Annotated in this window: 51 protein-coding genes (1 of these 51 running past the window's edge); 26 read left to right on the forward strand and 25 right to left on the reverse strand. The window is 51.0% G+C overall.

All coding sequences use genetic code 11. The features are described from left to right. Window positions 1-172: 172 nt before the first annotated feature. Entirely contained in the window at window positions 173-502 is a 330-nt protein-coding gene (locus ACYVHX_RS11120; protein WP_460671708.1) for a hypothetical protein, read from the reverse strand. Between the two features lies 1 nt (window position 503). After that, a complete protein-coding gene (locus ACYVHX_RS11125) occupies window positions 504-641 on the reverse strand; it encodes a hypothetical protein (protein WP_460671709.1) in 138 nt (45 codons plus the stop codon). Between the two features lie 569 nt (window positions 642-1210). Between ACYVHX_RS11125 and ACYVHX_RS11130 the strand changes: the two genes are divergently transcribed. Then, entirely contained in the window at window positions 1211-1912 is a 702-nt protein-coding gene (locus ACYVHX_RS11130; protein ID WP_460671710.1) for a hypothetical protein, read from the forward strand. A gap of 168 nt (window positions 1913-2080) precedes the next feature. On the opposite strand, the gene ACYVHX_RS11135 is transcribed toward ACYVHX_RS11130, so the two are convergent. From ACYVHX_RS11135 to ACYVHX_RS11165, 7 genes are all read right to left on the reverse strand, one after another. Further along, window positions 2081-2479 carry a hypothetical protein gene (locus ACYVHX_RS11135; protein WP_460671711.1) on the reverse strand — a complete coding sequence of 133 codons (399 nt, stop codon included), beginning with the start codon at window positions 2477-2479 and terminating at the stop codon, window positions 2081-2083. A gap of 80 nt (window positions 2480-2559) precedes the next feature. Continuing rightward, on the reverse strand, window positions 2560-2763 hold the full coding sequence (locus ACYVHX_RS11140; protein WP_460671712.1) for a hypothetical protein: 204 nt from the start codon (window positions 2761-2763) through the stop codon (window positions 2560-2562). A 29-nt stretch (window positions 2764-2792) separates the two neighbouring features. Further along, a complete protein-coding gene (locus ACYVHX_RS11145; protein WP_460671713.1) occupies window positions 2793-3116 on the reverse strand; it encodes a hypothetical protein in 324 nt (107 codons plus the stop codon). Beyond that, entirely contained in the window at window positions 3113-3871 is a 759-nt protein-coding gene (locus ACYVHX_RS11150) for a KilA-N domain-containing protein (protein WP_460671714.1), read from the reverse strand. Before ACYVHX_RS11150 ends, ACYVHX_RS11145 begins: the two co-directional genes overlap by 4 nt. 719 nt (window positions 3872-4590) lie before the next feature. Beyond that, entirely contained in the window at window positions 4591-5517 is a 927-nt protein-coding gene (locus tag ACYVHX_RS11155; RefSeq protein ID WP_460671715.1) for a hypothetical protein, read from the reverse strand. Further along, the gene (locus ACYVHX_RS11160) at window positions 5514-6131 is read right to left on the reverse strand and encodes a hypothetical protein (protein ID WP_460671716.1); all 618 of its coding nucleotides are present in this window, start codon (window positions 6129-6131) and stop codon (window positions 5514-5516) included. The genes ACYVHX_RS11155 and ACYVHX_RS11160 overlap by 4 nt, the downstream gene beginning before the upstream one ends. 83 nt (window positions 6132-6214) lie before the next feature. Continuing rightward, window positions 6215-6565: a hypothetical protein gene (locus ACYVHX_RS11165; protein WP_460671717.1), complete on the reverse strand. Its 351-nt coding sequence runs from the start codon at window positions 6563-6565 to the stop codon at window positions 6215-6217. Between the two features lie 76 nt (window positions 6566-6641). Here ACYVHX_RS11165 and ACYVHX_RS11170 point away from each other — a divergent pair, with 76 nt between their 5' ends. Together ACYVHX_RS11170 and ACYVHX_RS11175 are read left to right on the forward strand one after the other, a co-directional pair. Next, window positions 6642-7166 (forward strand): hypothetical protein, encoded by a 525-nt coding sequence (locus tag ACYVHX_RS11170; RefSeq protein ID WP_460671718.1) that lies wholly within the window; start codon window positions 6642-6644, stop codon window positions 7164-7166. Between the two features lie 322 nt (window positions 7167-7488). Next, the gene (locus ACYVHX_RS11175; RefSeq protein ID WP_460671719.1) at window positions 7489-7728 is read left to right on the forward strand and encodes a hypothetical protein; all 240 of its coding nucleotides are present in this window, start codon (window positions 7489-7491) and stop codon (window positions 7726-7728) included. Window positions 7729-7760: 32 nt separating this feature from the next. Here the strand turns inward: ACYVHX_RS11175 and ACYVHX_RS11180 are convergent, their stop codons facing one another. Next, window positions 7761-8882, reverse strand: coding sequence for an SGNH/GDSL hydrolase family protein (locus tag ACYVHX_RS11180; RefSeq protein WP_460671720.1), 1122 nt, complete (start codon window positions 8880-8882; stop codon window positions 7761-7763). 391 nt (window positions 8883-9273) lie between these two features. Here ACYVHX_RS11180 and ACYVHX_RS11185 point away from each other — a divergent pair, with 391 nt between their 5' ends. From ACYVHX_RS11185 to ACYVHX_RS11210, 6 genes are all read left to right on the forward strand, one after another. Further along, window positions 9274-10188 (forward strand): hypothetical protein, encoded by a 915-nt coding sequence (locus ACYVHX_RS11185; protein WP_460671721.1) that lies wholly within the window; start codon window positions 9274-9276, stop codon window positions 10186-10188. A 188-nt stretch (window positions 10189-10376) separates the two neighbouring features. After that, window positions 10377-10703, forward strand: coding sequence for a DUF2200 domain-containing protein (locus tag ACYVHX_RS11190; RefSeq protein WP_460671722.1), 327 nt, complete (start codon window positions 10377-10379; stop codon window positions 10701-10703). A gap of 230 nt (window positions 10704-10933) precedes the next feature. Continuing rightward, entirely contained in the window at window positions 10934-11575 is a 642-nt protein-coding gene (locus ACYVHX_RS11195) for a hypothetical protein (RefSeq protein WP_460671723.1), read from the forward strand. 242 nt (window positions 11576-11817) lie between these two features. Beyond that, window positions 11818-12900, forward strand: a complete 1083-nt coding sequence (locus tag ACYVHX_RS11200) for an acyltransferase family protein (protein WP_460671724.1) — start codon at window positions 11818-11820, stop codon at window positions 12898-12900. Window positions 12901-13092: 192 nt separating this feature from the next. Continuing rightward, window positions 13093-13359, forward strand: coding sequence for a hypothetical protein (locus ACYVHX_RS11205; RefSeq protein ID WP_460671725.1), 267 nt, complete (start codon window positions 13093-13095; stop codon window positions 13357-13359). 317 nt (window positions 13360-13676) lie between these two features. Continuing rightward, window positions 13677-15092 (forward strand): membrane dipeptidase, encoded by a 1416-nt coding sequence (locus ACYVHX_RS11210; protein ID WP_460671726.1) that lies wholly within the window; start codon window positions 13677-13679, stop codon window positions 15090-15092. 18 nt (window positions 15093-15110) lie between these two features. Here the strand turns inward: ACYVHX_RS11210 and ACYVHX_RS11215 are convergent, their stop codons facing one another. Continuing rightward, window positions 15111-15824 carry an MBL fold metallo-hydrolase gene (locus tag ACYVHX_RS11215; protein ID WP_460671727.1) on the reverse strand — a complete coding sequence of 238 codons (714 nt, stop codon included), beginning with the start codon at window positions 15822-15824 and terminating at the stop codon, window positions 15111-15113. A gap of 223 nt (window positions 15825-16047) precedes the next feature. Here ACYVHX_RS11215 and ACYVHX_RS11220 point away from each other — a divergent pair, with 223 nt between their 5' ends. From ACYVHX_RS11220 to ACYVHX_RS11230, 3 genes are all read left to right on the forward strand, one after another. After that, complete coding sequence (locus ACYVHX_RS11220; RefSeq protein ID WP_460671728.1) at window positions 16048-16470, forward strand: OsmC family protein; 423 nt, start codon at window positions 16048-16050, stop codon at window positions 16468-16470. A gap of 165 nt (window positions 16471-16635) precedes the next feature. Continuing rightward, window positions 16636-17094 (forward strand): hypothetical protein, encoded by a 459-nt coding sequence (locus ACYVHX_RS11225; RefSeq protein ID WP_460671729.1) that lies wholly within the window; start codon window positions 16636-16638, stop codon window positions 17092-17094. A 116-nt stretch (window positions 17095-17210) separates the two neighbouring features. Then, a complete protein-coding gene (locus ACYVHX_RS11230) occupies window positions 17211-18695 on the forward strand; it encodes a helix-turn-helix domain-containing protein (RefSeq protein ID WP_460671730.1) in 1485 nt (494 codons plus the stop codon). A 55-nt stretch (window positions 18696-18750) separates the two neighbouring features. Here the strand turns inward: ACYVHX_RS11230 and ACYVHX_RS11235 are convergent, their stop codons facing one another. Both ACYVHX_RS11235 and ACYVHX_RS11240 read right to left on the reverse strand, forming a co-directional pair. Beyond that, window positions 18751-19926: an acyl-CoA dehydrogenase family protein gene (locus ACYVHX_RS11235; RefSeq protein WP_460672044.1), complete on the reverse strand. Its 1176-nt coding sequence runs from the start codon at window positions 19924-19926 to the stop codon at window positions 18751-18753. Window positions 19927-19981: 55 nt separating this feature from the next. Further along, window positions 19982-22063 carry an alpha-L-fucosidase gene (locus tag ACYVHX_RS11240; protein WP_460671731.1) on the reverse strand — a complete coding sequence of 694 codons (2082 nt, stop codon included), beginning with the start codon at window positions 22061-22063 and terminating at the stop codon, window positions 19982-19984. A gap of 226 nt (window positions 22064-22289) precedes the next feature. On the opposite strand from ACYVHX_RS11240, the gene ACYVHX_RS11245 reads away from it, so the two are divergent. The 6 genes from ACYVHX_RS11245 (at window position 22290) to ACYVHX_RS11270 (ending at window position 31223) form a co-directional block, all read left to right on the forward strand. Beyond that, window positions 22290-23879 carry an NAD(P)/FAD-dependent oxidoreductase gene (locus ACYVHX_RS11245; protein ID WP_460671732.1) on the forward strand — a complete coding sequence of 530 codons (1590 nt, stop codon included), beginning with the start codon at window positions 22290-22292 and terminating at the stop codon, window positions 23877-23879. Beyond that, on the forward strand, window positions 23872-24510 hold the full coding sequence (locus ACYVHX_RS11250) for an NUDIX hydrolase (protein ID WP_460671733.1): 639 nt from the start codon (window positions 23872-23874) through the stop codon (window positions 24508-24510). The genes ACYVHX_RS11245 and ACYVHX_RS11250 overlap by 8 nt, the downstream gene beginning before the upstream one ends. A 400-nt stretch (window positions 24511-24910) precedes the next feature. Further along, window positions 24911-27571, forward strand: coding sequence for a DNA gyrase/topoisomerase IV subunit A (locus tag ACYVHX_RS11255; protein ID WP_460671734.1), 2661 nt, complete (start codon window positions 24911-24913; stop codon window positions 27569-27571). Between the two features lies 1 nt (window position 27572). Next, window positions 27573-28280, forward strand: coding sequence for a SanA/YdcF family protein (locus ACYVHX_RS11260; RefSeq protein WP_460671735.1), 708 nt, complete (start codon window positions 27573-27575; stop codon window positions 28278-28280). Between the two features lie 137 nt (window positions 28281-28417). Further along, complete coding sequence (locus ACYVHX_RS11265; protein ID WP_460671736.1) at window positions 28418-29533, forward strand: DKNYY domain-containing protein; 1116 nt, start codon at window positions 28418-28420, stop codon at window positions 29531-29533. Window positions 29534-29894: 361 nt separating this feature from the next. Next, on the forward strand, window positions 29895-31223 hold the full coding sequence (locus tag ACYVHX_RS11270) for an adenylate/guanylate cyclase domain-containing protein (RefSeq protein ID WP_460671737.1): 1329 nt from the start codon (window positions 29895-29897) through the stop codon (window positions 31221-31223). 2 nt (window positions 31224-31225) lie between these two features. Here the strand turns inward: ACYVHX_RS11270 and ACYVHX_RS11275 are convergent, their stop codons facing one another. From ACYVHX_RS11275 to ACYVHX_RS11285, 3 genes are read right to left on the reverse strand one after another with little or no spacing between them, the layout of a single operon-like run. After that, complete coding sequence (locus tag ACYVHX_RS11275) at window positions 31226-34867, reverse strand: BamA/TamA family outer membrane protein (protein WP_460671738.1); 3642 nt, start codon at window positions 34865-34867, stop codon at window positions 31226-31228. A gap of 21 nt (window positions 34868-34888) precedes the next feature. Beyond that, window positions 34889-35725, reverse strand: a complete 837-nt coding sequence (locus ACYVHX_RS11280; protein WP_460671739.1) for an SdiA-regulated domain-containing protein — start codon at window positions 35723-35725, stop codon at window positions 34889-34891. 23 nt (window positions 35726-35748) lie between these two features. Then, window positions 35749-36951: a Pycsar system effector family protein gene (locus ACYVHX_RS11285; protein ID WP_460671740.1), complete on the reverse strand. Its 1203-nt coding sequence runs from the start codon at window positions 36949-36951 to the stop codon at window positions 35749-35751. Window positions 36952-37187: 236 nt separating this feature from the next. Between ACYVHX_RS11285 and ACYVHX_RS11290 the strand changes: the two genes are divergently transcribed. Together ACYVHX_RS11290 and ACYVHX_RS11295 are read left to right on the forward strand one after the other, a co-directional pair. Further along, entirely contained in the window at window positions 37188-39716 is a 2529-nt protein-coding gene (locus tag ACYVHX_RS11290; RefSeq protein WP_460671741.1) for a DUF5686 and carboxypeptidase-like regulatory domain-containing protein, read from the forward strand. A gap of 174 nt (window positions 39717-39890) precedes the next feature. Continuing rightward, a complete protein-coding gene (locus ACYVHX_RS11295) occupies window positions 39891-40274 on the forward strand; it encodes an FKBP-type peptidyl-prolyl cis-trans isomerase (RefSeq protein WP_460671742.1) in 384 nt (127 codons plus the stop codon). 139 nt (window positions 40275-40413) lie between these two features. On the opposite strand, the gene ACYVHX_RS11300 is transcribed toward ACYVHX_RS11295, so the two are convergent. Beyond that, a complete protein-coding gene (locus ACYVHX_RS11300; RefSeq protein WP_460671743.1) occupies window positions 40414-40869 on the reverse strand; it encodes an FKBP-type peptidyl-prolyl cis-trans isomerase in 456 nt (151 codons plus the stop codon). A gap of 134 nt (window positions 40870-41003) precedes the next feature. Next, window positions 41004-42476, reverse strand: a complete 1473-nt coding sequence (gene proS / locus ACYVHX_RS11305; RefSeq protein ID WP_460671744.1) for a proline--tRNA ligase — start codon at window positions 42474-42476, stop codon at window positions 41004-41006. Between the two features lie 188 nt (window positions 42477-42664). Between proS and ACYVHX_RS11310 the strand changes: the two genes are divergently transcribed. The 3 genes from ACYVHX_RS11310 to ACYVHX_RS11320 all read left to right on the forward strand — a co-directional run bounded on the left by ACYVHX_RS11310 (window position 42665) and on the right by ACYVHX_RS11320 (window position 46494). Next, a complete protein-coding gene (locus ACYVHX_RS11310) occupies window positions 42665-43954 on the forward strand; it encodes a hypothetical protein (protein WP_460671745.1) in 1290 nt (429 codons plus the stop codon). Window positions 43955-44176: 222 nt separating this feature from the next. After that, complete coding sequence (locus tag ACYVHX_RS11315) at window positions 44177-45724, forward strand: hypothetical protein (RefSeq protein WP_460671746.1); 1548 nt, start codon at window positions 44177-44179, stop codon at window positions 45722-45724. A gap of 203 nt (window positions 45725-45927) precedes the next feature. Further along, window positions 45928-46494 carry an RNA polymerase sigma factor gene (locus tag ACYVHX_RS11320; RefSeq protein ID WP_460671747.1) on the forward strand — a complete coding sequence of 189 codons (567 nt, stop codon included), beginning with the start codon at window positions 45928-45930 and terminating at the stop codon, window positions 46492-46494. Here ACYVHX_RS11320 and ACYVHX_RS11325 read toward each other — a convergent pair. From ACYVHX_RS11325 to ACYVHX_RS11350, 6 genes are all read right to left on the reverse strand, one after another. After that, the gene (locus ACYVHX_RS11325) at window positions 46491-49685 is read right to left on the reverse strand and encodes an efflux RND transporter permease subunit (protein ID WP_460671748.1); all 3195 of its coding nucleotides are present in this window, start codon (window positions 49683-49685) and stop codon (window positions 46491-46493) included. The genes ACYVHX_RS11320 and ACYVHX_RS11325 overlap by 4 nt on opposite strands. 12 nt (window positions 49686-49697) lie before the next feature. Next, window positions 49698-50864: an efflux RND transporter periplasmic adaptor subunit gene (locus tag ACYVHX_RS11330; RefSeq protein WP_460671749.1), complete on the reverse strand. Its 1167-nt coding sequence runs from the start codon at window positions 50862-50864 to the stop codon at window positions 49698-49700. Window positions 50865-50906: 42 nt separating this feature from the next. Next, on the reverse strand, window positions 50907-52256 hold the full coding sequence (locus ACYVHX_RS11335) for a TolC family protein (protein ID WP_460671750.1): 1350 nt from the start codon (window positions 52254-52256) through the stop codon (window positions 50907-50909). Between the two features lie 131 nt (window positions 52257-52387). Further along, entirely contained in the window at window positions 52388-52897 is a 510-nt protein-coding gene (locus tag ACYVHX_RS11340; RefSeq protein WP_460671751.1) for a shikimate kinase, read from the reverse strand. A gap of 24 nt (window positions 52898-52921) precedes the next feature. Next, the gene (locus ACYVHX_RS11345; protein WP_460671752.1) at window positions 52922-54070 is read right to left on the reverse strand and encodes a BT_3928 family protein; all 1149 of its coding nucleotides are present in this window, start codon (window positions 54068-54070) and stop codon (window positions 52922-52924) included. After that, entirely contained in the window at window positions 54067-54624 is a 558-nt protein-coding gene (locus ACYVHX_RS11350; RefSeq protein ID WP_460671753.1) for a DUF1599 domain-containing protein, read from the reverse strand. The genes ACYVHX_RS11345 and ACYVHX_RS11350 overlap by 4 nt, the downstream gene beginning before the upstream one ends. A 94-nt stretch (window positions 54625-54718) precedes the next feature. On the opposite strand from ACYVHX_RS11350, the gene folP reads away from it, so the two are divergent. The 3 genes from folP to ACYVHX_RS11365 all read left to right on the forward strand — a co-directional run bounded on the left by folP (window position 54719) and on the right by ACYVHX_RS11365 (window position 56902). Then, on the forward strand, window positions 54719-55600 hold the full coding sequence (folP, locus tag ACYVHX_RS11355; RefSeq protein ID WP_460671754.1) for a dihydropteroate synthase: 882 nt from the start codon (window positions 54719-54721) through the stop codon (window positions 55598-55600). Further along, a complete protein-coding gene (gene cdaA, locus ACYVHX_RS11360; RefSeq protein WP_460671755.1) occupies window positions 55597-56424 on the forward strand; it encodes a diadenylate cyclase CdaA in 828 nt (275 codons plus the stop codon). The genes folP and cdaA overlap by 4 nt, the downstream gene beginning before the upstream one ends. 145 nt (window positions 56425-56569) lie before the next feature. Next, complete coding sequence (locus tag ACYVHX_RS11365) at window positions 56570-56902, forward strand: hypothetical protein (RefSeq protein ID WP_460671756.1); 333 nt, start codon at window positions 56570-56572, stop codon at window positions 56900-56902. A gap of 148 nt (window positions 56903-57050) precedes the next feature. On the opposite strand, the gene glf is transcribed toward ACYVHX_RS11365, so the two are convergent. Continuing rightward, window positions 57051-57671, reverse strand: partial view of a UDP-galactopyranose mutase gene (gene glf / locus ACYVHX_RS11370; protein ID WP_460671757.1) — the 3' portion only. The gene runs 522 nt beyond the window's last position; only the last 621 of its 1143 coding nucleotides appear in the window; its start codon lies off the right edge, out of view; it ends in the stop codon at window positions 57051-57053.

Raw genomic sequence — 57671 nt, forward strand, 5'->3', positions numbered from 1 at the left:
ACCCTAACCCAGTGTCTCCCCCGCAATCGCATCCGCCGGAACTTGGACGCCAGCGGGTCCTGACGCCTGACACGGGGCGGGGCCATCTGCCGCTTGCTGCTGCGGATGAAAAGCCAAATGATGAGCAGGCAGAGGACGAATACGGCGGTGATGGCGATAATGAGTTCCATGGTCAGAGGTTGGTTTCGATGTAGTCGGCGATTTCGAGGAAGGTTTGCCCGCAGTCGTTCATGCCGGCTAGTTCGCTGGCGTTATCGTAAGCGAGGTCTGCCTTTTCAAGGACTTTTTGCGAAGGGTAAGAAATCCCATCTACGCCATGTCTATATGCCTTACGGCTATTCATTATCCGCCACGCTTTGGGATCGATCAGGTCAGCAAGAACGCCTAAGCAGCAGTGCTGATACTCCCCTTTCATGTTTACCACACGGAGCGCACATTGAACCTGCTGGTATTCGCCCGACCGAAGCGCGGCCAGCCATTTCGTTTTGATTTCAGCGTTCATCTTATCTGCGGTTTTCAATTTCAAACTTGAATACCACCACATCCAGCCACCTTCTGATCGCCCACGCCACCTGTCCGGCGGGCGCGGTGAATATCTGCTGGCGGGCGGTGGTCGCCAAGGTGTTGAGGTCGGTTGTCATTGTTGCCAAGCGGGATCGTTCGTTGTGTCAACCACCTCTACACCTTCATACTGGCTAAGGAACTTTTCAAAGCAGGAGCCTGAACAAACGAAATGGACGCTCTTGCACGATTCAAATTGAGCGTGACCATCAACGATTGTAAATCTCTTATGGGCCCACCGTTCGGGGCGGGCTGCGGCAGGCTCTACAACTCGGAGAGTGTTTACGACGCGAATACACTTGTAGTTTGCCATCCTGTAGCCGCAGATGCCGCAACCGAACGTGGTCGTGTCTAGCTTCGTTCTGGCTTCGATCTTTTGCGAAATGATGTCAAATGCCCGTTGGTGTGTTGCTGCTGCTTCCATCTGTCTGTCTGGTTTCCCTGCCGGAGCCCGCCCGGTGCGGGGTGGCTGGCGAATTGGTATAGACAAATGTAATCAAGTGTTTTCTATTTTGCAAGCATTTGATTACAAATAGTTGCAATCTTTTACTTACAAAATGATTACAAACTCATAATCAAATAGTTACGCCAAAAAGATTTTTGCGAAAGCCGTGGGGATTGCGTAGGTTGGAGGGGAAGAAAGAATAATATGTACCAAAACTTGTGGACGCAGTACCTACTCGATGTAAAGGCTTCGATAGATGAATGCTATAAAATAAATCGAAAGATTAATTGGGGTAAGGGGGTTGAAATAAGGGCACATAAAAATGCCGCTAATGCTTTATATCATTTTCGCGAGCACTGGGAAAAAGCGGTTGATCCATCAATAACATACGAATATGTAAATGGCGAATGTGAAAGCTATAGCCTATTGGGAAACGTCGCCAATGCGTCAAAACACTATATTCTGACCCGTGGTAAGCCGGTGGCTAAGAGTGCGACCGCAATAATGGATCGCTTGAAAATTTTCATTTTCAGTGACGCTTTGGGGGAGTACGATCACTCAGAAAAAGGTGTAATTTTACTTGCTGACGATGAAACAGTTTATGACGTATGGGACCTAATTGTTGAGGTTCATAATTTTTTTGCAGACCTTATGCTGAAGAAGGGCATAGCGCAGGGGTACTTTCTTTACCAAAAGAATAAAGAAGAAGTTAGGGCGAGAAGTGCCTCTAATCCCTCAAAAAATTACGTTTATGACCAGCTTGAAGGAGCTGGATTCGCTTGTTATTTTACGATGCTTAAATATGACTACCAGAACAACGAGTATGAAGAATTGAATATTAAAAGCATAAGGATGCTTAATAATAAGACCGATTTAAGTCTTAATTCAATTCTTCGGATAACTTAGACAGTTTTCTCAGTTCTTCTACTTCTGCCTCTGTAAAAACAATACAATCATACATTGACTCGGATCGGCACTGGCCTACAAAATATGTCCCCTCAAGGCGACCCACATTAGCCATGTATTTCATAAGTAGGTCGCGATAATTTATTGAGTCAGTTTCCATATGAATTCTTAGGATTTACTACACGCTAAAACATCTACCAGGCTTTTGACCCCATTGGCTGCCTCAAACATGCCGTAGGTCAACGTTTTCAGGTCTGCGAACTTGGCATAAACCTTTACCTCCCCCTTTGCTTTATCGGTCAGTTTTAGGCGATAGTAGTCTAAAATTTCCCTGACCGTTTCCATATCACTTTCAAGAACGTCAACCCCGTAGTCACCATCGAAAATGTACCCATTGTCGTGAATCACATATTCGTCTCCCTGCTTAATGACAAAGAGTGAGATAAAGGATTGGGTTAGTGTTGTAAATGGGGTTTCAATGCGAAACTTGTTGCCGTCAATTTTGCAGGAGAACAGTTCGTTGATTTGCCCGAGGAAATCCTTGTACGCACTTTCAATATCTTCCATGAGTGAACGTTTATTGTATCGACCATATAGGTAAAGATCACAGGATCGGCAGGGGTCAGCTTATTGCTGGCTTTTTGTTTTTAGTCCGTCACATCCGGCCAGTGCTCGCCATCGAATGGATAAGGGTCGATATTAAACCGGATTCCAAACAGTCTTTCAAGCCCCCAGAGAATCAGAATCGCAATACCAGCTATCAGGGCAGACCCGGCCGCAATCACAATCAGCGCCAGGCCGATCACTGCGTAAAAAATAGAGGTTACAAAGAACAGTAAGATTGCTTTCATGTTACGGGTAGGCCAGCGTGTGGCTTAGTTTAAATAAATCGTGCGGTTGTGGTGCTGGTCTGGGCATGTTTTTCGTGAATGGTAAGGGGTGGTTTTCCGGCAATCTGACCCCTGAGTGCAAGTATCTGGTCGTACATTTCCCGGGCCGTGGCCCACTGCCGGCGTTTGACCACCAGAAAGAAATCGCGCACCAGCGCCGTTAATTGTCTGTCAAACCCTACAATGCCGTATTCGTCCATGTTACATAGCTCACACAGGGCAGACCATTTACTGATGCGTTCGTCCAACCGGGGCAGGTGATCGGCGAACGCATCAGGGTTGGCAAGGATTCGGGGCCAGTCAATCGGCTTCATGCCCGGCGTGCATGGATTAGTGCCTTTGCAATATTGTTTGCAACCGAACGACACGCCATTTCACATTGAGCATTTCCGTACAGCTTATTGTTTTCGATCTTTTCGGCCGAGATTGCCTCAATCAGGTTTACGGCAATTAGTTCTACTTCGGGCATATTCTCGCGCACATTCGTTCCGTCCGGAATGCCCTTCCGATATCGAACAACCTCTGCTGTGCCTCCGTACAGGCAGACGTACATGATGTTCGTACAGTTTTTGTAGCCTTCATTCTTTACGCCATGCGCTTTTAGGATACTTGTAAAATGCTTTCTGGCTAACATACCTTTCAGCCTCGTTTCAATCCACTTGTCTGTTTTGCCCTGTTTCTTCCAGGTCCGGATCGCCCGGTCCTGCCCCCGCTGTATTGCAAGCTCCGGATTATTCTCTTCCTCTACCCTTTCGAAGAAAGTTTGGTTAACTGCATAGTGCAGCTTCGGATCCAAATATTTCGCATAAGCTAATGCGATTTGTTTATGCGCCCAAGTGCCGCCTGTAACTTTTCCACGACCGCGTTGTACTTTTATTATGTGAGTTTTTCTCACATTAAGAATATCCATGATCGTGTCCATCAGTCGGATGGCCGACTCAGACCTAAGCCAGGTGCGTGGATCCTTGTTTAGCGGTGATCTGGCCATACGCCAAATGTCATTCAGGCTAATCAGTCCATCACCGTCCTGGTGAAGTGGAAATTCACTCCCTGTTTGAATAGAGTCCATAGTTTTAGAATTTAATTGTTTTTAGATATGCGTTTAAAGCGAGGTATTTGGCCCGGGCAACCACCCGGTCTTTGAATTCCTTGTTTTCCTTCATTACGGCACCGATTAAGCCTTTCAAGCGGATTCGGTCCTGCGGGTGGCGGGTGTTGTCGGCCGCATTTTCAGCCAGCATAAGGCGCTCCTGCGGCTCGGCATCGGCCATGAACTTTAATTTCTGCTGCTTGGTGAAACTTAGATACCCCAGCGAATCCAGCCAGTCGTACAGACCGTTACCGGGATCCGGGTAATCATTGCCATTCTGTACGGTTTCAATAGCCTGGCCCAGAATGGTTTGCATGAATTCATTGATTTCCTCCTGCGTTTTCTCGGGCTCCGTTTGGTCAATGTGCTGCTGACTGCGGAATACGGTAATTACCTCGGGATCATTATTTACCCGGCTGTGGTAGGCTTTGATAATTTCGCCAACATAGCGGGGGGCCAGCACCGGAATTACTTTTTCGATGTCCAATTCACCTTTAACCGCCATGTTGTAGGCGAGCCTGAGCTCCTGCCAGGTTAGCGATGGGTATTCGCGCAGCATCCAATCGTTGAGGTTGCGCAAATCCTCCATAAAATCGCTGTAACTGGTCTCGGTGTGGCGAATCCCCAACAAGCCCACAATCTCGTTCCAGACGGCTTCTAACTGGCCTTCCTGGGCGTGTATCAGCATCGTGCCCTGCTCACGGGCCGTTACGACGCAAAGAGCCTGGCGCGATAAATGCCGTCCGCTTGGGAGCGCCGGAAGAGTTGACGCCGGCTTTTGTAGTGCCGACTGCTGGGTTTTGATTAGTTCGTGGCTCATTGCGTAATTGTCGTTGGTGTTGTTCTTTCAGCCAGTAATAGCAGTGTTTCTTTACGTCCTGGTAGGTTCGGCCCTTATCCTGATCGGTGGCCCGCATTTCGGCAATGTATTCGGTGATGTGGCTTCTAATCCACGATTCTGGGCGGTGCAGGTTCACGGCGGTGTTCTGGATCCAGGATAAAGCCGCCTGCATCTCGGCTTCGTACTCAGCCATTAAATCAGGCGGAACCTCCTCTTCCAGATCCCACTCAGGCAATGGGGGGGCGGGCGCAACCGGGGGGCTTTGGGCAGCCCCTTCGGGGTTTTGACTAGGGTTGTCGTTTTCGGCTTCGCCCGCGTTTACTCTATCTATACTTTGTTCTTTTAGTTCTTTGTCTTTATTAGTTCTTTGTAGTGTCGGGTTTCCCGATGTCGGTAAACCCGATGTCGGTTTACCCGATGTCGGTTTTTCTACATTCGGTTCCGATTGTTGATTTTCTGCATTCGGTTCGACTTCAACTAACGGGATTTCATATACGTTGTAATTATAGCCCAGCATTTGCCCCTTTTCGTTGCGGGACATCACCGCTTTGATGTACCCAAATTCTACCAACTCCTCAAAGGCGGCATCGGTCGAAAACCGGCCGTCGCGCTCGGAGTGGTTTTGTAGTTCGGTTTTGTAGACGTGCCAGTCTTCGGGCAGCGATAGTAGGTAGGCCAGCAAACCCCTGGCTTTCCAACTCATGCGCCGGTCCTGGAGCATGGAGTTGGAAAGAACCGTGAAGTTGGCCTCTGAGCGCCTGCGGGTGATTTTGCCTGCGTTCATTTCTTTTCCAGAAAGTGAATGTATTCCTCTACGTTCCGGGTCGAAACAAGTTCTCGTGGCGTAAACTTTACGGAGTTAAGAATTGACATATTCGGCAGTCGGTCCGTTATATGGTTATTCTTTATCTCAATAAAAGACAGTCCTTTGTAATCGAATTTGTAGATATACGCACTGATGCCAGGGCATGATGTTGTTAGATCCCAGAAATCTATTGACTCAACCGTGTCCCCTATTAACACCCCTCCTATTAATATTTGGAAGTTTATTTTTGGTTGATCCTCCTTTTTGGCTGCTTTCACCAATACCTGCACCCCTCTCATGTAGCGGTGGACCTGAGTGAGGGTGGAAGGCCCTAAAGCACCTTTTTTTAGCTCATAAACCGTAACTGCAATTGTTTTTTTTAGCGAGGACCTATCGGTCCCCGCCTCAATTGCTTTCTTTTTGCCCAGATAATGAACAGTCACTAGGTCAGCTATTCCGTATTCCCCCAAATTAACCTGGCGGAATATTTTCCCCTCAATGGCAAGTCCACGCTGATGTAAAAACAGTCTGCCCACATCGGTTATGGCAGCGTTGTAAATGGTGTCTTCAAGGTCTTTCTCTGATAGCTCCATAATGGTACGCAGACGATGAGGTAAGCCGCCGTAGGGCGGTGATTGATTCCTGAAAATGATAGATTCGTGCCTAGAAGTTTAGCTTAAACTAGGTTTAAAACCCGGTCCCTCTTTTCGATGATTGTGGAGTGTTTTGAGTGCTCCAGTTCAATCAATTGTACCACAGCATTCCATACGTTTATGTTGTCTGTGAGCCACCATAATACCTGACGAATGTAAGCCGTTTCATAGTCCACCCCCTTTGCAAGCAGGATTTCGCGAATCTTCGGGCCATATCGGTGGATCTTGGGAACCAATGTTCCATCAGGCATTACCCCCTTCAATTTACCGTATAATAAGGCTTTTTGCTCTTTTGTGTACAAAACGCTTGCATTTTCCATGATGATGATTACATTTGAAACGATTTGATTGATTTGAAATCGTTTGGTAGACATTGAATCGCTATCAAATGTAATCAAACAATGATTCCATTGCAAGCATTTGATTACAAATATTTCATAACTGTATCGTATGGACACTCTTGAAAAACCTAAAGTCTCTGTGAATGAGTACTTTGTAAATTTCATCGACGACCATGATGGCGTCGAAACGGTTGCAAAACTTTCGGGCATTAACAGACAGACGCTACGTCAGGCGTATTTGGGCAGAAATGGCATCAGTTCTAAAGTTACTTCGATGCTTGCCACCACCTTTAAGGACTTTGAGCCCGAGCGAGTGTTTGGCATTGTTCAACCCAGCAAAAGCCTTACTGCTCAGGCTACGGGGGAGCCAGGTGACAACAGAGTTCAATTACTCGAAGCCAGGGTTAAGCATTTGGAAGAAACGCTGGAGGAAAAGAAGAAGACCATCAAAGAGCGCGAAGCCATGATTAAATTCCTAGCGGCTACTCACCCTGAGTTTAAGGAGCAGCTCGAATCATTGGGTTTTAATTTGGGCGTAACTAAAGAACGGTTTAAAAACCGTGGACCCATCCACAAAAACGAAGAATGCTTTTTGGTAACCTGGCCCCAAGATCAGCCGGAGCCTGATGCGTAATTCGGTAACGGATGCGGTTACGCCCAGTGTTCGCCATGAGCTAACACGGTCAAAAACAACAATTTATATAGTAAAGGTGTCACATCCTTCCTCTCTGCATACATACGTCACAAGCCGCTGTTATACAGCGGCTTTTTATTTTTGAATCTCTTGTTAAAGTGTAGGCGGATCTTTTTTGCTTTGGCAATATGTACCAAAACTAAATTACGTCGACCAACGATCAAATAGAATGGTGATCGAAAGCTCCATATAGCGATACATTGTTGTTAGACCAATTGTATCTCACCTTTAAAGGTTCGGTCAAAGACCTATTCTAATTCTTGTGTTTTCTACCTACATTTCAATCTATGAACTCTACCATCGCTATGAACCTAAACGACAAGTGTTGCTCAAAACCCTAAAGTATACCGCAATTATGGTGGTTGGACTTGGAGGTTTTGCATTTTATGCCCACGATCAGGAATCGCAGGGGGATCCACTTCAACCTGTCGAGCTTATTGGTGCACTTTCCCTAGATGCTGTCTGCCTGGAAACGACCTTCTGTGAAGACATTCAGGATTAAGTTAGATGCCAGCGTCGTAGAGGGTGCTGGCATTACTTTTCGTAATCACTTAATACAATTACAGCATTAGCTCCCTGCTGGGCACCGTATCCATTCAGGTGGATGCCATCCGGGAAAAACCATCCGGGCCGCTGTACATTAGTATTCCTAGCCATTTCAGCCGCCTGGCCAATGTCCAGCACTTTATTAATTCCAAAAGGCCTTGAACGGATCCAGTCATTCAAAATACCTCGAGCCTGTACCTGAGCCGAGGTGATACTTTTCGCCGGGGTGATGGTTGGCACCCAAATTTCTTTTCCTGATGCTTGGATGCGCTTCCAGATTGGGGTTAGGAGCGCTTTAGCCACATCGACAGAAGAGACTTTTGCTGCCACTAAGTCATTACTCCCTACGGCGCAGATAATCACGTCGGCCTCGCTCGAAATAGCGTGCTTAAGGGCGATCTGCCCGGTTGGGTTCAGAAAGTGGGTGGCCCGGTAACTGCCTAGGGCGTAGACGCTGTGGGCAATACCGGCGGCATTCAGTCCCCGTCTGATCCATCCGATGCCGTCAGCAATCTGCTGGGAGTCACCCAGAACTATAACCGATTTCTTTTTAACCGTGCCCAGGGGCGTCCCAACCACCAATAAGGGGCCGTAACCTTTTCCGGCGGGATCATTGGCGGAGAAGATGGAAATGGGCCAGCGCGGGGCGGTTACGGTCACAAACAGCTGATAGGTTACGCCTGGCGCGAAGTGGCCAGAGGCCGGATCGTTTCTTAAAGTAGCACCAGGTAAAACCTTCCCTTGAGTAGCTCCAGAAAATTCGAGGGGAATCGTGCCCACTCGCGCCGATACTGAAATGGGGTTCACGCCTGCGGCTTCGCCCGGTCCGCCATTTTGGCCCATCGCCCAGTTGGGAAAGTCGAATTGAAGATTGGTTACGGCAGTCGTTACCGTAAAATCCCAGCGGTAGGTCTGGCTGGTACCAGTGGTGAAATTAGTTGGTGCACTAAACCGGCCAGACACCATTACTTTGACCCCTGGAGCGGGAGTTGCCGGTACTTCGGGCAGGATCACGGCATCGAGTACAGCTTTTACTTTGGATAAGGGAACGTTTTTTTGCTGAGCCAGGACGCAAAATGGAAGCAGAAGTAAATAGAATAACTTTTTCATTTTTAGATGTAAAAACTAAATTTATTCGATAATGTCTTTAGCATTTAAAGGCAACTGGCATTCCTCTTCTAATTCCAGGCGCGGGCGGATTAATTCAATCTGCTCTGGCCATATCCAAAGAGCTTTTCAACCTAGAATTGGCGGTAGTTACAACCATCCTCTTAAAGCATATTGAGGATCCTTATCCCCTTCTCACCACATAAATATGTTAATTGAATGCTTAAACCGCTACTATGGCCAATTTTTAGTTCTAATACTATCCAAATACCCAACTAGCCGGCAGTTGAAAACAGGTCAAAACGGAGGTATGTAGTTAGAGATGGGATGCGGACAAAAACGGAAAGAAAAGCCTTGCAATGCTGAACGTTATCCGGTAATTTCCCCAGGTTCTATGCACACCTCCCGACGCTCAATCCGTATGCTAAGCACACGAACAATTTGCCTGCTGATCGTTTTCATTGCAAATCTGAGCTGCCAGCAACAAACCAGCTCCTATGTGGGTCAGGAGCCGCCTGGCCTGGAGCCCAAAGTATTCGCACCAGGATTAGTGTCTCAGGAAAACCGGTATGAATATGGATCCTATTTTTCTAACGACGGAACGGAATTTTATTACGCAGCAATTCTCAATCAAAAACCGCAAATTTGGATATTGAAGCAGGTAGACAACCGGTGGACTGCCCCGCAAGTCGTGCTGGCCAGTGATCAGTACGAATACAACGACCCGTTTCTGTCGCCCGATGGCAAGCGGTTATTTTTTATTTCCGACCGGGCGCTCGATGGGAAAAGCGATAGGAAGGATTTTGATATCTGGTACATCGAGCGCAATAACAGCGGCTGGTCGGAACCCATCAACGCGGGCCCGGCGATCAACACGGGCAAGAATGAATATTACATGTCATTCACCACGGACGGCACGATGTATTTTTCGTCCAATGCTGAATCGAAATCCGACAAAGATTATAATATCCGCTCCGCCAAATTTTTAGGCGGTCAGTTTCAACCTTCTCAGCTGTTGGGTGCTTCAGTAAATTCTGAGGCTTATGAAGCGGATGTGTTTATTTCCCCCGATGAGCAATACATGATCTATTGCGGAGAACGGCTTGAAGGATTGGGTCAGGGTGATTTGTACATCAGTTTTAAGGATGAAAAAGGCCAGTGGCAAGCCGCCAAAAACATGGGAAAAGGAATTAACACGGAAAAATATGAGTTCTGCCCATTCGTCTCCAACGATGGCAAATACCTGTTTTTTAGCCGCGATGGTGATATTTACTGGATTAGTGCTGATGTTATCAATTCACTTCGTTAAGAACCGCCGGTTAAGTTGAAAACAGGAATTTGTGAATTTAATCCGGTTGGGCTTCCCACTTGAATTGCTCCGAATTTTGTCCAGGTTCAGTGACAAACAAGAAATTGGAAGGTCATTTAGGAATCCATTCCTGCTAAGTTTCAACCCAGTCCGTGATTGTGACGATGAAAAATACCAGAATTTACCAAATGTCTTTTGCGAGCGTTTATCCCCATTACCTCCAAAAAGCCGAGAAGAAAGGGCGCACAAAAGCAGAAGTGGATGAAATTATTTACTGGCTGACGGGGTATGATCAGCAGGCCTTTCAGCATCACCTGAATGCAAAAACCGACTTTCAAACCTTTTTTGCCCAGGCACCACAAATCAATCCCAACGTTACGAAAATTACGGGCTTGATATGTGGGTACCGGGTGGAGGAAATCGAAGACCCACTCATGCAACAAATTCGCTATCTGGACAAACTGGTTGATGAATTGGCGAAAGGAAAAGCAATGGAGAAGATTTTGCGGACGTAAAACCGGTTGCCAAACGAATCAACCAGTGCGTCCGTCCAGGGTTGGTATTCGTTTCTAATTAGGTAATGACCGGGTAAAACCGGGATCGTGCGGTTGCCTCCTCATATATTTATCCGATTTACAAGGTCAACTGGGCGAACTACCTTTGTTTCATCCGAAACCAAAGCCGCTGCATTCCTGAGCGTCAATGCAACCAGGAACTTCCAACGACTTATAACACACTATTTCCGATGAAAACCACCTTGCTTTTTGTCCTGCTGACCTCTCTGGTCGATTTCTGTTCCAGTTCCCTGATCATTACCAAACCGATCAAACTACCGACTCCCTGCCAGATGTTGAACGGACAAAATCGTCCATATGCCTGCGAATTTGAAATAACCGCAATCCACTTTATGGGTCAAAACAATGAGGTTTTGGCGACCAGTACGGCAAACGGCCAGGTCATTCAACTACCTAAAAGTAAGGCAGTGAGCACGAGCACAATCGCTCAGGGTGGGTCTTTGTTTTACAACGTATCGGTTGATTTTCGGCGAATCAATAAACCGTACTTTCCAACCGCAAGCTACACCCTCAGCAAGTCATCGATTACCGATCCCATTTCGCCGGGTGAAACCAGCGTGGTTGACAATACCATCCAGGTCAGTTCTGAACTACCCCAACCGTACGTACGACCCAACCGGGTCATGTTCAAACTTCAGCTAAATTATGCAACGTCCCAGGGTCAATCTCCGTTTCTGGTGGCTCCTACCCAGTTGGTGATGCTGGAAAATCCGGTGACCTACGCCAAGATGACCAAACCGACCTATCATCACGACCGTGACCGGGCCGAAGCCTGGCGATCGTTTCAGTTGAGCGTCAAATTTTCCGAATAAAGTATCGGTTCATATTAGATTTAGTCGGTTGTCGGGCCGCCGGGATAGAAAATTCTATTTCCGGTGGCCAGCAGCTTATTCCTGTTTATGGAACATCAAGCCGCTGACCTGAAAAATTCTCAGGAAGCAAGGCTGTTTTCGTGCCCTTAGTCCAGCCAAACGACCCAAAATATATCCTGATTTCCCCAAGACTTTCCTAACTTTTGCGTATACTTGTTGTTTCCATATCCTTTTGGTATTGAATGAAAAACCGTATACTTGAACTTGATGGACTTCGTGCTTTTGCCGTATTGGGGGTGATTGCTTTCCATATGAACGGTTGGTCGGGCGCTATCCCAAACACCAGCCCGGTACTAAATGCTATTATTGAATGTTACGGCCCGGCCGGCGTATTCATCTTTTTTGTCATTTCCGGTTTCATCATCACGACTCTTTTGCTACGAGAGCGGGAAAAAACCGGGGATGTTTCGCTCAAATCCTTCTACGTACGCCGGCTTTTCCGGATTGTCCCGCCTTTAGCAATCTACTTGCTTGGTCTTAGTATCCTGAGTACGTTGGGCTATATTACCGTCAATCCGGTCAATTACCTCTATAGCCTGCTCTTCATCACGAACCTGGGGTTCCTGACCGACCCGGGGAGGGAGTTTCTCATTCATACCTGGACGCTTTCAATTGAAGAGCAATACTACGTTTTTTTGCCCCCGGTTATCGTTCTGGTTTTTGCGTTTCGAAAAAAGCCAATCACCTTCCTGCTAATTGTCTTGTTTATCTTTTGCCTGGTCAGTATGTCGCTGGCCACCAGGCTTGCCAAACTTAATCCATCCCTGATCAATCTGGCGACATTTTACAAGTTTCGCTTCATCATCGTCGGTGTCCTGCTGGCCCTTTACCGCCAGCGCGTTAAACCCTTCCTGGTCGGGCGCTCCATTATTTTCCCCGTAATGGCTTTGGCTTTCATTTTCTGCCATTATTATCTAAAAATTCCCGCTCCCTTCAATCTGATGATGAGTGCCCTGGAAGCCATCGTTTGGGGCCTGTTTGTTATGTGGTTCGTTGAAAATCCAGAGAAATGCAGCCTGCTCCGATGGCCTGTTATTCAATGGTTGGGCACCATTTCTTATAGTCTCTATCTCTGGCAACAGTTATTTACCTGTGCCCCGGAACTTTACCATAGCTGGGCTTTTACTCAGTCTCCCATTGTCCTGATCCCAATTTTGCTTTGCGGAATGTTATCATATTACCTGGTTGAAAAACCGACAATTCGCATGGGTCGCTGGCTGAGTAAACGAATTGAAATGCAGCAGCGCCTGGAGCAACTCGCCTGATTTACAGCTTATCCTCGCGTCAGAAAATTTTCGTCTACGCTTTTGACCCTAAATTGGTCCGGAAGTCGAATTTCGAGTTGCAACAGCTACCTGCATCCTGCCAATAATTCCGTCCAGTCCGGCAAACAGAAACGCCCGTGGCGGGTTATGAAAGGTGAAACCCAATTTTGTTCACCTGATAAACGCACGATCATGGCTGAGAAGAGCAAAGAAGAAATAGAAGCCAAACAAGCGATTGGTCCCGCCGGACTGGCTAATCAATCGGCGAGTGGAACCAGCGGACCGGGAAGCCAAGTTCCCGACGAAGAGATTCAGGACATCGAGCCCACGGATATCGAGAATAAATACCTGGACGGTGACGAAGACCAAACCGGAGCCAACGTCCACGGAACGCATCCGAACCGAAACCGGGACGGGAAACCCCAACTGGATAAACCGTCTTACGGCGGAGGTCATTAAAAAAAGGGCGCTTTCAGCGCCTTTTTTTTTGCCCCTTTTCCCCTACTGCTTTCTCCACAGACCGTACGCATGAACGTCGTAACCGTTGCCTAAAAACTATCGGCAACGGTTTCTTTTTTTGTTTACGTTTAATGCCGCAGCCAGTTGGTCGCTGCCTCTTCTCAACTTCCCCAAACGGAAACCAGTACTTTTGTACAAATTGACAATCAGTAGCTTATTAAATTTTCAGTTCGATCAATGACAGTTTGTGAGGTACCCAACCTGTAATCGCTGCCTTTCCCGCTTACCTTTTCCTATAACCCTTGCCCTTTTTCAACATGGAAACCTTCGTTGATATTCACTGTCATCCGCATTCAAAACCGTTTGGACAGAGCATCCCCGGTATGAAACAAAGCGATAACCGGAACAATAAAACCAGTGTCTGGCACCACGACCCACCAACTTTCATTGACAAACTGGCCAATTTTGCCCTGACGCTGACCAAATTCCGGCAGAGCGACTTAACGGCATCCAGTCGCGGCAATGTTCGGGTGCTGGTCAACTCGCTCTATCCGCTCGAACGCGGTTTCTGTCGAAACCGGCTTGGGCAGAGCATCATTTCGGATTTGCCCCTCAATCTGGTTACCGGTTTTGGCAAGAAATACATCGACCGGATTCAGGCCATCCAGACCTCCGATGCCTACTGTACGGAACTCAACGAGCAATACGAATTCCTGAAGCAAATGGACGGAAAAGTGATCGAGCTTTCCGGTGGACAGAAAGTCCGGTATGTGTTGACCAAAAATTACGATGATATTGAATCCCTTATCCTGCAATCCACAGATTCGGAGATCATAACGGTAGCGGTTATGCTTTCCATTGAAGGGGCCCACGTCTTTAGTTGCGGCATCGAAAACGGGGCCGTGGAAGAAACGGTTTTGAAGAACATCGCCGATTTGAAGACCTGGGAACATCGTCCGCTGTTTATCACCTTCGCCCACCATTTTTACAACGAACTCTGCGGCCACGCCGAAAGCCTGACGGGCATCCTGAAGAAAGTGCTCGACCAAAGCGAGAACCTCAACGAAGGATTCAAGCAACTCGGGGAAAAGGCGGTTCGGGCCCTGCTGGACACCACGAACGGTCCACGCATTCTGATCGACATCAAGCACATGAGCGAAAATTCCCGGAAACGGTATTTTGAGATTCTGGACACGGAATACAGCACGCAAAACATTCCGATTCTGGTCAGTCACGGTTGTGTGCGGGGCAACGACACCGACCGGCACCGCTACCACGACCACCCGATCAACTTTTCGGACGACGAAATTCTGCGCGTTGCCCGCTCAGGCGGACTTTTTGGCATCCAGCTCGACGAACGGCGGATTGGCAGTGAAAGCGCTCTACGGCACGCTCGCGGCCACATCAACCGCCGGGACATTCTGTTTTTCTGGGCCGAACTGGTTTGGTTTCAGCTCAAACACATCGCCGAACTGCTCGACCAGAACGGTTTGTTTGCGTGGGGAACGACCTGTCTGGGAACCGATTACGACGGCATTGTCAACCCGATCAACGGGTACTGGACCCACCGGGAAATGACCGACCTTGATTCGTTTCTGCTGATGCACGTCCACAATTACATGCGCAACAATCCCCCGCTTCGGAATGCGTTCAATTTGCTGCACGAAGGCGAAATTGTCACCCGGTTTATGGGCAGCAATGCCATCGACTTTTTCAAACTACATTACCGGTGAGGTTGCCAAAAAGCCTGATTAGCGCCATTGCATCAGGGCCGAGTTCAGAGCTTCCTCCACCCGGCGACGGGGTTGGTGGAAGTAAATCATGCCGTGACCGGGAAGCATCAGATCGGTGTCCACCCTGGCAAACCGGCGCAGCGATTCCGTGTACCTCTTTTTGTCGAAATCGATGGAACCGCTCCAGCCGAAATCGCCACTCAGCAGGGTTCCGATCACATCGCCACTGATCACAATGCGCCGGTTTTCCCACTGAAACAGATAAGCCGTGCATCCCATGCTATGGCCGGGCAGGTGCATGACCCCGAATTCGACGCCAAGGACAGTGATTTTCTGACGATCAGCAACAATTTGATCGACAGTCAAAGGCTGAAAGGTTTTGTGGTATAGGTATCCGCAGCAGCGTTCGTCACCCGCAGCCACTGCTTCGGCGGTTTCGCCAATGGCGATAACCTGCACGCCCCGGTTTTTCAGAAGATGGGCGCCACCGGCATGGTCGAAATGGGCGTGGGTCAGAAAGCAAAACCGGACGTCGTCGGGCGAAAGATCCCAGTACCGCATGTTGGCAAAAATCTGCTCCAGCGTTTCTCCGCAGCCGCAGTCGAACAGAATCAGGCCCTGGTCCGTTTTCAAAACATACGTATTGGCATCGTTCCAGAGCGCTCCGGGCTGGTCAAATGTGATGCCGTTTAGATCGCCCCCAACCTGAAATAAATTTTTAAGTATCTGCATGAAAACCGGGTGTAAGCACCAAAAAAGATCCGTTGATTTAGATACGCCCGGTATTCAAAAACCGGCTAGCCCACTTCAAGAAATTATTCAAAACCGGACCAAATCGGGTCAACGGGTCCCCAAAATCATTTTTAGGCTTTTTTTAGGATAAACCGCCCGGGAGTTGCCGGGCTCTGGGCATCATTTGTTACATTTCGGCCTAATCACAAATTCACACGATTGTATGGAAATTAAACGCAATGCCACCGCCCGTTGGGAAGGTTCAGGCAAAGAAGGAAAAGGCACGATTAGTACCGCCAGTACGGTATTGAGCGATACCCAGTATTCGTTCAACACCCGCTTTGCCGATGGCGTAGGCACGAATCCGGAAGAACTGGTGGCGGCTGCTCATGCCGGCTGTTTCTCCATGAAGCTGGCGTTCAACCTTCAGGAAGCCGGTTTTACGGCCACTTCCATCGATACCAAAGCCGTCGTGGCGCTGGATACCAACAGCGGCAGCATCAGCAGTTCCAAATTGACCGTGACGGCCAGCGTGCCCGACATCACAAAGGAAAAATTTGATGAACTGGTGGCCGATGCCGAAAAGAATTGCCCGATTTCAAAATTATTCAATACCGCCATCAGCGTTGAAGCGACCTTAGCGTAAGGGCTGCGAAACCCGGCGGGCGGTTTTTGCGCGCCGGGTTTCGTTCTCCGTAAATTCCCATTTTTGGTTTATCAGGCCCAATCGATATACGATGTAGCGGTTCATTTTCGTTTGAAATGGAAAGTCTGTATTTTCAGGCACAACATGATAAACCACCTAGGTCAGATGAGACTTGTCGTCACCCTTTTTATCCTTGTATTGAGTATATCGGCCTGTAAAAAAGGCGGTTCTTCCGCGGAAGAAGTCGATCCGCGGGAACAATATGTCGGCACGTATGACATTGATTACAGCTCTACGACGGTTATTCTTCCCTCCATCAAATTCAACGAGGAGACTAACAAGGGAACCATTGCATTTACCAAAGGCGAAGGAGCCAACGAAATGAGCATGGTGATCAGTTTCCCGAATTTCAGCGCCACCGAAATTGTCAAGCTCAGCGGCACCCAGTTTACGATGAACCGGACGCGGGATAAAATGCCGTTTGGCAACAAAATATACGATGCAGAATTTACGGGTAGTGGCACCTTCGAAGGCCGGAACCTGACGCTCACCTCCATCACGAAATTAAACGAAGGTGGCACGGTTGTCCAGTGGAACCGGGCTTATAAAGGCTTAAAGCGATAAGCGTTCATCGGGCCTTCCAAAGTCCATCCGGTTCGGCTGTAACCGGATGGACTTTTTGTTTACCGTCAATTTTAGCGGTATTTTTACGGCCTTCATCACCTTAACCTATCCCCCAAGTGGCTGTTTATACGGATCATATCCGATTACTTTTTGGCCTGAAATTAAAGCAGATCCGGCTGGATAAAGGATTTTCGATCAGTGAATTGGCTCAGCTTTCCGGGCTTTCCATTTCTTACATTACCGAAATTGAAAAAGGGCGTAAATACCCCAAAACCGATAAGATCGCGGCCCTGGCCCGGGCGATGGAAGTGGAATACGACACGCTGGTTTCGCTGAAGTTAAGCAAAAAACTGGAACCCATTTCCGACCTGCTGCAATCCCGGTTTTTGACCGAAATTCCCCTCGAACTGCTGGGCATCGATCCTTCTGACCTGCTTGAATTGCTGGCCGAGGCTCCGGCTAAAGTCAGCGCCATGATTTCGACCGTCATGAACATTGGCCGGAGTTACCACGTCAGTGTCGAGCGACTTTACATGGCGGTTCTGCGGTCGTACCAGGAGATGCACGACAATTATTTCGACGATATTGAAGAGGAAGGCGACCGGTTTTTTTCGGAATTTGCTCCGGGCCAGGTTGTAGTCGATGAAACCCTGTTAGCCAGTGTGTTGCGCACCCACTACAAGTACCATTTCATGTCGTTCGACGGGGAGACCCACCCCGAACTGGCCGGTTTGCGATCCGTCTACCGCCCGGAAACCGGGGCCCTGTTCCTCAACGCGAATTTGTCGGCCGAGCAGCGAACCTTTATTCTGGCGCGCGAAGTTGGGTTTCAATATTTGAATCTAAAAATTCGTCCGTATACCTACACCTACGTTGAAGTCGAGTCGTTTGAGCAGATTCTCAACAACTACAAAGCTTCCTACTTTGCCGGGACCATTTTGATTCGCCGGGCGAATTTAATTGCAAAATTGCAGGCGATTTTCGACCGCCCTGCCTGGAGTAATGACGATTTTCTGCACCTGATTCGCTCGTTCAGCGTAACCCCCGAACCGTTCTTCTACCGGCTCAGCAACTTGCTTCCAAAATATTTCGGCATCGACCAGCTGTTTTTTTACCGGTTCAACAACACCGCCGGCCAGACGAACTTTCACCTGACCAAAGAAATGCATTTGACCCGCCAGCACGGCCCCAAAAGCATGGTCAATGAACACTACTGCCGCCGTTGGGTGGCGCTGACTCTCCTCCAGGAACTGGCGTTTTTGCAGAAAAACAAGGAGTTTGAAGGCGCCCTGTGCCAGTCTCAGCTGTCGACCTATGCCGATACCGGAAACACATTTTTTATTGTCACGGTGGCCCAGCCGTATCAGCCCCATCAGCAGCAGAACATGAGTGTTTCGATGTGCTTTAAGCTCACCGATACGCTCCGGAGTAAAATGAAATTCCTGAACCCGCTGGCCCCCGGCATTCCGCAGCGGATTGTCAACGAAGCCTGCGAACGATGCGGCATATTCGACTGCCGCGAACGGGTAGCCGCCCCCACCGGCTTGCAGAAAAAACGGCAGGTAGAAGCGATGAAAAAGGCAATGGAAGAATTGAAATAAACTGAGGAATTATAAAGGGTAAACGATGAATGGGCTACCGCAAGTAATTCATCGTTCATCCTTTAAACGAATTGATTCCCGTGATTTCGTGGCCCAGAATTAACAGATGAATGTCGTGGGTTCCCTCGTAGGTAACCACCGATTCCAGGTTCATCAGGTGACGCATAATTGGGTAGTCGCCCGAAATGCCCATCGCACCGTGGATCTGCCGGGCTTCCCGGGCAACGTTGAGCGCCATTTCCACGTTGGTGCGCTTGGCCAGCGAAATCTGTGCCGTGGTCGCTTTTCCTTCGTTTTTCAAGACGCCCAGCCGCCAGCAGATCAATTGCGCCTTGGTGATTTCGGTGAGCATTTCGGCCAGCTTTTTCTGCACCAGCTGAAACGATGCGATCGGTTTTCCGAATTGCTGCCGCTCCAGCGCGTAGCGCCGGGCCGAATCATAACAGGCCACGGCCGCTCCCACGGCGCCCCAGGCAATGCCGTAGCGGGCTTGATCGAGACACTGCAAGGGCGCTTTCAAGCCCTCAGCGTCCGGCAGTAGATTTTCTTTCGGTACTCTTACATCCTGAAACACCAGCTCGCCCGTCGTACTGGCCCGCAGCGACCATTTGTGGTGAATTTCGGGCGTCGAAAAACCGGCCATACCACGCTCCACCAGCAATCCACGAATACGTCCCTGCTCGTTTTTCGCCCAGACCACGGCCAGATCCGCCACCGGCGAATTGGTGATCCACAGCTTGGCGCCATTGAGCAAAAAGTAGTCATCGTGTTCCGTGAATGCGGTTTGCAGGGCCGCCGGGTTCGAGCCGTGGTCGGGTTCGGTCAGCCCAAAACAGCCCAGCAGTTCGCCCGAGCCTAGTTTTGGCAAAAACCGGCGCTTCTGTTCTTCCGATCCAAACGCATGAATCGGCCACATGACAAGAGAGCTTTGCACGGACACGCAGGAACGCATCCCCGAATCACCCCGCTCAATTTCCTGCATCATCAAACCGTACGAAAGGGCATCCAAACCGCCCCCGCCGTAGTCGGTCGGTATCGTTGGGCCAAACGCGCCAATTTCACCAAATTTCTGAACGATTGAAACCGGGAACTCGGCTTTCTGAGCGCATTCTTCAATGATGGGTAGGATTTCGCGGTCTACGAATTCCCGCATACTCGCCCGAATGAGCTTGTGTTCCTCAGTCAGCAAATCGTCGATTCCGTAAAAATCCGGCGCTTCAAAATTCATCATGGATTGCGAATAAACCTGTAAGGTCTTCAAGACCTTACAGGTTGCAAACAGGCTTTTAGTTAACAATTACTCCAACTTCCGCTGCCGACGCCCAGTGTTCGTTTTCATTAACCGACGACAGCGCCACCAGTTTTACAAACCGGGCCTTCTGAGAACCGGCAAACGGTACTTCCTGCTTCACCGGATTGTTGCGGATGTTGGCAAACGCCTGCTTTTCCAGAACCGGTTTCCAGTCCGTGCCGTTTTCGCTGACATAAAAACTGTACTGATAAATTGTGCCGCCGTTCTGACCATCCTGGCGGGGCGTGTACGTAAATCCTTTCAGGTTCAACGTTTCGCCCAGGTTAATCACCAGTTCGTGCGGATGGTGGCTGCTTCCCTCCTGCCGGGCGGTTTGCCAGACGGTTTTCGGATTTGAATCGATGGCCCGATTCGCTGAATTGCCCGCCTTTTCATCGGGGGTTACAACGGACCACTTCTCGGGTGCCAGATCGAACGAAGCCGGTATGGTTTCCGACGACTCCGCACCGTTTTTAATGAAAGCTTTTGCTTTGATGATGCCCCCTTTGGCGTAGGGAAAAGGACCCGTATAGCGCGCCGACGCCAGCGTAGGTTCCTGGCCGTCAGTCGTGTACCGAATCACCGGATCGGAAACCTCGGAGGAAATGGTCACAACGCCCTGTTTGCTGCGGGCAATTTCGGGGTTCGACAACAGCTCCGGCGCTTGGTAAATCCCGATTTCGGACAAAACCGGGCAGGCGTTGGATTCCAGAATGGTCACCCGGACTTTAGTAGTTTTCAGGGTCGGAAACACCAGAATCCGTTTGTAACCGATGGTCGTCTGCTGGTCGATCAGCTCATACTGCCTGCCATTCCAGGCTTCCACTTTAAATCCTTTTATGCGTTGACCCAGCGGAATGTATTCCTGCAACACCACCCGGTTGATTGCCGTTGGTTTTCCGAGATTAATTTCAAAAGATGCCTGCCGTACGGCATCGTCGGTCGTCCAGTAAGTGTCAAATTTTCCATCCAGCAGATTGGCCGCTCCAAACTGTTTGTCATTGCCGCGGACAGCCGAGGCCGTGGCGGTTTTTCCGGTTGCCAGGTTGGTTTTAAACGACGCATCAACGGTTCTCCGGAATTCCATCAGGCGCGTTGAGTCGTTCTTGTGAATCAGACCATCGCGGGAAACCGGCACGTTCAGCAGCAAATTCCCGTTGCGGCCCACCGACGAATAGTAAATTTTCATCAGGTGCGTCAGCGTCTTCACGAGGTCGTCGGTATCGGGACTGTAGAACCAGCCCGGCCGGATCGACACATCGACCTCCGCCGGAATCCAGTATTTCCCGTTTTCGTTGCCCGTATTCAGGACGTGGGTAGGCGGAGCCGCAGCGCCCATGCCAAAGCCGTCGGTGTTCAGCGTTGACCAGTTCGTTTCGCCCGCAATGCCGGATTCGTTGCCCATCCAGCGGCAACCGGGACCAATGTCGCTGAAAATGATGGCTTTGGGCTGGTGTTTGAATACCACACCCCGAAACAGATTCCAGTCGTATTCGTGCCGTTTGCCGTTCGGGCCTTCTCCATTGGCGCCGTCGAACCATTGTTCAAACACGTCACCATAGCTGCTCAACACCTCATCAAGTGTATTGGCAAAAATCTGGTTGTACTTCGGTGTTCCGTAGGCCGGGTGATTGCGATCCCAGGGTGAGAGGTAGACGCCGAACTTCAGGCCGTATTCCTTGCAGGCGTTGGACAGTTCCCGCAACACATCACCCTGGCCATTTTTCCAGGCGCTCTCCCGAACGGTATGCTTGCTGAATTTGCTCGGCCACAGGCAAAAACCGTCGTGGTGTTTTGCCGTAATGATGATGGCTTTCATCCCAGCGGCTTTGGCGGTTTTGGCCCACTGCCGGGCGTCCAGCCGCGTCGGATTGAACACTTTCGGGTCTTCGTCACCGTGTCCCCATTCCTTGTTCGTAAAGGTGTTGGGCCCAAAGTGAATAAACATATAGTATTCCATTTTCTGCCAGGCAACCTGCTGCGGACTCGGCACGGCTCCGTACGGCGCGGGTGGGGCGGTTTTCTGGGCCCTCGCCAAAAATGGACTGAGTAGAAAAAAGAAGAGTATTTTTTTCATTGAGAAATGGGTTATATAATCTTGCTGGCAGCATCAACGTTTTACCGGTCCGCATCGCGGATTCAAATATATCGCAGCCAGGCCGGGAATGCGAACGCTTGAATTCATTCTCCGCACATATTCGCCGGATTGACTAATTTTACCAAAAAATACCAAAATAATATAAGAAATAAACCGCGAACCCGGAACGTCCTGCGGTTGTTGAGAATAGGAGGAAATTTACGGTATGATTCATTCGCTTTCATTAACGCTCGAACCCGATATTGCTTTTGATGATGCGGCTTTCGAGCGGGAACTATACAATCGCCTGCATTTGCCGCCCGAGCTGCTGCTTGTTGCGGAACCGGAACGTCCGGTGGTTCGCAAACTCCGGCAGTCCATCGATGCCCGGTCCCGGCAGGTTAAAGTACACGTGGATGCTGAAGTCTACATTGGCGAAGCTCCCCGTCCGTTAATAGCGTACCAGCGCGCTTACCCGAATGTCAGTCAGTCGCGCCCGGTCATTGTGGTTGGTGCCGGTCCGGCGGGTTTGTTTGCAGCTTTACGGCTGGTCGAACTGGGCCTGAAACCCATCGTACTCGAACGCGGCAGCAATGTGCGCGCCCGTCGGCGTGACCTGGCCGCCATCAATAAAGACCACGTTGTCAACCCCGAATCGAACTATTGCTTTGGTGAAGGCGGGGCCGGCACGTACTCCGACGGCAAATTGTATACCCGTTCCAAAAAACGGGGTGATGTGCGCCGGATTCTGGAAATTCTGGTCGCCCACGGGGCCACCGAACAGATTCTGGTTGATGCGCACCCGCACATCGGCACCAACAAATTGCCGGAGGTTGTGGTGGCGCTCCGGCAAAGCATCGTCGATGCGGGGGGCGAAGTCCGGTTCGATACCCGGATGGTCGATTTGGTGCTATCCCAAAACGAAATACAAGGCGTCATCACCGATCGCGGGGAAGAACTGACCGGCCTCGGCGTCATTCTGGCCACCGGCCATTCGGCCCGCGACGTGTTTGCCCTGCTGCACCAAAAGGGAGTTACCATCGAATCCAAACCCTTTGCCATGGGCGTCCGGATTGAGCACCAGCAGTCGTTCATCGATCAGGTGCAGTATCACCGGCCTGATCGGGGCGATTTTTTACCCGCGGCCTCCTACAGCTTGGTGACGCAAACCCGCCACAAAGGCCTTGATCGGGGTGTATTTTCGTTCTGCATGTGTCCGGGCGGTTTTATCGTTCCGGCGGCAACTGCCCCGGGTGAGCTGGTGGTCAATGGCATGTCGCCCTCGCGCCGGGATTCGAAATACGCCAATTCTGGTCTGGTTGTGGCCGTGCACGAAAATGATCTGAAGCCGTACCGGGAATATGGACCCCTGGCCGGTTTACAGTACCAGAAAGAAATCGAACAGCGGGCCTGCCTCCTCGCGGGTGGTGACCAGACCGCTCCGGCGCAGCGGGTTTCCGATTACGTAAACGGGCGCATTTCCGGCAGTTTGCTGGATACTTCCTACCAGCCCGGCCTGAAACCGGTGGATATGCAGGCGGTTTTGCCCGAACCGATTGCCGCCCCCCTGAAAGCCGGTCTGCAGCAATTTGGTCGGTCGATGCGCGGGTATGTCACCAACGAAGCACAGCTGATCGGTGTCGAAAGCCGAACGTCTTCACCGGTCCGGATTCCGCGCCGGCCTGATACGCTTGAACACATTCAGATTCAACGCTTGTTTCCCTGTAGCGAAGGGGCCGGTTACGCGGGCGGAATTGTTTCGGCGGCCATGGACGGTGAGAAATGCGCAGAACAACTCTTTAAACGATATGCCTGACCCTTCGTTCCATAGCTTTGCCAACTCCCTGCGGGAGCGATTGGCCGATCCGCTGCCCGGCGCAGAAGCCCATTTGAAAATGGCTTCCCGCTCGCGGTTACGCATGGCTATGCAACCGAACGAACGTACCCGGCGGAGTGCGGTTTTGATTGTTTTTTACCCCTATAAAGGCTCGATTCTGGTGCCGTTGATTCTGCGACCGCAATACGATGGTGTGCACGCCGGACAGATGGCGTTTCCGGGTGGACGCATGGAGCGCAGCGACGAAAACCTGATCCGGACGGCCCTGCGCGAAGCTCAGGAGGAAGTTGGCATTCGGGTGACGGATGTGACGGTTTTGGGGAAACTGACGGAAATTTACATTCCTCCCAGCAACTTCTACGTGCAGCCGGTGGTCGGCATTCTGCCATACCGTCCCGATTTTTACCCCGACCCGCGCGAAGTTGAGCACGTTGTCGAAGTTGCGTTAGACGAGCTGATGGACGAAACCATCATCGGAGAAAATGCCATCGAAGTGCGCGGAACGCTCATTGATGCCCCCTTTTACCAGATTCAGGGATTCAAAGTGTGGGGGGCAACCGCCATGATGATCAGTGAACTCCTGACGGTAATTAATTCAGTTGCCAAGTAAACCAACTTCCTGTTTCGGTTTAAGAACCGGCCTTCTCGGGGGCAGTCAATAACCTAAAATAGCGTTTAAATAGCGAAAAGGCGGTTTTCTATTTTAAATACACTATATTTGTAATACAAGTATCATATACCTATTTCAGAAAGTTTCGTATGAACTGAAATTTGGTTTAAACAGTACGACCTTCATAACCGATTGGTATTAAAACGGCATCGGTTTTGTACGGGTCAGATTTGGCGACGTAAAGATTTAGTTATCCGCCCGAACCACGCTTTTTAGCGTAATTTAGGCACTATTTTACAATAACTATTGTATCTTTATTGAGCTATCGACGGATCATTTTTCCCCGCCGACCCATTCTTGACGATAGCATTTACCATCGATTTTATCCGTAACCATCCGAATGAGCGAAATTCTGGACCCAACTGAATTACCGGAAGATCAAAATGAAGAAACCCTTCACCAGCAAACTGTGGTGTCGGGCTTATACGAAAACTGGTTTTTAGAGTACGCATCCTACGTCATTCTTGAACGGGCGGTTCCAGCCGTTGAGGACGGTCTTAAACCCGTTCAGCGCCGGATTCTGCACGCTTTGAAAGAGATGGACGACGGCCGTTTTAATAAGGTGGCCAACGTGATCGGGCAAACCATGCAGTATCACCCGCACGGTGATGCGTCCATCGGCGACGCTCTGACCACGATTGGCCAGAAAAATCTGGTGTTCGACACGCAGGGCAATTGGGGTGATATCCGCACCGGCGACGGCGCAGCGGCTCCCCGCTATATTGAGGTCCGGCTATCGAAATTCGGCAATGACGTCATCTTTAATCCGCAAACTACGGAGTGGCAATTGTCCTACGATGGCCGGAAAAAAGAGCCGGTAACCTTGCCGGTCAAGTTCCCGCTGCTGCTGGCCATGGGCGTTGAAGGAATCGCCGTTGGTCTTTCGACTAAAATTCTGCCCCATAATTTCATTGAATTGATCGACGCGTCGATCAACATCCTGAAAGACAGGCCCTTTACGCTCTATCCGGATTTTCAGACGGGTGGTTACATTGACGTCAGTAATTATAATGACGGCGGTCGGGGCGGAAAAGCCCGCATCCGGGCTAAAATCGAAGAATTTGATAAGAAAACGCTGATTATCCGCGAAATACCGTTTGGCACCACCACGACTTCGATCAAGGATTCGATCATTAAAGCCAACGACGATGGTAAAATTAAGGTTAAGAAAGTAGAAGATCTGACGTCGAAAGATGTCGAAATCCACGTGCACCTGGCTCCCGGCGTTTCCCCCGATATCACCATCGACGCCCTTTATGCCTTTACCGAATGCGAGGTTTCGGCTTCGCCCAATGCCTGCGTGATCATTGGAGAAAAACCGCATTTTGTCACGGTCACCGATATTTTGAAAATCAATACCCGGCAGACGGTTCAGCTGCTGGAGCGTGAACTGGAAATCCGCCGGGCTGAGTTGCTGGAAAAATTGCTTTACAGTTCGCTCGAAAAGATTTTCATCGAAAACCGTATTTACCGGAAAATCGAGGAATGCGAAACGTTTGAAGCCGTTCTGGAAACCATTGACAAAGCACTAAAACCGTTTAAAAAGCAGTTTTACCGCGAAATTACGGAAGATGACCTGATCCGGCTGACCGAAATCCGGATCAAGCGGATCTCAAAGTACGACGGTTTTAAAGCCGAAGAACTGATGCGGAGGCTGGAGCAGGAACTGGCCGAAACGGAAGACGACCTGGCCAACCTGACCCGCTACGCCATCAATTACTTTAAGGAACTGGCCAAGAAATACGGCAAGGGCCGCGAGCGGAAAACCGAAATCCGGGCCTTCAACACCATTGCCGCCAACGTGGTAGCGGCCACCAATGCCAAACTTTATGTGGATCGGGAGGGCGGTTTTGTCGGCACCGGTTTGAAAAAGGATGAGTTTGTTTCCGAGTGTTCGGACATTGACGACATCATTGTTTTCCGGCGCGATGGCAAATGCCTGGTTACGAAAATCCAGGATAAAACATTTGTTGGCAAGGATATAATCTTCTGTTCCGTCTTTAAGAAAAATGACGAACGGCGGGTCTACAACATGCTGTATCTGGACGGTAAGTCGGGCATCACGATGGCGAAGCGGTTTTCGGTGACGGCCGTAACCCGCGACCGGGAGTATGACCTGACGATGGGTAACCCCAAGTCCAAAGTGCTGTGGTTCTCGGCCAACGACAACGGGGAAGCGGAGGTGGTAACCATTAACCTCACGGCCCAGAGTACGGCGAAAAACAAGCAGTCCGATTTCAACTTTGCCGAAGTGGGCATTAAAAACCGGTCGGCGCAGGGCAATATTCTCACCCGGTATCCAATACGAAAAATAAGTTTGAAGTCGGGCGGAGTTTCGACGCTGGGTGGAGTCGATATCTGGTATGACGAACACCTGGGCCGGCTGAACCGCGACGAGCGGGGAAGGTATTTAGGGAATTTTGACAACGGTGCGAGCATTTTGGTCGTCTATAAAGATGGGCAGTATGAACTGACCAATTTTAACCTGACGAATCGGTACGAACCCGCCGACATTGCGGTGTTGGAGAAGTTTGATCCGGACCGGGTTTTGTCGGCCGTGTATTACGAAGCCAGCCAGAAGCTGCATTACATCAAGCGGTTTAAGGTGGAAACCACCACGCAGGACAAGAAATTCAGCTTTATTGGCGACACCAAAGGGTCGAAGCTCCTGGCGGTTTCGGCCGATTCGGCCCCGCGCTTCGAGATTGCTCACCAGATGAAAGACCGGGGGCCGCTCGAAAAAATGGTGCTGGAACCCGGCGGTTTTATCGACATTCGGGGCTGGAAAGCGCTGGGCGCAAAACTGCCGTTTGCCAAGGTAAAAGAAGTGAAATTGCTCCCCCCCCGGCGGAATAATGAGCGGGATGTGGCGGAAAATAGAACCGTAACCCCTACCTTACTCGTTGAAGAACCGGAACTCGACGAACCGTTGGATGAGGGAAGCGAAACGGAAGAAACCGGCTCCGAGAAAAAGGTGAAACAACTAGGCCTGTTCTCATGACATGAACCCAATGTCGTATACGTCCCGCCGGCAAAACGGCAATTACAAAGGAGTCCACCCGGCTATTCGGGGGTCGCGCACGAAGCGCCTGATCAAAGGCGGTATCGTCGTGGCCTTTGTGGGCGTTACCACCGTGCTCCTCTGTAATTTCTGGGTCGTATACAGCACCCGGAGTCAGGTATATTTTGACATGGACAAGTTGCCGTCCAATGAAGTTGGCCTGGTGCTGGGAACCAGCAAATCCGTGAAAAGCGGCAACGAAAACCTGTTCTTTCGCTACCGGATGGAAGCCACTGCCCGGCTCTGGAAAGTCGGCAAAATCAAACACATCATCCTGAGTGGTAACAACGACTCGGAATATTACAACGAACCCTCCGACATGAAAAAAGCCCTGCTTCGGCTGGGCGTTCCCGAAGCCGACATGACCCTTGATTACGCCGGCTACCGGACCTTTGATTCGGTCGTGCGGTGCAAGCAGGTGTTCAATCAGGAAAAAATCACGATTATATCCCAGAATTTTCACAACGCCCGGGCCCTTTACATCGGCAATCACCAGGGCATGTCGGCCATTGCCTTTGCCGCCCAGGATATTCCCAGCGGCTATTCATTTCGCACCCTGATCCGCGAATACCTGGCGCGCCCGCTGGCGGTGCTGGATGTGTACGTGGTGCATCCGCAGCCCGAAATGGAAAACAAGGAAATCAAGTAAATCTTCATTCTTCCTCAAGCCGGTCAAAAACCGGTACTTATCAAGTTAAATCGACTCGTTATCGATCGGGGCTGGAAGCCGGTTTGTTGTCCTTCTATTTTTGAATCAGCAACAACAAATACACCCTATTTCCAGCCATGAAACTTGTTCGTCTCTTCTTGTCCATCCTCGGATTGGGCGGTTTTTTCTCTTGCCAGAAACCCGCTTACGAAACTAAAAATGGCGCTGTTTTTTTCAAGGGTCAGCGCGTTCAGGTAGAAGACTTCGACTCGTTTAAAATCCTGAACTCGGTTTTTGCCAAAGACGCCCTGCGGGCCTATTACCGGGGCGCATCCATTAGCATTGCCGACGCGGCCAGTTTTGCGGCTTTGGACGAGCATTATGCCAAAGATAAAGCGACGGTATTTTACTGTGGTAGTTTTCTCGAATCCCAAACCTATTTCACCAGCCGCAAGAACAGCATCCGGCGGATTTATAAGGCCGACGTGGCCACGTTTACCGTCCTTTCCAAAGGCTACGCAAAAGATAAATTTCACTGTTACGCGGATGGCGTTTTGTTTCCGGTGAAAGATGCTGCGAGTTTTCAACCCCTTGATTACGGTTTTGCAAAAGATAAACGGGCCGGCTATTTTGAGTCGGTTTTGATTCCGGAAAGCGAAGGCAAATCGTTTGAAATCGTTAGTCACAATTTTTCGAAAGACCGGAATCACGTTTATTATTGCTGGATCAATTACGCCGATCCAAAGAATCCGCGCCTGCCCGAAGCCCAGTTGATCAGCGGGGCCGATCCGCTTTCGTTTGCCGTACTGGATGCGGTTTATTCAAAAGATAAAAACCGGGTTTATTACAAAAACCGGCCTATAAAAGGCGCTGATCCGGCTCATATAAAATTAGTAAAACCGAATCAGCTCGATTACGTATCCGACACCGTGCACGTATTTTACCAGGACAAACTGATTGGGGGCGCCAATCTGGCCCATTTCGAAATTCTCAACGATCGCTATGCCTGGGATCAAACGGCGGTTTATTTCGAAGGAACGGTGTTAAAAAATTGCGATCTGTCGACGTTCACGGTTTTAAAATCAGGCTACGCGAAAGATGACCGGCACGTTTATTTTAAAGGCATGATCCTGCCAGGTGCAGACCCTGCTTCGTTTAAACTGCTCGAAAATACGTACGAGCAGGACGCGGTAGATTACCGGTACGCCTATTATAACGGCAAAAAATCAAGCGCAAAACTGAACGCTTTGTAAGCAGCTTATTCCGATACCTCAACTTCGGGCCTAACCCGACCGGTTTCTAGGGGAGCACGATAGAATGGCCGACTGCTCCGAATCCTCTGATCCCTTCTTTGAACAGATTCTGAAAGCAAATCCGGAGATCCCGTTTCCAATTCCCCAACGCTTGAAGAAGCGAAGTTGATCGCAAAAATTTCAAGTACGCTAACCCGAATAAACGTTTCAGGCTGCCAGCCGCTTTGGTAGCTCACGGCCCTTCTGTGTCGGTTCACTCCCTTCAATTGTCGTTTCAGAAAACCGGGTTAGGCATCGTGCGTGAAATCGAATTAATTTGGGTAAGAATTTGTCTGTTAGGCAGTACCTAAATCGTGGGACTATGCCATTCATTTACCACCAGCGGCAAAAAGAAGAAATCAGTCCGTACTTCAACCTGACGTTCGCCCAGGAAAATATCCGGCGCGAGCAGCAGCGGGCCGGGTTGCTGGCGGGCATGTTTGTTGCCGGTTTGTTTTTTGCGGCTTTTTTCTCCCTGTTTGTGCCGCTCACGGCTTTTCCGATGCAGGCCAAGAATGACCTGCTCCGGGTTTTACTCGCTTACCTGGGTTTCATGGCGGTTTACGAATTGAACATGTGGAACATGCTCCGGATCTGGTCGCGGAAAGGATTAAGCCTTCCTCAATTAGCCAAGTACCTCAACGCCACCTTCGAAATCACCGCCCTGACCCTCCTGCTGTACCTGCTGTCGGACAAGTTCGATCACCCGATTCTGGTCATGGTGTCGCCTTTTGCGTCCCTCTATTACTTTTTCATTATCCTGTCCACCCTCCGACTCAACTTCTGGATTTCGTTTTATACGGGCCTGATTTCCGGCATTGAGTTTTTGCTGCTGAGTCAGTATCTGCTGGAAGAACCGTCGACCGTCATGGGATCGTTCAGCCTGTACCTGACCACCACGTTTGCCTACGCCGTCAAATCGATCATTTTTGTGCTCTGCGGCATCTGCGCCGGGTATGTTTCCCGCCAGATCCAGAAAAGCATTCAGAGTTCGATCGAACGCAGTGAAACGCAGAATCAACTCATCACCTTTTTCGGCCAGCAGGTTTCGCCGGAAATCGCCGATTTAATCATCAAGGAAAAAGGGATGCTGAAAAGTCAGCACATGAAGGTCAGCGTGTTGTTTCTCGACATCCGGAATTTCACCAAATACGCCGATAAAAACACGGCCGATGAGGTCGTTACCTACCAGAACGCGTTTTTCCGCATCATAGTCGAGGTGGTTAACCGGCACGGCGGGGTGGTCAACCAGTTTCTGGGCGATGGCTGCATGATCACCTTCGGGGCGCCAATTCCCCTGGAAAATCCGGCCGAAAATGCGGTCAAAGCGGGCCTGGAGATCATTACCGAGATTGAAAGCGCCGTGCGGGAGGACCGGATTATTCCGACCAGCGTGGGCATCGGCGTTCACGTTGGCGATGCCGTAATTGGTAACATCGGCACCGAAACCCGCCAGCAGTTTTCGATCACGGGCAATGTCGTGATTCTGGCCGCCCGCATCGAACAACTGAACAAGCAGTATGGCACCAACATGCTGGTGTCGCAGGATGTGATCAACGAACTCGGCGGGCACCCGGTTTTGTCGGAACAACTCGGGGTGGTCGATGTAAAGGGCATGGAGGTCGGCGTCGAACTTTACAAGCTGTCCTGACCTCAGAACAGAAAACCGACCCGCAGCATCGGCAGTTTTTCCTCCTCCGACATGGCGTACAGCACCGAAATCACCGCCTGTTTATACGGCGACAACCAGATTCCCCCGCCGTAGCCGTGGTGCCAGTTTTTGGAGTTTTCACCATTCATCCAGACGCGCCCAACGTCATTGAACGCCAGTACGCCCAGGTAGGCCGGAAACAGGTACGTCCGGATGGTAGCCACCTTCAGCCTGACTTCCGTGTTGTTATACAAGGTGCTTCGTCCCGCAAACCGGGTCCGGCGGTAGCCCCGCAGGTTTGACAGACCGCCCAGCGTGTTGGCCTGAAAGAATTCAAAATCTGAAAAATTGATCCCCCCGCCCACGCGCGTAGCAATCGTGAGCGTGGTTGGCAGCCGTAAACTGACGTAGAAAGCAAGATCGGATTGCAGCCGCGCCAGATTTTTGGCGTAGGTTGAAATGCCGTTGTAGAGCCGCAGCTCCGTTCGCCAGAAAGTCCCGCGCGTGGGCAACACCTGATCATCCCGGTTGTCGATCAGAAAACCGCCTTTTAAACCGGCATACCACCGGCGTTTGGATAGGTGCTGTCCATCGGGTAAACGACTGGCAAATTCGTCGATAAAACGCTGCTGATTTTCTTCCACTTCGATGCTTTCCACCGCCGGACCCAAATACAGCTTCATCCTCCCAATGGTACGCTGAAAAAGCGCACTCAGGGCAATGTTCTCAAAACGGGTCCGGTAATACCGTATGCCCTTGCTTTTGTCAAAAACCGTGTTGTTGCCCAACCCGAAAAAGTTGGACACGTAGTTGGGAGCCTGAATATCCGCGTCCAGGCGCAGGTCGGTTTTTCCGATGATGCCGGTCAAAACGCCATCGTAATTGAAATTATACGCGCGGGTCGCAAACGCGTGATTGACCACAAACCGATGCTGCTGGGCAAAGGGTATTTTCCGAAAACCGTGTTTGGTATACCGAACCCCGCCCCCCAGAAACAAGCCATCATCCGGATTGTACTGCACCGAAATCTGCGGAAACAGCACGTCGTACTGAAAGGATTTCCGGTCATACCCGTTGACCATCGACTGGCCCGAAAGCCGCACCCGGGTTTCAGAGCCGGGTTCCACCACGGTTTTTGGGGAATCGTACACCACGGTTTTCCGCCTGATTCCGGTTACTTTCGACGCATCGGTGATCCGATCGCGGCCTTTTCCACCAACGATGCGCAGCAAAATGCCCTTTTGGCTTTCGCCTTTGACAACAAAGACATCGTCTCCTCCCAATCCGTAGAGTCGCACCTCGCGGGTTTCGTCGGGGCTGAAAATCCGCCGGTATAATTGATCGCCGGTTTCGCCTTCTTTTTTCAGTTTTAACACCACCACCGCCATGCGACCGTCGGCAAATCGTTCCACTTCGAAATACTCCTTCTTGTCACTACCGGTAACCTCAACCGAGCGGGCCAGAAAGCGGTAGAGTTCGTGGGCATACCGGCCTAGCTCCGTCCGCCGGTGCTGAAGCCGGACTTTGATTGTGGCGGCCGTTTCCTGATAAGCCGCTTCGGGTAATTGCTGTAGGGCCTGGTCAATCACGGAATCGGTCAGGTGGTGAGCCAGCGAATCGGCGGTTTTCAGCCAGTCGTCCAGCGACGGTTCGGTGAGAAAACTCCGGTCGAAATAGCGGGCGTTGAAGGCCAAACCGGGCACATCACGTATGGATGTACCGAACCCCTGAAATTTCGGCATGGCCCATTTGCGGCTCACAATGCGAGGAATAATGCCCATGTTCACAAAAAAAGCCTGGTCGCGGTCGCGCGGAATGGGTTTGAACAGCAGTCCTTTGCCCTCTTTGAAACTCGCCCAGCGCCATTGGTCGTCGTGCCGGTCCCAGTCGCCCAGCCAGATATCGAACAGCCGGGCTTTCAAAACCGCCTGCTGATCGACCCGGTTGTCATTGTCCTCGGTGCGTTTGTAGAGCAGCTTGGCCGTGCTGTAAATTTTCTTTGTTCCGCCAAATTGCGGGCTGTTGGCATAATTTCCATCCACCCGTTCCTCAAACAGCGCCAGCGTTCGGGCAAACGTCCGGCGGTACGGCCCCAGCAGGGAGTCATCCGGCACCACCACCAGTTTGGGATGGGTATGAAAAACGCCGGCGGCTTCGGCCAGTGGCGGCACCACCAGAGCCGCATACGGATGCGAAGCCGAAATCTGATCCTGCACCAGATCGTTCACAAAACCGCTTCGCAACGCTTTTGGAATGGCATTTTCGGCGTATTTTTCCACCGAGCGCAGCACGTATTCTTTGCCATCATTTCCGGCCATCCGCAGCGAAAACGTCTGCATACCGCCCCCGCGCTGCACGGGTTTCAGCCCTCCCGCTTCCTGTCGTAAATTCAAAACCGGGACCGTTACCGGAGCCCGCCAAACGTTACGGTAATTCTCTCCCAAAATCAGGCGGTGCCAGGGCGAGGCTTCGTACTGGGAACTTGCCAGCGTCGTTTGCGAAACCGCTTCGGCCGGTGTATTGGCCCGGGAGACGGTTTTTAGGGGTAACGTAAACGTGGTTTCAAACAGGAGTCTACCAGTAGGGTTTCCGGCATCCGGCGCAAAAAACCGGACGTTGGTTCGGCCATTCTCGTCAAAATCCACCCGCGCAAACCCCTTGTCCCGCGAGGCAAACAAACTGTGTCGGCCTTTTTTGACGGGCACCGACTTGGAACCGCTCCCGCTGGTCAGGTAGTACGTCGAATCGCGCAGAATCAACTGTTCATTGTGGTCGTGCCCGTTGACATACAGCACATTGCGGTATTTTTTCAGCAGCGCCACCAGACCATTCCGGAGCAGTTTATACTTCGGATTCGGAATATCCTGAATGTTGCCAATCAACGAGCGGTAAACCGGGTAAATGGATCCGATCACCGGCAACGGAATGTACAGATTTGGCTTGAGGGCGGTTAAGGGGAACAAATGGTCTTTCAGAGTAAAATACCCGCCGTGTTCGCCGTGGCTGTACATCGGATGGTGGCCCGCCAACACCACTTTCCTGTGTTGATTACGGGCCAGCACATCATCCAGCAGGACCAAAAAAGAAGGCAGGTCTTTGGCCTCGCAGTCGGATTCTTCCCCCGGTTTTTCCCAGGGATGCAGCCACCACTGGGTGTCGATCAGCACCAGGGTTATTTCGCTGTTCAACGAGATTTCCACCGGGCCGGGGCAACCGTCTTTCGGAAAAAACACATCGTCCCGGCCCAGTTCGGCGCCAACAAAAGCCGCCTGATTCCGAATCCGGTCCCAGCCTTCGCGTCGCCCCTGTTGCCAGTCGTGGTTGCCCGGAATGACGAACGCGCGGCCCTTGAAGCCGTTCAGAATCGCCAGTTGATCACGCATCCGGCGTTCAGCATCCGCCCGGTCCTGGTGGGACGAATCGGGTAAACCGCGTGGGTAAATGTTGTCGCCGAGGTAAATGATACTGCTGTTGGCCCCGCCCATTGCCAACTGACGCTGGACGGTTTTCAGGACAGCATCCTGGCCTTTGGGCTGGGGCTCACCGGCGTCGCCCAGCAGAAAAACCGTATGGGGTTTCGACTGAGCCTGCACCCATTCGGAGCCGAAAAATAAAAGAAAAATAACCGTGTAGAGCAGCTTCATACGTCCTACTACCAATCGGCCTTACGGCCGGTTCGCAAACTCAAGAATAGACCCGGCTTTGCCGTCGCCTTCGCTGGCGATGAAGAGCGTACCGTCGGGCGCGAAGCAAATGCCTTCGGGTTGCCGAAACAGCTTCGAATCAAGCGGTTTCGAGGCCACAATCCGGCCTTTCCGATTGACGACGACCACCCTTTTGCCGACGGAGGTCAAAAAATAAAAATCGCCGGTTTTGGGGTGTACGGCCAGGCCCGACGGCTTGAATTTCTCAGGATCCAGGTTGGCGTCTTTCAACGCTTTGTCTTTGATGGTCATGCCTTTAAACACTACTTTGGTTTTCAGGTCGTACATGTACACCGCTTTTTCGTCTTTTTTAGGGCCTTCTTTCACGGCGATCAGGAGCCGATCACTTTCGGTGTCGTAGGCCAGTCCTTCCACCTCCGTTTTTTTGGGCAGATCGGTGGGGATACGGGCAATCTGTTTCGAAAAGGGCTCGAAATGGTACAGATCGCCGTTGCTTTTCAAGGTGTAAATCTCATTCTTCACCCATTCGATGCCTTCAAAATCGCCGTAATTTCCAAAAACCGAGGAGTCGGCGATCTGCTTTTTCGTCAAGTCGTAGACATACGCCACCGCCACTTCATCCTGGACACAAAGCAATTGGTTGGCTTTGTAGTAGGATAAACCGGAAATTTCTTCCAGTTCCGGGGGCAGGGTGAACCGGCGGGCGGGCGTCTTCAGGTCGTACGGAATTGCCAGAGTTTCCGACTCCTTCTCGGCCTGCGACTGCTGCGTTTTCTTTGCATCGCAAGCCGCAAACAACCAGACCGATGCCAAAACTAAAAAACGTAAATTGTTCATGGTGGGGATTTTAACTAAAGCGATCAACGAACGGGAAAGAAATAGGCCGCGATGCCAAAAGCCAGCACCGATGCGGCAAAACCGAACATAAACAACGTATAGGATATTCGAAGCAGACGGTATTTTTTGCCGAGAACTTTCCCGAGGTAATAAATGTCCCGGGTCATGCTATTGTACAAAAAATCGGAATCCTGCATCATTTCCCGCATCCCCCATTCATAATCGACCAAATCCATTTTGTGAAAATTGCCAAAAAATAAGAGGTTCGCCTGTTTCTGGTGAATATCTTCTTTTGAAAACCGGCCGCTGGTGATGGTGGGCCGGGTGGCCAAAATGGCAAAAATGGTCGCCGATAAACAACTGAACGTCAGCATCACGGTGGGAATGATCAGCTGCGGCCACTCTTCCAGTTTCCGGATTAGAATGCTGATAATCAGGGAAACAATGATGGTATTGACCGAGATCATGATGTTGGCCTTGTTGTCGGCCATTGCGCTCAGTTGAAAATGGTTTTGCGAGGTTACCCGAAACATGGTTTCGATGCCCCGATCCGGCCGTTTCGGTTTTCGGGGTTCGTCCTCCGAAACCGGATGCGCCAGCGGTTTTGAATCCACTGCGTCTTCTTCCGCTTCCAGTTCCGCCAGTTTGCGCCGGGCTTTTTTCAGGTTTTTTTCCTTGAGCGGAGTCAGCACTTCCCGGCCGTAGTCGGTAAAGTAATGGTGGTTTTCCATCAACTGAATGGACCCCAACATCCACTTTTTTTTGCTGATTTTGCCCGTCGTATTTTTCATTTCCTGGCGCATCAACTCGCTGCGTTCCAAAAACCGCTCACTGCTCAAATGAAACATATCGGCATCGCACACCACTTCGGCGACCCGGTTTTGGGGTTGTTGCGGTAATTTGGTCGCCAGCACACTTTCCGTGATGCTGTGAATTCGCTCGGGCTCCAGCCCCAATTCCTCCAGCAACGGCAAGGCCATTTCAACGCCCGCTTCTTCGTGTTGCTGGCGTTTCCGGGCGTAGCCAATGTCGTGTAACCAGGCCGCAATGATGGCATTTTCCAGTTCTTCAGGGTTCAGGCCGGCCTGATTGCCAAGGAGTTCGGCCGCTTGAACCACCTGTTGCGTGTGCTCAAGATTGTGGTAGACCAGGCTAGCGGGCAGGGCGCGCAGCAACGTTTCCGTGTATTCGCGCGTACGGTCTAACAAAGGTCGATCGGTGGGCATGGCAGCTTGCAGGTTGAACGAAACAAATGAGCGTACGAAGGTGACAAAAAATAGAATATAAAGTCTAAGCAGTATTGAAAAACATCCTTTGCAGCGACAATTTATAGGATTATTTTGGTGGTTCGTCTAGACATTTCGGCGATTCGTCTGGAAATGGCCGTAAATTGGCCCAATTGGTAAACTCTGTTGACTACATTTGTGTTATTCCTCTATTACTTTTATTTCTGCCTATTCGAATGAGGTCTACTTTACGGGATCGGCTCGGCATACTCCTTATTTTTCTGAGTACGCTCTTTTTTCCAGCGACGGCGCAAACTACCTACAAAATAAGTGGACGCATCACCGACGCGGCTACGGGCGAGGGCATTCCTTTTGCCAATATAGCGATCAAAGGCAAAACCGCCGGTGCCACCTCAGACGAAAACGGCCGGTACTCCCTAACCACCACGCAAACCGGCGACTCGCTTCTTTTCTCTAGTTTAGGTTACCAAACCCGCGCGTATCGACTGGTTTCAACCGTTTCCCAAACCATCGATGCCGCATTAACTTCCTCAGCCACAAAGCTTCAGGAAGTCAAAATATACGCCAAAGGCGGTGACCCCGCTTACCGGATCATCCGGGAAGCCATCCGTCGCAAAAGCCAGTTTGATCCCGATCAGCTGACGGCTTTTCAGTACGAAAGTTACTCGAAGGTCGAAGCGTACGTCAATAATTTCGCCAACCAGCGCAAGAAAGGTCGCGGGCCGGGTCCGGTGGGTCGGGTGTTGTCGAAATTACCGGCGATCTACGACCGGGAAGGAAAACCGGCGGTTCCGGTGTACGTTTCCGAGACGTTTTCGGAGTATTTTCAACGATCGGACCCCCACAAAACCAGGGAGCGCATCCTGAAAAGCCGGGCGTCGGGGGTCGGGATCAGCGACGGCGGGGTGTCGGCCCAACTCACGGGTTCTTCGTTTCAACAATATAATTTTTACCGGAATTACATCAGCCTGCTGCGGAAAGACCTCCCTTCTCCCCTGGGACAAGCCTGGCAGGCCATTTATACCTACCGATTGATCGATACGGTAACGGTGGGTGAAAACATTTGTTACCAGATTGATTTTGAACCCAAACGAGCCACCGATCTGGCGTTTGTGGGCACGGCCTGGATTGACACCACGCGGCTGGGTTTGTCACAGATCGACGCCAGAATCGACCGGCGGGCCAACATCAACTTTGTCGATGAAATCCGGATTGAGCAGGAATGGGAGGACGTAGCCGACAGCACCCAATCGAAGGGAGTCCGTTTACCCATTCTAACCCAACTGCTGATCGACACGGACGAACCGACGCCCAATGCTCCCGGTGCGCTGGTCCGCCTGTACGCAGCCGCCCGGAATGTGGTCGTCAATCAGCCGCAGGAACTTCGTTTCTATGAACCACCCCTCGAACTGGCTGAAAATTACACGGAAAAATCGCCGGATTACTGGAAAACCGTACGTCCGGAAAGTTTGAGTCCGGATGAACTACGGGCGTTTGAGGTTGTCGATTCGGTTCGGAATGTGCCGTTTATGAAAGTGCTGGGACAGATCGTAAACCTGACGATGGTAGGCTATTACCCGTTGGGATCGTTGCACCTCGATGCCGGTCCTTTGCTAAACAGTTACGCCTTTAACAACGTGGAAGGGCATCGGCTGCGGCTGGGCCTGCGGACCAATACCGGTTTCAGCCGTCGCTGGATTCTGGGTGGTTATCTGGCGTACGGAACGCGCGACCAGCAATTAAAATACGGCATGAACGTCGATTATGTGATTCGGAAAAAACCGTACACCATCGCCGGTATTCAAAAAATTTACGACCTGGAACGGCTGGGAACAAACTCCGAAAACCTGGGGGGCAACGCCATTTTTGCGGCTTATACCCGCTTCGGAACGCTCCGGCGGCCCTACATGCAGGAATCACACACCACTTACATCAAGAGCGAATTGGGGAAAGGGATTACCCAGACCATCAGCCTGCGGAACCGCACGTTTGAACCTTTGTTTCCTTTTGCTTATTCGGTCAATACCGCAGACCAGACGACGGCCAGTCAGTACCGAACCACCGAGCTTTCGTTCGAAACCCGGTTTGCACCCGGGGCGCTGATGATCCAGAGTGATAACGACCGGTTTACAGTGGAGGGCAGCAACAATCCGGTGATTACGTTTCGGTACCAGCTGGGGATGAAAAATGTCCTGCACGGCGATTTTGCCTACCACCGGTTTAGCCTGAACCTGCGGCATTCGTTCCGGGTTGGGGTGCTGGGCCGGACGCGCTATCAGGTGAATGCCGGTTACATTCCTTCGACCATTCCGTATCCTTTGCTGCACATTCCGCTCGGTAATGAGACCTTTTTTCGGGTCGAAAATGCGTATAACCTGATGAATTTCTTTGAGTTTGTCAGCGACCGCTACGTGGGCGTCATCGGCGAGCACAATTTTGAGGGCCTGTTTTTCAACCGCATTCCCGCCATTCGTCGCTTAAAGTGGCGGTTTTTAGCCACCGGTGCGGTTTTGATGGGGGGCATCAGTCCCACCAACATCAATTTAATTCCACCGACGAATGAGCTGGGCCAGACGGTTCTGGGCTTCCAGTCGCTGAGCCGGGCACCATACGTGGAAGTTGGTTACGGCATCGACAATATTTTTAAAGTATTCCGGGTTGATGCCATCCACCGCCTGACCTACCGCAACAATCCCAACGTGTCGACCTTCGGCATTAAAGTCTCCGCCTGGGTGAACCTGTAAAAACCGGCTTTTGATTGGCTGAAATAACAACCTTTGACTTGACACAGCGATTTTTGGGTAAAAGCGGTACCTTGCATCCGCAACCAGTATAAAACCGGACCAGTGCTGTCGGTTCGGGCTGTTCGGTACGAAAGTCCGACCGTCTGGCAGTAATCCTGATAATCAGCAATTCACATGGCAAAAGCACCAGAGGCCGAAGTGGCCGTTTTAAAGGAATTTATCGATGCAAGCGGGATTTCCGCTACGGCCGACGAGCGCGGCTTTTTTTACACCATCCAATCTCCCGGTTCGGGTGAGAAACCTACCGTTCGTTCCAACGTCACCGTCAATTACGAAGGCTCGCTGACCAACGGAAAAGTTTTTGACAGTGGCAAAAGCATCAGCTTTGGTTTGTATCAGCTCATTCTGGGCTGGCAGGAAGGCATTCCGCTTATCGCCCCCGGCGGCAGCATCACACTTTATCTGCCGCCCAGTCTGGCCTATGGTTCGCGGGCGCAGAGTGGCATTCCGGCCAATTCCATCTTGATTTTCAAGATTGACCTGTTGCGGATTAACTAATTCGGGAGAAAAGAAAAGCGGATCGGAGCCGCTTTGATAAAAAACCGGCTTTTGAATGGTTAGCAACGTTTCCAGTTCGGAAAACGTAGTGCCAGCAATTCAAAAGCCGGTTTTTATTGACGCAATGCGAAATTTCCGGTTAACTTACCTGGCTTGACTGGGAAGGGTTTATTCCCACCAGTTCAATGTCGAAGGTCAGTTCTTCGCCCGCCAGGGGGTGATTGGCATCCAGCGTAACCGAGGTGGCCGTCACATTCCGGACCACCACCGGAACCGCCTGTGGGTTGCCATCCTGGTGCATATTGAGCGTCAGCCCGATTTCCAGTTCAATGTCGTCAGGAATCTGAGAGCGGTCGAATTCAAAAATCATATCTTCACTCGACGGCCCGTAGGCATCTTCCACCGGAATTCGTACGGTTTTAGACTCTCCCAACTCCATTCCTTTCACGCCTTCGTCGAACCCGCGGATCACCATGCCGCTGCCGACCTGAAATTGCAGGGGTGCCCGGCCGCTGGAGGAGTCAAACACGGTACCATCGTTTTTTTTGCCGGTATAGTGCACTTGCACCGTATCTCCAGCTTTTGCTTGTGCCATAATTAAAATTGTGTGTGTGCCGACAAAACTACCGAAACCCGCCGAAAGTCAATGCCTTTTGAATGATGAATTATGAATGAAGAACGATGAGTTGTAAACCATTCATCGTTCTTCATTCATAATTCATCATTTCCTTAGTAGGCCCGGGCAAAGACGACGCGCTGTTTCGACGGTTTTCCGCTGTAGATGCAGGTTCCTTCTTCCAATTCGGCGTCCAGGGGGATGCAACGTATAGTGGCCTTGGTTTCTTCTTTAATGGCTTCTTCGGTTTCGGACGTGCCATCCCAGTGCGCCATTAAAAAACCGCCTTTTTCGATCTGTTCCTTGAAGGCATCGTAGGTATCGACCTGGAAGGTGTTTTCCTGCCGAAACTGGGCCGCTTTCGTATAGATGGATTTCTGGATGTCATCCAGCAGATTCTGAATGTGATCAACCAGGCCATCGGCCGAAATGGTTTCTTTAGTTTTCAGATCCCGGCGCGCAATTTCGACCGTGTTGTTTTCCAGATCCCGCATACCCATGGCCAGCCGAACCGGGACGCCCCGCAGCTCGTATTCGGCAAATTTCCAACCGGGTTTGTTGGCATCGCTGGTGTCGTACTTCACCGAAATACCGGCTTTCCGGAGTTCTTTCACCAACGGATTGATTTTCTCGGACAATTGCGCCAGTTGTTCATCATTCCGGAAAATAGGCACAATGACCACCTGAATCGGGGCCAGTTTTGGGGGCAATACCAGCCCGTCGTCGTCCGAGTGGGCCATAATCAGCGCGCCCATTAACCGGGTGCTGACGCCCCAGGAGGTGCCCCAAACGTAGTCCTGCTGGTTGTCTTTCGTCAAAAATTTCACGTCGAATGCCTTCGCAAAATTCTGGCCCAAAAAGTGCGAGGTTCCGGCCTGCAACGCTTTTCCGTCCTGCATCATGGCTTCAATGCAGAGCGTATCTTCCGCCCCCGCAAACCGTTCGTTGGGTGTTTTCGCCCCCCGAATTACCGGCATGGCCATCCACTCCTCCGCAAAGGTTGCGTATACATCCAGCATCTGGCTGGTCTCTTCCTGCGCTTCCTGCGCGCTGGCGTGGGCGGTGTGCCCCTCCTGCCACAGAAATTCCGCCGTGCGGAGAAAAATCCGGGTCCGCATTTCCCAGCGAACCACGTTGGCCCACTGGTTAATCAGGAGCGGCAGATCACGGTACGACTGAATCCAGTTTTTGTAGGTGCTCCAGATCACGGTTTCCGAGGTGGGCCGTACGATCAATTCTTCTTCCAGCTTGGCCTCCGGGTCAACAATAACGCCCGAACCATCTTCCGCATTCTTCAGTCGGTAGTGGGTCACCACGGCGCATTCTTTCGCAAACCCCTCGACGTGGGAAGCTTCCTTACTCAGGTACGATTTAGGGATAAACAACGGGAAATAGGCGTTGGAATGGCCGGTTTCCTTAAACATATCATCCAATGCCCGCTGCATTTTTTCCCAGATGGAATAGCCGTACGGTTTGATTACCATACACCCTCGAACCGCCGAATTTTCGGCCAGATCGGCTTTCTTAATCAGTTCATTATACCACTCAGAATAGTTCTCGGAACGCGAAGGAATTGCTTTTGCCATGACGGACTGAAATATATTTTTGGTGCGATTAAACCATCACCTATAAATGTGGGTCTAATACTATGAGAAGCTTGCAAAGATAGGTTTTTCTCCTATATTTGTAATCAAACGGCCTATTTGTAATCATTTTGCCAGTTTCTGTGTTTTTGTACTAAGTAGGTCCCAAGAACCTTTTACACCACAATCCCATGAAAGTGTTACATACCTGGAAATACCTCACGTTACTGGCGGCACTCGGCTTTTGGGGCTGTGCTTCCAATAAACAGCTGGCGGTTGAATCCGATGACCTTTATGGCTCATCGTCCGATGCCCCGGTTTATGCTTCCACCCAGAAGCAGCCGCGTACGCTTGAGCGGACGGCTTCACAACGGTACGAAGACAGCAAACTTAACGCCAATCCGGATTATTACAACGAACAGACGGCGGGTCAATACAATGACGAATATTACAGTGAGGTTTCGGCCCGTAAAGTGACCCGTGGCATTTCCCCCGATCCGGGCTGGAATACCAACGATTATACCAACGGTTTTTCGGACGGCTACAATACGGCATTTATGAATTCGCGCTGGAACCGCTGGGGCTGGAACAGTCCTTTCTACGGCGGTCTTAGCCTGGGCGTTGGTTTGGGCATGTCTTCCTTTGGATACAACAACTGGGGTATGAACAGCTGGCGGTATAATTCATTCTACGATCCGTTCTGGGGTGGTGGCTATGCCTACAGTCCTTTTTACGGTGGCGGTTTTGGTGGTGGATTTTACGATCCGTTCTATTCGCCGTTTGGCTACGGGTATAACAGCTTCTATAATCCGTATATGTACGGGTATGGGGGCGGTTTTGGACGGCCGACGGTTATCGTCAATAATTACGACAACATCGGAGCCAGCCGCAACGCCCGCTACGGTGCCCGGACTGGTGGTTCACGCGATCGCTACAACGGTGATTTCGTCAATACACCCCGGAGCTATAATAACAACAACGGTGGCCGTCGGTCCGGTGAGTTGAACTCTTCGAACAACTCGGCCAACAACAATACGTATTACAGCCGTCCGAACAATTCCGGTTCATCTGGTAACTCCTACGGCGCAGGCCGGGCTAACAGCCGGGGAGCGGATTATTACTACGGCGGATCGAGCAACGGCGGCCGGGTCAACAGCACGGACAACGCTGCGTCCCGCCCGACGTACAGTGCACCGAGCAATTCCGATTATTACGCAGCTCCCCGTCAGAACAGCCGGGGCAGCTATACGCCACCATCGGACAACAGCGGATCACGGTATAGCGCTCCGCAACAATCGCGGACCTATCAGGCCCCAACCCGCTCGTATGAAGCACCGACTCAACAACGGAGCTACAGCCCGCCTTCACAACCGAGCTACAGCGCTCCGTCTTACAGCGGTGGTAGCCGCGGAGGAGGTTCGAGCAGTGGTGGCGGTGGTTATTCCGGCGGTGGAGGTGGCGGCTCACGCGGTCCCCGGTAAGGAGCAGTTCGATCACTAGTTGAAAAATAAAAAAGCCCGTCGGTGTTACAATCGACGGGCTTTTTCGTTGTATTATCGGGCGGGAATTGCAGCTCAATGGAAAACTAAAGCGGTTTTTTGGGGTTATTTTAAACCAATGGCCAACGAAATGCATCTATAGTTCATTGTCCGAAATGAAACGCACATCCGACTCATGATTTCCATTTTTAGCACACACTTTATATGAAAAATAGCATTTGCATCGTGGGTCTGCTTCTGTACGCAGGCAGCGCGCTTGGCCAAGCCGATATTTACGCTGGCGACGCCTTTCGGTACTCGGAATTAACACAAACCGGAACGGCGCGTATGCGGGCGCTGGGCGGTAATCACGCCAGCATTGGCGGAGATGCCAGTGCCGTATTCGGCAACCCGGCCGGGCTGGGATTTTACAACCGCTCTGAAATCAGTTTAAGCCCAACGTTCAATCTGATCAACGCCCAGACGACCTACATTGGCAATCAGCAAACCAACAACATCACCCGACCCGGTATTACGCAGTTCGGGGTGGTGCTGGCTGGTAACAAACAGAACGAAAACCGGCGCTGGCGCCGGACGGCCTTAGGCATTACGTATAACCGGCAGGTGAGTTTGACCAACAACTTTGTATTTAGCGGGCGGAACAACCGCAGTTCGATCCTCGACACCTACATTGTCGATGCCAACGACCGCAACCTGACGGGTGATCAGCTGGATGGCCAATATAATACCAATACCAATGAAGCGAACTTTGCCGCTGCGGCTGCCTACCAGCTCTTTTTGATCAACGGCACCCCTTCGTCGACGAATCCTAATCAAACCGGACCACCCTACTTCCGGTATGATGCCACGGCCCCAACCGATCAACGCAACACGTTTGAATCCTCGGGCGGGCATTCCCAATGGACCATTGGCTACGCTGGGAATCTGGACGACAAATTGTATGTGGGAGCGTCGCTTGGTCTCAGTCGACTCCGGTATGATTTCGAAAACGTCTACCGCGAAACAGTAGTCGGAGGAGCGGTTTTTAATAACTATAGCCAGATCGATAACTTCACCGTAACGGGGAATGGAATCAACTTCTCTTTTGGGGTAATCTATAAACCGGATCGTAACCTCCAACTGGGAGCGTCGTTGGCTACGCCGACGTTTACCAGCGTCAAGGAGTCGTTCGAACAGTCTATTCGCGTCGATGCGAAAGATCCCAATCTGCCCATTAATCAAAATGAGGTGTTTGTCACCCCGCTTAATTTTGAGTACAGTCTGACGACGCCATTCCGGGCATCCGGCGGTTTGACGTATTTTCTGGGCGGTGGGAAACTCGGTTTCATCACGGCAACGGCCGACTACGTCGGTTACGGTGGAATGCGCGCAACGACGAGTGTTTATGATTCGCAGGACAATACCGACTTCAAGAATGATGTCAAAAGCGAGGTTCAGGGCACCTATAAAAATGTGGTGAACCTGCGGGCCGGAGCCGAAATCCGGGCGGGCCTGCTGCGTATTCGTGGTGGAGTGGCCTACTTGCCCGATCCGTATAAAACCCGGTTGAACAACCTGGATCGGTCGCGTTTGCTGGTATCGGGCGGGCTTGGCGTTCGTACGGACCGGTTTTTCGTTGATGCCGCCGGAACCTATGGCACGATGCAATCGGCTTACACGCCCTACTCCCTGCCTAACTCGGCTGATTTTGCATCCGCACAAATTGACACCAAATTAACGAATATCACCCTCACCGTAGGGGTATTCTTTTAATTAGCTGAAGTCCAAAAACAAGACGGGAGCCCTGATGACCAGGGCTCCCGTCTTGTTTTTGGACTGGCTATTTTTACCTACCAATTAATCAGTTTCCTAACAATTTAACGCGGATTCTGTTAAGTAATTCAAATAGCTTTCAGTGAGTACTTAGAATCGCTTACCGGTTTTTATCACTGATTATCCCGCTGTTACCCAACCGTTTGAAAAAGCCCTTTACTTCGGATTCTGAACTCGATCTCATTGAAAGCTTAAAAGCTCACAGCCGCTTGGCTTTCAGCCAGTTATACGACCGATATGCGTCGACTCTCCTCAGTGTTCTCACCAAGATCGTCAAAGATGAAGCGGAAGCTCAGGATCTTCTACAGGATACATTCGTTAAGGTCTGGAAAAATATCCACCGGCATGATCCGTCGAAAGGCCGACTGTTTACCTGGTTACTGAACGTTACCCGCAATACGGCCTTTGACCACCTTCGTTCCCTTAAAAAAGATTTGCACGTTGAATTGCCGGTGGATGATTATCTACCGGGAATGGCTGTCACGCTGAACAACGTGGGCTACATCGGATTTACGGATGTGGTTAACACCACGCTGGAGCCCCGGCACTGGCAGGTGATCAATCTGGTTTATTTGCAGGGCTACACCCAGCAGGAAGCGGCCGAGGAGCTTCAGTTACCCCTCGGCACCGTCAAAACCTGGACCCGACTGGCCCTGATTCAGTTGCGGCAGAAACTGCACAGCGATCATTACGTCATTCAACGGTATTAGAGCGCAACACCGTCGTTTTCCTGTAATTGCTGTTCCGGTTTTTGGGTGGCCTCTTTCAGCTCGGCCAGCTTTTTCTTGCCGTACGCAAACCGGGTAATGACTACGAACAGCACCGGCACGACAAAAATAGCGAGAGACGTAGCGGCCAACATGCCACCAAAAACCGTCCAGCCAATGGTTTTCCGGGCTACGGCTCCTGCTCCACTCGCAAAAACCAGCGGTAATACACCCAGAATAAACGCCAGGGATGTCATGATGATCGGTCGAAGCCGCAACCGGACGGCTTCGAGAGTTGCTTCCAGCAAATCGACTCCTTTATCGACGCGCTCCTTGGCAAATTCCACAATCAGAATGGCGTTTTTAGCCGCCAGACCGATCAGGGTAATCAAGCCGATCTGCGCATAAACATTGTTACTCAGGTAAGGGATCAACGTCAGGGTCAGGATTGCGCCAAAAGCCCCAATCGGCACCGAAAGCAAAACCGCAAAAGGCACCGACCAGCTTTCATAAAGGGCCGCCAGAAACAGGAATACGAACAGCACGGACAGGCTGAAAATGTAAACCGTACTGGAACCGGAACTGATTTCTTCCCGACTCAAACCGGAGAAATCGTACCCATAACCCGCCGGTAAGACTTTATCGGCCACCTCCCGCAGCGCATCAATGGCCTGACCGCTACTGTAACCCGGTTTGGGGCTTCCGTTGATTTCAACGGCCCGAAACAGGTTGTAGTGCGAAATCAGGGGCGCATTTTCAATCACTTCGGTTTTGATAACCGTGCTCAGCGGTACCATCGACCCGGCGCTATTCCGGACAAAATACCGCTTCAGTTGCTGAATATCCGCCCGGTAAGCCGTGTCGGCCTGCGCCACCACCCGAAATTTCCGACCGTACACAATGAAGTCGTTCACATAAACGCTACCTAGGTAGGTCTGCATGGTGGTGTACACTTCGTTGACGTTGATACCGAGTTTTTTACACTTTTCCCGATCCACATCCACCCGGAAAGCCGGGGTTTTGGAGGTAAAGTAGGTAAAAGCCCGCGCAATTTCGGGTCGCTTGTTGGCTTCGGCCACAAAATTCTGCACCACGCGGTCGAAGGCTTTGACGTCGTCGGTACTTTCGCGCTGCTCGATTTCAAAGGTAAAACCGGCAGTTTGTCCCAAACCGGGGATGGCCGGGGGCGGAATCACGACCACGCTGGCTTCTTTGATGGTTGAAAGCGCCCGTTGCAATTTCACCACTACCGAATCAATCTGCACCGATTTGTCCGTCCGTTCGCTCCACGGCTTAAGCTGGGTAAAAACCGTACCGCTGTTCGACTTGCTGGAAAAGGTAACGGCATTCAGACCACCCAGCGCGGAAAAGTGAGCGACATACGGCTGCTTCTTCAAAATGTCCATCACCCGGTTCAGAACGGCCAGACTGCGCGTGGTCGAAGCGGCTTCCGGTATTTCGTAGGTAATGATAACGCGTCCTTCGTCTTCCGTTGGGATAAAACCGGTGGGTTTGGCCTTAAACAGAAAACCGGTTCCCACAAACAGACAGCCCAGCAACACCAGCACCAGGGGCGAGGCTTTAATCAGCCGGTTAACGCCACCGCTGTACGAATTGGACGTCCGGTCAAACCAGTGGTTAAACTTGAAGAAAAACCAGTTCAGGCCTTTTGATTTCTGGTTTATTTCCGTTGGTTTCAGCATCAGCGCGCACAGGGCGGGCGTCAGTGAAAGCGCGACAAAGGCGGAGATCAGGACCGAAACCGCAATCGTGATGGCAAATTGCTGATAGAGCCGCCCGACAATGCCGGGAATGAAACCCACCGGCACAAAAACCGCAGCCAGGATCAAGGCGATGGCAACCACCGGTCCGGCAATGTCCTTCATGGCCTTTCGGGTCGCATCCCGCGCCGATATTCGTTCGTGATCAATGTAATGCTGGACGGCCTCGACCACCACAATAGCATCATCGACCACAATCCCGATTGCCAGCACAAACCCAAAGAGGGTCAGCGTGTTAATCGTAAATCCCAGCGGAATGAAAATGGCGAACGTCCCCAGAATTGATACCGGAATGGCCAACACCGGAATCAGCGTGGCCCGCCAGTTTTGCAGAAACAGAAAAACGACCACCGTCACCAGCGCCAGGGCTTCGAGCAGGGTTTTAACTACTTCGTCCACCGACACCTGAACCACCGAAACCGACTCGAACGGGACGACGTAATCAATGTCTTTGGGGAAGGATTTCTTCAGCTCGTCCATGGCCGCGTACACGCCCTTGGCCGTTGAAAGGGCATTGCTGCCCGGCAACTGGTACAACAACAGATAAGCCGCCCGGTTTCCATCCACGAAGGAGTTGCTGATGTAACTGAACTTACCCAACTGAACCCGGGCCACATCTTTCAGATAAACCACGGACCCGGTTTCGGGCTTGCTCCGCACAATGATATTTCGGAAATCGTCTTCTTTGCTTAACCGGCTGTTGGTAAAAACCGTGTATTCAAACGCCTGGGACGACTGCTGCGGGGGTGCCCCTACCGAACCGGCGGCAATCTGGAGGTTCTGCTCCTGCAAAGCGCCAACCACTTCGGCGGGCGTCATCCCCAGTTGCGCCAGTTTATCAGGCTGCAACCAGATCCGCATACTGAAATCGTCGGCGCGGGAGAAAATATCGCCAACGCCCTCGACCCGCAATAGGGCATCGCGGATAAAAATGTTGGCGTAATTGTCCAAAAACGACACGCCGTGGGTTTTGTTGGGCGAATAAATGGCCACCAGCATAAACAAACTTGGGTTCCGTTTCCGCACGGTCAAACCCAGCCGGGTTACCTCCGAGGGAAGCTGCGGCTGGGCAATACCGACCCGGTTTTGAACGTCAAGCGCGGCAATGTTGACGTCCGTTCCGACATCGAACGTTACGTTCATGGTCATCCGGCCATCGCTGGTGCTGTTGCTTTGCAGGTACAGCATGTTGGGCGTCCCGTTGACCTGCGTTTCGATGGGGGTTGCCACCGTCTGCTCCACGGTTTGGGCGTCGGCACCGGTGTAGGTTCCGGTAACCTGGACCACCGGGGGCGTAATATCGGGATACTGACCAATCGGCAGATTCATAATGGCCAGAATACCCAGTAAGACGATAACAATGGAAATAACAATAGCCGTTACAGGCCGATTGATGAACGTATTGGCAAACATTTCTTAAGCTGGTTAGCGGGTTTGGCTGCTGGCTGAGGGGGCTGTAGTGGCCGACTGCCCAACGGCAGCCGAATCGGCAACAACCTTCACAACCGCCCCTTCCCGCAATTTCTGAATTCCTTCGGTCACAATTTTATCCCCCTCACGCAGTCCTTCTTTGACGACGATGTTAGCCCCGATGCGGTTTCCGAGCGAAATCTTCCGCTGCGAAACTTTGCTGCTGTCGCCCACCACGTAGACAAAATATTCACTCATCTGCTCGGTGACTGCCTTGTACGGAATCAACAGGCGCTGCCCCGATTCGTTGTTCAGCACCCGGATATTGCCATTCATCCCGGCCTTCAGCATTTTCTGCCGGTTCGCAAAAAACAGTCGCACTTTCAGGGTGCCGGTTTGCGGATCAACGGCCCGGTCGATGATGCCAATCTTACCCGACGCTTTGTAGGATGTGCCATCCGGCAGGACAAACACGAACGTCGAATCGGTCACTTTCCGGTTTTGCAGCCGGACAAACCGGGTGATATCCGTTTCATCGACCGCAATATCAACCGCAATCGGATCATCGGACGAAATGGTATTCAGCAGCGTCTGCCCCGGTGAAACGGCAGCACCCAGCTTCACCTGCGAGATTCCGATGGTGCCGGTTATGGAAGCCTTGATGGTTGAATAATTCAGGTTCGTAGACACGCGGACTACATTCGCCTTGGCTGCCGCAACCTGCATTTTGGCCGACTCCAGGGTAGCTTCGGCGTTATCGACCACCTGCCGGGCAATCGCATCCTGCTTCGCCAGCGTTTCGTAACGGTCGGCGTCTTTCTGCGCCCGATTCAGGTTGGCCTGCGCTACGCTGACATTAGCAACCGCTTCGTCGTAATTCGCCTGATACTGCTGCTTATCAATCTCATAAAGCTTTTGGCCCCGGCTAACCATCTGGCCTTCCGTAAAGAAAATACCGGTGATGTACCCGGTTATTTGCGGATAGATTTCCACCAGATTAAGGGGTGTAACCGTTGCCGGATATTCATCGTAATAAACGGCCGTTCCCTGATTGGCAACCGCCACGGCAACCGGTGTTGGAGGAGGTGGCCCTTGCTGAGCCGGTTTTTTATCCCCTCCGCAAGCGGATACTATTGCCAGCAGAACAACGGGTATGGAACAGGAAGTTAAACGCCTAGTCATTCGAATGATTGGGTAAAGACAAACTCGCATAATTTATTTTCACTAATTCTGCACCACTCCCAAGGCCCGCTGCACATCCAGTTTGCTGACCAGAACCTGGTACAGGGCGTTGAAATACGTCAATTGAGTGGTCCGAAGATCGTTTTGGGCGATAATTACGTCCAGATAGGCGCGCACTCCCGAGCGGTATTGCAGTTGGATGACCCGGTAAACATCGTTGGCCAGATCGAGATTTTCCTGCAAAGCCCGGTACGTGGCCAGATTGCCTTTGTAATTGGCAAGTGCCTGCCGGTATTCCGTCGTGACGGTATTGGAAAGATTGGTCAGTTCCCACTGGGATCGCTGCACCTGTAGTTCGGCAATCCGAAGTTCCTGAATGCGCCGACCGCCCTGAAAAATCGGAAGGGCAATGGTCAGCCCGACGAGTGAGTTAGGAAAATTGCGGCTGTAAAGTTTGGCAAATTCGCTGTTTTGAAAAACAAAATTGTAGTTTGCGGTAGCCGAAACCGTTGGTAGATACGCCCAGCGGTTATACAATACATTGGCTTTCAATAAATCCTGTTGCGTCCGAAGCAACTGAAATTCGATCCGGCTTTCCGGTTTGACCAGTTGATTGGTATCGATGAAAACTTCGTTGGCCAGTTGCAGCGTGTCGTAGGTCAGTGTGAGGTCCGCCCGGGCCGGATAACCCATCAACTGCTTGAGGTACTGCGACTTTCCCCCAATTTGCTCCTGCGCCTGTTTACGCTGCGCCCGCGAATTGTTCAGGGCAATGGCCGCCCGTTTGTAATCGGTTCGGTCCACAATTCCGCTTTTGTATTGATTAGTGGCGTCCTGCAAACTACGCTCCAGCCGGGCAATGTCACCGTCCAGAATGTCGACCTGTTTCTGGGTCAGAATCAAATCATAGAACGCTTTGCTGACGTTGACCGTTACATCGATCTGGTTGTTGACCAGATTCTGACGGGCCTGCAATCGGTACGTATCGGCGGTGCGGCTCGCCAGCAACACATCCCGGTTGAATATATTCTGACTGAGACCTAATTGGAGATTCGACAGGTTGGCAACGCCGGTTGTTACCGGAATCCGCTCGGGCGAGGTCGGATTGTTGAAATTGGGAAACAGCGAAACCGGCATTTTCAGGTAATGCTGCAAATTGTAATTCGCGGAAATCTGCGGCAACCAGCTCGACAAGGCGCTGCGAATGGATCGTTCGGCAATCAATTGATCAATTTCGGCCTGTTTGATAACGGGCTGATGCTGAAGGGCATATTCGACACAACCTTGCAGCGTTGCCTGTTGTAGCGTAGAATCAGTGGACTGTTGCGAATACGATAGATACGGCCAAAGAACGATTAGAAAGGCAATCAGGCACTTTTTCGCTAGTAACATACGGATAGACGGCGCAATATTCCTTTTTGAAACGGCCGTCAAAAACGGCAAACTGTATTGAATACATATTGACGGTTTTAAATGGTTCCGTGTTCGGCAAAAAGTTATTGTACCGGCCCGATTTCCGTGCCTTACAAATAGCGTTGAATTTCTCTGGCCAGGTCTTCCACAACGGTTTCCCCCGGCACAACCCAATCGGCCTGGCTGTAAAAAAACCGGCGATCATTGTATTTCTGTTGAAGGTTTTCGAGTAAAGTGGGGTCCTGGCGATTAAACAACGGGCGGTCGTCGTGCTGGTGGCGGACCATGCGCTCCAGCAATTGCCCGGGTTCGACGTCCAGAAAAATGCTAAAACCGCACGATTTGATGTACGCCATATTATCGTGAAAACACGGCATTCCGCCCCCGGTCGCAACAACCAAGTTGCTGTCAGGCTGAATGGTGTGCAGAACCCGGCTTTCGACTTCCCGAAAATAGGCTTCGCCGTCGGTCCTGAAAATATCGTTGATGCTGCGGCCGCCCTCCTCCTGAATAATCAATTTATCGGTATCCACGAAGCGGTAGGCCAGATGGCGGGCCAGCCGTTTGCCGAGCGTGCTCTTTCCCGACGATGGCATTCCGACCAGAAAAACATTCCTCATTAAATTTTTCTCTAAAACCGCACCTTATTTTTTAGCCAGCAGCGCCATTACTTCTTCCGGTGCCGGGGTGTCGGTATGATGCCATTTGCCTTTGACGACGCCATTGCTGATCAGCCACAAACCCGGATTCGAGCGCACGATGGTTTTCAAAACCGTCGCGTCGGCTTTGTACACCGGAACCGCCAGCTGGTATTCGTGCCGAAAATCGTTGATCTCCTGATCACTCACTGAGGTTAGAATCAGGGGCATCACGGTTTTGTTGTCTACCCCCTTCATCAGCTTCCGAATGGCGGGCATATCGCCAATGCTCAGATCGTGAATATCCCGGATAATGAGCATCAGTTTGGTGCCTTCAAACGTGCCTTGCGTAAAATCGCCTTCGTCGTTCCAGATGCGGTAGTCAGTAATTTTAGGTTTTGCCGATTCGTTCAGCAAAATCATCTCTTTGAATTTGTAGGTCGTATCAGTCGGGTACTTGTCAAATTCGTACTCCTTGCCATCTTTCTCCAGCTTATAGGAAAACCGCAGGGGTTCAGACGGTTGCAGCTGGGCCGGAATGCTCTTGCCCACGGCATAAGGCAGCAAATCCAGCGGGGGCAGGTGCTGAATGGCGTACACCCCGATCCCGATGGAAGCAATGGTCGCCATCCCCACCAGAAAACCGGTGCGTGTGTTCCGAAACACGTTGCGCTGCCAGATAATCACCAGAATCAGTACGAGCAGAAAAATATCCTTGCTGAACGAAGTCCACGGTTGTAATTTAATCGCGTCGCCAAAACAGCCACAATCCGTCACCTTGTTGAAGTACGCCGAATAAAACGTCAGAAAGGTAAAAAATACGATCAGCGCCAGCAACACCCAGGAAGTCAGCCGGATTCGGTAGGACAGCAGGAGCGCCACCCCCAGCACCACTTCTGCCGCGCAGAAAAATACCGATAGGATAAGCGTAAAAGGAATCAGACCGTGAAAAAAGCCCGCCATTGACGGCAGATCGACCGCAAACACTTCGAAATATTCGGTGAGTTTAATCTGCGTTCCGACCGGGTCATTGATCTTGATCAATCCCGAAAAGATAAAAATCGCGCCAACGACAAACCGGGCTACCTGCGCTACCACGCGCTGCCAGGTTGCAACCTTCCGGACAGGTACGGACCGGGATTTACTTACATTCATGCAGGTACAGAGCTATCAACAAATTCCAACTTGATTAAACAGAACACGGCATAATTGATCATGTCCATGTAATTCGCATCGACGCCTTCCGAAATCAAAGTTTTTCCCTCATTATCTTCGATTTGCTTCGTCCGGAGGAGTTTCATTAAAATGATATCGGTCATTGAACTAACCCGCATGTCCCGCCAGGCCTCCCCATAATCATGGTTTTTGGCAAACAGCAGGCTCATGACACGGCCAATCTGCCGGTCGTAGAGCTCGGTCAGTTCACCCACCGGAATTTCCATCTGATCGCTGTCGGCTAACTCGAGCTGAATTAAAGCCATCACGCAGTAATTGATGATGCCCATAAATTCCGGTACGACACCCTCCTCAACGCGCTGCGTGCCCCGCTCCTGCAAGGTTCGAATCCGCTGGGCTTTGATAAAAATCTGATCGGTAATCGACGGCAGCCGCAGAATGCGCCAGGCCGTACCGTAGTCTTTATTCTTTTTCTGAAAAACCTCTTTGCAGAGTTGAATCACTTGCCGATATTGAGCTTCGGTTTGCAACATACGTTGGAATCTTCAGTTTTCAGGAGCCATTCGTTTTCCGCAGCATTCTAGGGGATGACTGAGGAATTCCCACCGAAGACTACCCACTAATTTCATGCCGAAAGTTACGAAAAAAACGCTCAATCTGCGGGGAAAAGTTCTGGACCTGACCACGCCCGTCGTCATGGGAATCCTGAACGTCAATCCGGATTCCTTCTACGCCAAAAGTCGTTTATCGTCTGTAAATCAGGCCGTTGATCAGGCTGGACGGATGCTCTCCGCAGGTGCTGCGCTGCTGGACGTGGGCGGTTATTCGACTCGCCCCGGGGCGGCAGATATTTCGCCGGAGGAAGAAGTCGAGCGGGTTTTGCCGGTGATAGAAGGCATTTTGGGGGCTTTTCCGGATGCCTGGCTTTCGGTCGACACCTTTCGGGCAACGGTAGCCCGGCAGGCCGTCAACGCGGGTGCGGTGATGGTTAACGATGTGGCGGGGGGCACGCTCGATCCTCTCATGTTTGAAACCGTCGTCCAGCTGGGTGTTCCGTACGTCCTGATGCACATGCGCGGGACTCCGCAAACCATGACCCAGCACACCGCGTATACGAATTTAGTACCGGATGTGCTGTTTGAAACCCAGGAGCGGCTTCGGCAGCTTCGGGCGTTGGGCCAAAAGGACGTTATCATTGATCCCGGTTTTGGTTTTGCCAAAACACCCCCGCAGAATTTTCAGTTGCTGAATCAACTGGCGGTTTTCCAGTCCTTCGAGGCTCCGGTACTGGTGGGGCTTTCCCGCAAATCAACCATCTGGCGAACCCTGAACATCCGGCCGGAAGAAGCTTTGAACGGAACAACCGTCTTGAATACGGTGGCAATTACCAAAGGCGCGGATATTTTGCGCGTCCACGATGTGCGGGAAGCCGTTGAAGTCATTAAATTGGTTACAAGTTGTCTGCAAACCACCGAATACCAGACAACACTATCACAATCTCTACTATGAAAATTGGTTTTCTTGACATTGAATGGGTGGATGTACTGGACGTAATGCTGCTGGCCTTTCTGCTTTATCAGATTTATTTTCTGGTCAAAGGCACCATCGCCAGCCGGATTTTTCTGGGGTATTTATTAATCTATTTGCTCTACCTGGTTGCCAAAGCCATTGGGCTGGAATTGTTGACAACCCTCCTGGGCTATTTTATCAGTGTCGGGGCGCTGGCGTTGATCATTATTTTTCAACAGGAAATCCGGCGATTCCTGCTCATCATCGGCAAATCGACCAACATCGCCAACAGCCGGTTTTTCCTGCGGTGGTTCCGGACGCCCACGGTTTCGGAAACCGCCACCCCCCTGAAACCCATTGTGGATGCCTGCAAGTCCATGTCTTCGGAATTTACGGGCGGGCTGATTGTCGTGGGGAAGAATGATGATCTGGAAAAATTCATTCAAACCGGCGACCGGCTGGATGCCCTGGTTGCCAAACGATTGCTCCTTTCCATTGCCGGCCAATACAGTCCGTTGCGCGACGGGGCGGTTATTATTTCAGAAGACCGCATTCGGGCGGCTCGTTGCATTTTGCCCATTTCCGAAAACGACGAAATTCTGACGTCAACCGGTTTTCGGCACCGGGCCGCCATCGGAATTAGTGAAGTAACCGATGCCGCAGCCATTGCCATTTCCGAAGAAACCGGCCGGATTTCCCTGGCAATCGACGGTGAATTGTATGCCAATATTTCATCCGGTGAGCTGGAGGAAAAACTCCAGCAATATCTGCTGGAAATGAATCGAACCCGAAAACGGGAAGGCGGAAAAGATGCCCCGGTTTGATAGCGAATTTGTTACCGTTTTACCATTTTAAATTACTTAGAGTCAACGACCTATACATCAGGAAGACCTAAAAAACCGGATACTAACTTTGGAATTGTAATTACACGCCAGTCCTTATTTTTATCGGCAGGAATCGTAAAATGGCTTGGAAGCAACGACGCGCTCAGCATTTTCCCTTCCCCAATCTGGCATGTTAACCCAACTTGAATACAATCAATTACCTTTATCCAAGAAAGCCGATTTGCTCTGGATGCATGGCCACCATTTATTGAATCGGCCGTCTCCCCCCTTTACGGTTGGCCTTTACGCGGTCGGTGATTTTTTTGTCGAAGCTTATTTCAGAAGAAGTCCCTATTACGAAGGCAATCACGAACTCCTCCACCTGTTATCCCTCAAAAGTCAAAACCGCAGCCAATCGAAAAGCCAGCATCCCTTTGAACCCTACTTAAATCAGATCGATCTGCGTCAGCTGCTGTAAATGGACGTTTGTAGTTAAGAAATCCTGCGCCGGTTTTTTGAGTTGGCGCAAAAAATACGGTCGAATTGGGCTACCGTGAAGCGTCGCCCAATTCGACCGTGTAGTTCCGGCAATCAGGGATGATACCGGCCTGAAATCCCTTTTCTGGTTATTTGCCGGCGGCTTTCGTTCCCGCGACTTCGGCCAGCGAATCGGCGCCAATCAGTTTTTTATACAACGTAAGTGCCTGAGCAACTACCTGATCCATGTTGTAATACCGGTAGGTTCCGAGCCGTCCGACAAAATGCACATTCTGCTGCTGATCAGCCAGTTGCTTGTATTTCCGGTAAAGCTCCGCATTTTCGGGCATTGGCACCGGATAATAAGGATCGCCCTCGGCCTGCGGATACTCAAACGTGATGCTGGTTTTTTCTGGATGTTCCTGGCCCGTCAGGTGCTTGTATTCCGTCACCCGCGTATACGCATGATCATTGGGATAATTGACCACGGCCACCGGCTGGTGCCATTCTTCATTGAGGGTCTGGTGTTCAAAACGCAGCGAACGATACGGTAATTTCCCGTAACAATGATCAAAATATTCGTCCACCGGGCCGGTGTAAATCAATTGGTCGTATGACAAATTGTCTTTAACGTTGTTGAAATCCGTGCTCAGCATCTGCGTAATGTTCGGATGATCGACCATTTTCTCGAACATTTTCGTAAAACCGTGCAGGGGCATCGATTGAAATTCATCCGAAAAATACCGGTCGTCCTGGTTCGTCCGCGTCGG

This window comes from Larkinella ripae (assembly GCF_054780775.1).

Excerpts from the sequence above, each read along its gene's own strand:
- ACYVHX_RS11120 (WP_460671708.1), bottom strand. The coding sequence starts at position 502 with ATGAACGCTGAAATCAAAACGAAATGGCTGGCCGCGCTTCGGTCGGGC.
- ACYVHX_RS11125 (WP_460671709.1), bottom strand. The coding sequence starts at position 641 with ATGACAACCGACCTCAACACCTTGGCGACCACCGCCCGCCAGCAGATA.
- ACYVHX_RS11130 (WP_460671710.1), top strand. The coding sequence starts at position 1,211 with ATGTACCAAAACTTGTGGACGCAGTACCTACTCGATGTAAAGGCTTCG.
- ACYVHX_RS11135 (WP_460671711.1), bottom strand. The coding sequence starts at position 2,479 with ATGGAAGATATTGAAAGTGCGTACAAGGATTTCCTCGGGCAAATCAAC.
- ACYVHX_RS11140 (WP_460671712.1), bottom strand. The coding sequence starts at position 2,763 with ATGAAAGCAATCTTACTGTTCTTTGTAACCTCTATTTTTTACGCAGTG.
- ACYVHX_RS11145 (WP_460671713.1), bottom strand. The coding sequence starts at position 3,116 with ATGAAGCCGATTGACTGGCCCCGAATCCTTGCCAACCCTGATGCGTTC.
- ACYVHX_RS11150 (WP_460671714.1), bottom strand. The coding sequence starts at position 3,871 with ATGGACTCTATTCAAACAGGGAGTGAATTTCCACTTCACCAGGACGGT.
- ACYVHX_RS11155 (WP_460671715.1), bottom strand. The coding sequence starts at position 5,517 with ATGAACGCAGGCAAAATCACCCGCAGGCGCTCAGAGGCCAACTTCACG.
- ACYVHX_RS11160 (WP_460671716.1), bottom strand. The coding sequence starts at position 6,131 with ATGGAGCTATCAGAGAAAGACCTTGAAGACACCATTTACAACGCTGCC.
- ACYVHX_RS11165 (WP_460671717.1), bottom strand. The coding sequence starts at position 6,565 with ATGTCTACCAAACGATTTCAAATCAATCAAATCGTTTCAAATGTAATC.
- ACYVHX_RS11170 (WP_460671718.1), top strand. The coding sequence starts at position 6,642 with ATGGACACTCTTGAAAAACCTAAAGTCTCTGTGAATGAGTACTTTGTA.
- ACYVHX_RS11180 (WP_460671720.1), bottom strand. The coding sequence starts at position 8,882 with ATGAAAAAGTTATTCTATTTACTTCTGCTTCCATTTTGCGTCCTGGCT.
- ACYVHX_RS11185 (WP_460671721.1), top strand. The coding sequence starts at position 9,274 with ATGCACACCTCCCGACGCTCAATCCGTATGCTAAGCACACGAACAATT.
- ACYVHX_RS11190 (WP_460671722.1), top strand. The coding sequence starts at position 10,377 with ATGTCTTTTGCGAGCGTTTATCCCCATTACCTCCAAAAAGCCGAGAAG.
- ACYVHX_RS11195 (WP_460671723.1), top strand. The coding sequence starts at position 10,934 with ATGAAAACCACCTTGCTTTTTGTCCTGCTGACCTCTCTGGTCGATTTC.
- ACYVHX_RS11200 (WP_460671724.1), top strand. The coding sequence starts at position 11,818 with ATGAAAAACCGTATACTTGAACTTGATGGACTTCGTGCTTTTGCCGTA.
- ACYVHX_RS11205 (WP_460671725.1), top strand. The coding sequence starts at position 13,093 with ATGGCTGAGAAGAGCAAAGAAGAAATAGAAGCCAAACAAGCGATTGGT.
- ACYVHX_RS11210 (WP_460671726.1), top strand. The coding sequence starts at position 13,677 with ATGGAAACCTTCGTTGATATTCACTGTCATCCGCATTCAAAACCGTTT.
- ACYVHX_RS11215 (WP_460671727.1), bottom strand. The coding sequence starts at position 15,824 with ATGCAGATACTTAAAAATTTATTTCAGGTTGGGGGCGATCTAAACGGC.
- ACYVHX_RS11220 (WP_460671728.1), top strand. The coding sequence starts at position 16,048 with ATGGAAATTAAACGCAATGCCACCGCCCGTTGGGAAGGTTCAGGCAAA.
- ACYVHX_RS11225 (WP_460671729.1), top strand. The coding sequence starts at position 16,636 with ATGAGACTTGTCGTCACCCTTTTTATCCTTGTATTGAGTATATCGGCC.
- ACYVHX_RS11235 (WP_460672044.1), bottom strand. The coding sequence starts at position 19,926 with ATGATGAATTTTGAAGCGCCGGATTTTTACGGAATCGACGATTTGCTG.
- ACYVHX_RS11240 (WP_460671731.1), bottom strand. The coding sequence starts at position 22,063 with ATGAAAAAAATACTCTTCTTTTTTCTACTCAGTCCATTTTTGGCGAGG.
- ACYVHX_RS11245 (WP_460671732.1), top strand. The coding sequence starts at position 22,290 with ATGATTCATTCGCTTTCATTAACGCTCGAACCCGATATTGCTTTTGAT.
- ACYVHX_RS11250 (WP_460671733.1), top strand. The coding sequence starts at position 23,872 with ATGCCTGACCCTTCGTTCCATAGCTTTGCCAACTCCCTGCGGGAGCGA.
- ACYVHX_RS11255 (WP_460671734.1), top strand. The coding sequence starts at position 24,911 with ATGAGCGAAATTCTGGACCCAACTGAATTACCGGAAGATCAAAATGAA.
- ACYVHX_RS11260 (WP_460671735.1), top strand. The coding sequence starts at position 27,573 with ATGAACCCAATGTCGTATACGTCCCGCCGGCAAAACGGCAATTACAAA.
- ACYVHX_RS11265 (WP_460671736.1), top strand. The coding sequence starts at position 28,418 with ATGAAACTTGTTCGTCTCTTCTTGTCCATCCTCGGATTGGGCGGTTTT.
- ACYVHX_RS11270 (WP_460671737.1), top strand. The coding sequence starts at position 29,895 with ATGCCATTCATTTACCACCAGCGGCAAAAAGAAGAAATCAGTCCGTAC.
- ACYVHX_RS11275 (WP_460671738.1), bottom strand. The coding sequence starts at position 34,867 with ATGAAGCTGCTCTACACGGTTATTTTTCTTTTATTTTTCGGCTCCGAA.
- ACYVHX_RS11280 (WP_460671739.1), bottom strand. The coding sequence starts at position 35,725 with ATGAACAATTTACGTTTTTTAGTTTTGGCATCGGTCTGGTTGTTTGCG.
- ACYVHX_RS11285 (WP_460671740.1), bottom strand. The coding sequence starts at position 36,951 with ATGCCCACCGATCGACCTTTGTTAGACCGTACGCGCGAATACACGGAA.
- ACYVHX_RS11290 (WP_460671741.1), top strand. The coding sequence starts at position 37,188 with ATGAGGTCTACTTTACGGGATCGGCTCGGCATACTCCTTATTTTTCTG.
- ACYVHX_RS11295 (WP_460671742.1), top strand. The coding sequence starts at position 39,891 with ATGGCAAAAGCACCAGAGGCCGAAGTGGCCGTTTTAAAGGAATTTATC.
- ACYVHX_RS11300 (WP_460671743.1), bottom strand. The coding sequence starts at position 40,869 with ATGGCACAAGCAAAAGCTGGAGATACGGTGCAAGTGCACTATACCGGC.
- proS (WP_460671744.1), bottom strand. The coding sequence starts at position 42,476 with ATGGCAAAAGCAATTCCTTCGCGTTCCGAGAACTATTCTGAGTGGTAT.
- ACYVHX_RS11310 (WP_460671745.1), top strand. The coding sequence starts at position 42,665 with ATGAAAGTGTTACATACCTGGAAATACCTCACGTTACTGGCGGCACTC.
- ACYVHX_RS11315 (WP_460671746.1), top strand. The coding sequence starts at position 44,177 with ATGAAAAATAGCATTTGCATCGTGGGTCTGCTTCTGTACGCAGGCAGC.
- ACYVHX_RS11325 (WP_460671748.1), bottom strand. The coding sequence starts at position 49,685 with ATGTTTGCCAATACGTTCATCAATCGGCCTGTAACGGCTATTGTTATT.
- ACYVHX_RS11330 (WP_460671749.1), bottom strand. The coding sequence starts at position 50,864 with ATGACTAGGCGTTTAACTTCCTGTTCCATACCCGTTGTTCTGCTGGCA.
- ACYVHX_RS11335 (WP_460671750.1), bottom strand. The coding sequence starts at position 52,256 with ATGTTACTAGCGAAAAAGTGCCTGATTGCCTTTCTAATCGTTCTTTGG.
- ACYVHX_RS11340 (WP_460671751.1), bottom strand. The coding sequence starts at position 52,897 with ATGAGGAATGTTTTTCTGGTCGGAATGCCATCGTCGGGAAAGAGCACG.
- ACYVHX_RS11345 (WP_460671752.1), bottom strand. The coding sequence starts at position 54,070 with ATGAATGTAAGTAAATCCCGGTCCGTACCTGTCCGGAAGGTTGCAACC.
- ACYVHX_RS11350 (WP_460671753.1), bottom strand. The coding sequence starts at position 54,624 with ATGTTGCAAACCGAAGCTCAATATCGGCAAGTGATTCAACTCTGCAAA.
- folP (WP_460671754.1), top strand. The coding sequence starts at position 54,719 with ATGCCGAAAGTTACGAAAAAAACGCTCAATCTGCGGGGAAAAGTTCTG.
- cdaA (WP_460671755.1), top strand. The coding sequence starts at position 55,597 with ATGAAAATTGGTTTTCTTGACATTGAATGGGTGGATGTACTGGACGTA.